Below are 55,118 nucleotides of genomic sequence, written 5' to 3'. Positions count from 1 at the left end.
AGCGCCGGTGCAACGGAGAGCAGGGTCGACAGCAGAGCCTGCCAGAGCGTGAAACGGACGACGCGCAAGAGATAGGAATCGAAAGCGGCGGCGGCGCCGGACAGGTCGCGTGTGGCTTCGACGACGAGCCCGGCGAATGCCCCGCCGATCAGCAGCGCGATGGCGGCGAGCGCGACGATGCCGGCAGTGACGCGGGGATCGGCCGGATGACGCGTACGCATGTCGCGCTACCCGACGCTACGACAGGCGTTGATCGAAGGAAATACCTGACAATGGCCGAGCCCACCCCTCTCTGGCCTGCCGGCCATCTCCCCCTCAAGGGGGGAGATTGCGCACTCAGCCGCCTTCGCCAATCTCACAACTGGCAGGACGAGGACAGGCGACAAAGCTGCCGATCTCCCCCCTTGAGGGGGAGATGGCCGGCAGGCCAGAGGGGGGTGGCTTGGCGCAAACATCCGACGAGGCTTGAGCCCTACTTGCTCATCGCCGCAAGCCACTCATCGACCCAGGCCTTGCGGTTGGCCGCGACGTCTTCCGGGCTGAACAGCAAGGTCTTGGTCGGCTTGACCAGCTTGTCGAACGCCGGGTTGAGCGGCTTGTCGGTTTTGCCGGCCGGGAACATCCAGTTGGTTTCGGGAATGACATCCTGGAATTTCGGTCCGGTCATGAAGGCAATGAACTTTTCTGCCAGCGGGTTCTTCGCACCCTTGGTGGTGATCCCCGCAACCTCGATCTGCAGATATTCGCCCTCCTCGAAGGACGCCGCCTGGTAGCGCTCGGTGTTTTCGGCGACCATGTGGTAGGCCGGCGAGGTGGTGTAGGACAGCACCATCGGCGCCTCGCCCTTGGTGAACAGGCCGTAGGCCTCGCTCCAGCCCGGCGTTACCGTCAGCACCTTCGCCTTGAGTTTGGCCCAGGCTTCCGGCGCCTTGTCGCCATAGACCGACTTGACCCACAGCAGCAGGCCAAGGCCCGGCGTCGAGGTGCGCGGATCCTGGATGACGATCTTCTCTCCGGCATCGCCCTCGACCAATTCCCTGAGGCTCTTCGGCGGGCTCTTCAGTTTTTCGGTATCGTAGACGACGGCGAAATAGCCATAGTCGAACGGCACGAAAATATCGTCGCTCCAGCCGCCCGGCACACTGACGCCCGACACGGCGCCGTGCGGCGAAAACAGGCCGGTTGCCTTGGCGTCGGCGGTTAAGTTGGTATCGAGGCCAAGTACGATATCGGCTTTGGTCGCGGCGCCTTCCAGCTTCACACGGTTGAGCAGCGCCACGCCGTCGGCGACCGAGACGAATTCGACGACGCAACTGCATTCGGCCTCGAAGGCCTTCTTCACCGCCGGTCCCGGACCCCAATCGGCGGTGAAGCTTTCATAGGTATAGACCGTCAGTCTATCCTGTGCCGATGCCTGCCCTGGCAGGGCGAGCGCGGATGCCGCAAGCAGGACAATTGAGACAAGAGAGTGGAAAAAACTGCGCATCGGCGCCTCCTTCGTTCGCGTTGAAAGGAATTGAGGCGTCGGGCTGTCCGAAACGTCTAATCCCTCCGCCGGTACAAACCGGATCAGGTTCAGCGGGTTGGCAGTCTTGCCTCTCAGCCGGTCCGCGAAAATCGCGTCCGGCACCCCGTTAGAGCGTTGCGACACATAGGCCCGGCGGAAGTGCTGCGCAAGCGGAAGTTTGCCGGGCATCCAAAGCCCAGCCTTCCGTTTCGTCTGCCGTTTCATCTTCCGTTTCCGGGGCAGGGCTGGTAAGGGCCACGAGATATGAGCACATTCACCATCCTGCTTGGCGGCGATCTCATCCGCACGCCGCTGCTCGACCGCCAGGTCGAAGGCTCGCGTGTCATCGCCGCCGATGCCGGCATCGGCCATGCCCGCATGCTGGGCCTGAGGCCGGAACTCTGGGTCGGCGATTTCGATTCGGTGCCTGCCGAGTTGCCGGAGGATCTGGCCGCCGTGCCACGGCAGGTGTTTCCCGCCGAAAAAGACAAGACCGACGGTGAACTCGCTATCGCCGCCGCACTCGAACGTGGTGCGACCAGCCTTGTGCTCGCAGGCGCCTTCGGCGGCAAACGTACCGACCACATCTTCCTGCATCTGGCGCTGAGCGTCCGGCTGGCGGAAGGCGGGACGGAAGTGCTTTTGACCAGCGGCGCACAGGAAGGCATTCCCTTGCTGCCGGGAAAGACTGACTTCGACTATGCCGACGGCACGCTGTTTTCGGTGCTCGGCTTTTCGGATCTCGCCGGCCTGACAGTCACCGGCGCCAAATGGCCGCTCGACCATGTCGAGGTTGCGTTCGGCTCGTCGCTGACCATTTCCAACGAGGTCAGGGGCCGGTTGGAAATCGCGCTGGCCAGCGGCCGCGCGCTGCTGCTCGCGCATCCCTATCCTCTTCCGGAAAGCTGAGCCCAGAAAGCTGACATGGCGCCGCCGCTTCTCAATCTCGACGGGATAAAGCTGACCTTTGGCGGCACGCCGCTGCTAGATGGTGCCGCCCTGACAGCCTCAGTTGGCGACAAGATCGCCCTGGTCGGCCGCAACGGCTCTGGCAAGTCGACGCTCCTCAAGATCGCCGCCGGGCTGATCGAACCGCAGGACGGCGAAGTCTTCCGCCAGCCATCGGCGACCGTGCGCTACTTGCCGCAAATGCCCGACATGGACGGCTTTGCGACTGTCCGCGCCTATGTCGAGGCGGGGCTCGGGCCGGCCGACGATCCCTACCGCGCCACCTACCTGATGGAGCATCTCGGCCTATCCGGCGAGGAACGGCCGAACGACCTCTCCGGCGGCGAGGCGCGGCGCGCCGCCCTCGCCCGCGTCATGGCGCCGGAGCCCGACATTCTCCTCCTCGATGAGCCGACCAATCATCTTGACCTTTCGGTCATCGAATGGCTGGAGGAGGAGCTTGCCCGCACCTCCTCGGCACTGGTCGTCATCTCGCATGACCGCCGTTTTCTCGAGCGCGTGTCACGCGCCACAATCTGGCTCGACCGCGGCCAGACCCGCCGTCTCGACAAGGGCTTTGGCTATTTCGAGGAATGGCGCGACACGGTGCTGGAGGAGGAAGAGCGCGAGCAGCACAAGCTCGGTCGCCAGATCGTCCGCGAGGAGCACTGGCTGCGCTATGGGGTGACAGCGCGGCGCAAGCGCAACATGCGCCGGCTCGGTGAGTTGCAGACCATGCGCCAGCGCTTTCGTGGTCATCGCGGCGCCGAGGGTGCGGCGACGATGACAGCCAGCGACGCCGCCGAATCCGGCAAGCTGGTGATCGAAGCCAAGAACATCGAGAAGAGCTTTGGCGATCTGACCGTGGTCAAGGGATTCTCGACCCGCATCCAGCGCGGCGATCGCGTCGGTCTGGTCGGGCCGAACGGCGCCGGCAAGACGACGCTGTTGAAGATGCTGACCGGCGAATTGAAGCCGGACGCGGGCACGGTGCGGCTCGGCACAGATCTGGAGATCGCCACGCTCGACCAGAAGCGCGAAGCCGTCGCCCCGCAGGAGACATTGGCGCAGTATCTCACCGACGGGCGCGGCGAGAACCTCGTCATCAATGGCGAGCAGCGCCACGTCGTCTCTTACATGAAAGACTTCCTGTTCAAGCCGGAACAGGCGCGCACGCCGGTGCGCGAGCTTTCGGGCGGCGAGCGGGCGCGGCTGATCCTCGCCCGCGTTTTGGCGCGGCCGGCAAACCTGCTTGTGCTCGACGAGCCGACCAACGACCTCGACATGGAGACGCTGGAGCTGCTGCAGGAATTGGTCGCCGGCTTTGCCGGCACGGTGATCCTGGTCAGCCACGATCGCGATTTCCTCGACCGCACCGTGACCAGCATCATCGCGCCGGATGGTGACGGCCGCTGGATCGAATATGCCGGCGGCTATTCCGACATGCTGGCGCAGCGCGGCGGCACCAGGCTGGACGACCGCAAGGCGCGACCAAAGGCCGAGACGGGCGACGCGACGGCGGCAAGCAGGAACGAAGCGGCCGCACCGAAGGGCCCGGCCAAGAAACTGTCGTTCAAGCAGAAATTCGCGCTGGAAACCTTACCCAAGAAGATCGAGGCGGTGTCGGCCTCGATCTCGCGGCTGGAGAACAACATCGCCGATCCGGCCTATTACGAGCGCGATCCGGCCTCGTTCCAGAAGACGATTGCCGCGCTCGACAAGGAGCGCGTCACACTGGCAGCGCTCGAGGAGGAATGGCTGGAACTGGAAATGCTGCGCGAGGAGATGGAGGGGTAATTCGCGAGTTCAAGCACCTTGTCATTGCGACTAGAGAGGAATGCGCATATGTTATGCGCATACTGTGGAGGTGATCATGCGCAAGATTGCTGTGAATGCGGTTCGCCAGCCGGCAAATCTGTCGATCGACTCAAAGCTCATGAAGGAAGCCAAGGGGCTCGATGTGAATGTCTCGCGCGCCGCTGAAGCCGGCATCGCCGAGGCCGTGGCCGCCGAAAAGACGCGGCTGTGGAAGCTTGAGAACCGCGCGACGATAGATGCGTGGAACGAATATGTCGAAAAACACGGTATTCCGCTGGCAGAACATCGGCAATTCTGATGGCCCGCTACGACGTCTTCGCGGGTAGCATCGAAGGCGGCTATCTCCTCGACGTCCAGGCCGATCTGCTCGACCATTTCAAGACCCGGGTGGTCGTCCCGCTTCTGCCGGCTGCGATGGCGCCATCACCAATGCGAAAGCTCCATCCGATTTTCGAGATCAATGGTCGGAAATTGGTCATGGCCACCCATTTGATCGCCACGGTTGCGGCGACGGAACTGGGCGAGAGCCGACTGAATCTGACGAGGCATCACGACGAGATCGTGGCCGCGCTCGATATGCTGTTCCAGGGCTTCTGAACTGCTGGGGAGCTTCGGGGTGGCGGACCGACTTCACCCCGCCGTCTTAGTCTGCCAGGCCTTAAGCGCCTCGTCGAACACCTTCTCGCCTGGAATGCCCTTTTCCATGGTGAGCAGCGCCCGCCGCCCGGTCTTGTAGACGACCGGCACGTCGATCCAGTCCTGACCTCTGAGTAAGGTCAGATTGGCGTCTTCATCCGCCTTGGTATCGTTGAGCGCAACCAGGAAGAAACCGTCGGCGATCTTGGCCGGGATGCCGATCAGCGGGCTTCCGGCATCCTGCTCGGAGCCCTTCATGGCGACACGCAGGATGTTGTCGACGCCGCCGCCCTCGAAGCCGTCAGGCGTCAGGAAGATCATCTCGATAATATGGCTGGCCGGCAGCGTCTGGTCGGTGTTGCGACGGATCGTCATGCGCAACTGGATATCCTTGCCTGGAATGGTCGCCTCGGCGCGGATCGCCGGCTCGGGCGGCAGGTCGCCGCCGGGCGATTCCTGCACCAGCGACCAGACGATATTGCCGGGCTCGGCCGAGCCTTGAGCGGTGCTGGTGCGCTCCTCGTAGAAGATCGCCTTCTGGCCGACGGCCAACGTGGCTTGCGGCGGAACTGCCGTTGGTGCCGCTGCCGGTGCTGGCGGCGGGGCGGCCGCTGCAGGCGCTGCTGCCCCGTTGGCGGGCGGCGTTGCGGGAGTTGGTGCAGCGGACCCATCGACTGCTGGAGCATTGGCCGTGGCTTGCGTGTCGGCGGGTGCGGCCGGAGCCGGCGCGGCCGGTGCCGGGGTGGTCGGTGCCGGGGTGGTCGGCGCTTGTGCGGCCGATGGCGGCGTGGTCAGTGCGGCGACGGATTCGCCTTCGCCGATGCCCGCCTGCCCGGCCGCGGGGCCGGGATCGACTTCGTGGCCCTCGGGCGTCAGGCGCTGCGTGAACTTCGCGCCCTCGCCGGAATCCGTCGGAGGCGCGGCGGCCGGTACGGCCGCATCGGCCACCGGCTTGGCCGGGGCTGGTTTTACCAGCGGTTCGGTGGCGACGGCTGTGGTCGAGTCGAGGCCGAGCATGCTGCCGAACGCATCCTTGTTCAGCCAGATGCCATAGCCACCACCGGCAATGACGAGCAAAGCAATGGCGGCGGCGATCACACCGCCATAGCTGCGCCTGCGCTCCGCAGGATAGAGCCGCTGGAACCTGTCCTCCGCGGGGCCGCCGTCGTTGGAAAAGTCGTCGCCCGGAAAAACGCCGTCTTGGCCGTCAGCCGTCGGAAGTTCCATATCGGACGGCGGCGGACCAGCGCGCTCCTGAGAAAGAGCGACGGGCTGCGGCTTTTGCCAGTTCGGCGCCGCCTTGGCGGGCGTGGGCTGCCAGGCCGGCCCAGTCTTTGCTGGCTCCGTCTTTGCCGGCTCGGTCTTGGCCGGCTGCCATGCCGGCTCCGTCTTTGCCGGCTGTCGGATATGGCTGGACTGGTTCTTGTTGCGGTCGATGGAGGAGAAGATGTCCTCCAGTTCCGCCAGCGGGTCGGGTGGCGGCGCAGGCTTGGCATAGTCCCGCTCGACTTTGGCGATGGCGTCTTCCAGTGCACGCATCTGCCGGTCGACATCGGAAGGCGTCATCGTGGCCTTCTCTGCGAGTTGTTTCGCGATTGACGAACGGGCCCTGTCATAGACCCTGGCGCGCACTTCCGCCGACGGCTCACCGAGTTTATCGAGCGCCTTTTTCAGAATAGGAACAAAATCTACCATACGTCAGTCGACCTGCATTTGTTTCTGGGCCGGCCCCCGCAAATCAGCCGCAATGCCCGGAAGGCTGAGAAACTAGTCTTGAAACGGATCGGTCACAAGTATCGTGTCGTCCCGTTCAGGGCTGGTGGAAAGGAGTGCGACCGGCGCGCCGATCAGCTCTTCGATGTAGCGGACGTACTTCACCGCCTGGGCCGGCAGGTCGTTCCAGCTGCGCGCGCCGGCAGTGGTGCCTTTCCACCCCTCCAGCGTCTCGTAGACCGGTTCGACGCGGGCCTGCGCACCCTGGCTGGCCGGCAGGTAATCGATCGCCTCCCCGTCGAGTCGGTAGCCGGTACAGACCTTGATCTCGTCCAGCCCATCGAGCACATCGAGCTTGGTCAGCGCAATGCCCTTGATGCCGTTGACGGCGACGGCCTGGCGGACCAGCACGGCATCGAACCAGCCGCAGCGCCGCTTGCGGCCGGTGACGACGCCGAATTCATGGCCGCGCGTGCCCAGGAACTCGCCGATCTCGTTCTTCTGTTCGGTTGGAAACGGGCCTTCGCCGACGCGCGTCGTATAGGCCTTGGTGATGCCGAGCACATAGCCGATGGCGCCCGGCCCGACACCCGACCCGGCGGCGGCCTGACCGGCAACCGTATTGGACGAGGTGACGAACGGATAGGTGCCGTGGTCGATGTCGAGCAACGTGCCTTGCGCGCCCTCGAACAGGATGCGCTCGCCGGCGCGGCGCTTGTCGTCGAGGATTTTCCAGACGCGGTCCATATAGGGCAGGATCTCGTCGGCCACCGAGATCAGCTCGCTCATGATCGCCTCATGCGTGACCTCGGCATGGCCGAGCCCGCGCCGCAGCGCATTGTGGTGCGTCAGCAGCCTGTCGACCTTCAAGGGCAGCGTTTCCAAATCCGCCAAATCCATCACCCTGACCGCGCGCCGGCCCACCTTGTCTTCATAGGCGGGACCGATGCCGCGACGGGTCGTGCCGATCTTCGTTCCGGAATTGGAAGCGGCGTCCTCGCGAAATCCGTCCAGCTCCCGGTGCAAGGACAGGATAAGCGCGGTGTTTTCGGCTATTTTCAGGCGGTCTGGCGTCACCTCGATGCCCTGCGCCTTCAATTTCGCAACCTCCGCGACGAAAGCGTGCGGATCGAAGACGACGCCATTGCCGATGATGGAAAGCTTGCCTTGCCGCACCACGCCGGACGGCAGCAGCGACAGCTTGTAGACCTTGCCGTCGACGACCAGCGTGTGGCCGGCATTGTGGCCGCCCTGGAAGCGCACGACAACATCGGCGCGCTCCGACAGCCAGTCTACGATCTTGCCTTTGCCCTCATCGCCCCATTGCGAGCCGACGACCACCACATTGGCCATATTTCTTTTCCCTTGAGACGCCGCACGAGCAGCTTGAAACAATTCGAAACGATAGGCCTCTATCGCATCGGCCCCCAAAATCGGAATCGATTTTCGGAAAAGCACGACGCGAGCCTTCCGACGCGTACTTTGTAGCGTCCAATTGCACGCACGTCGCTCTATAGCGTCAAGACCCGGCGAGCGCGACCACTCTTTGCCGCCCAAAACGCTCCGAGGCACAACAATTTTCGTCTTTGACATCATTTACTTGGGCTGGCGGTCGCAATAGGCCCACACCGACCGTCAAATTCCCTCTGCCTGGCCGGGAGTTCACGATGCATCGAGCCGCCTATCTGTTCCTGCTGTGCACCACCTTGCTGTGGGGCGGCAACTCCGTGGCGGGAAAGCTGGCGGTCGGTCATATCTCGCCGATGACGCTGGTCTTCCTGCGTTGGCTGCTGGCGGTTCTGATCCTGCTGCCGATCGGCTGGGGAACGCTACGCCAAGACTGGCCGGTGGTGCGCAGGCACTGGTTGCTGCTTGGCGGGCTCGGCGCTTGCGGCTTCGCCTTTTTCAATGCGATCTTCTACACGGCGCTCAACTACACGACGGCGATCAACGTCTCGATCGAGCAGGCGGCGATACCGATCGTGATCATCATCGCCAATTTCGTGCTGTTTCGTCAGCGGGTGAACCGGGTGCAGATGGCTGGCGTCGTGCTGACCATCATTGGCGTCGCGGTGACGGCGAGCCATGGCGACCTGCGCCAGCTTCTCAAGCTGGATCTCAACTTTGGCGACGCGATCATGCTGGTCGCCGTGCTTTGCTACTCCTTCTATTCGGTGGGGTTGCGGCTGAAGCCGGTCATCCGCTGGCAGAGCCTGATGCTGGCGCTGTCGGTTGCCGCACTCGTCACATCGCTGCCTTTCTTCCTGTGGGAGATTGCCGCCGGCAAGGTCATCGTCCCCGATGCCCGCGGCTGGGCGGTCGCGTTCTATACCGCCATCGGTGCTTCGGTCATCTCGCAGATCTTCTATATCAGGGGCAACGAGCTGATCGGCGCCAACCGGGCCGGCCTGTTCATCAATCTGGTGCCGATCTTCGGTACGCTGCTATCGGTGCTGATTGTCGGTGAGACATTCCAGCTCTATCAGGCGCTGGCTCTCGCGCTGGTGCTCGGTGGCATCAGCCTCGCCGAATACAGCGGACGGAAGATGGCGGCATCCGCTGCTGAATGAAGTCGCTTGCCGCGACGTTCCGCCGCCCCGCGTGCTGCTGCACACGGGGCGGCCGAATTTCAGGCTATCCCCACATCGAAATGCAGCCGCTTGGCGGAGTCGATCGATTTGTGCGAGCGCACCTGCGCCAACACGTTTTCCGGGAACGGCGCATCGAGATAGAGCAATGCGATGGCATCGCCGCCCGGCCGGTTGCGGCCGAGCTGGAAGTTGGCGATGTTGACGCCGTTCTCGCCGCACACCGTGCCGAGCAGGCCGATGATGCCGGGCGCGTCGGCATTGGTCGTGTAGAGCATGTGCTGGCCGACCTCTGCGTCGAGATTGATGCCCTTGATCTGGATGAAGCGCGGCTTGCCGTCCGAAAAACAGGTGCCGGCGATCGAGCGCGTCCTGTGCTCGGTCTTGACCGTCAGCTTGATATAGCCGTCGAACACGCCCGACTTGTCACGCTTGACCTCGGCGACGATAATGCCGCGCTCCTTCACCATGATCGGCGCCGACACCATGTTGACGTCGGAGACCTGCGGCCGGATCAGCCCGGCAAGGGTGGCACTGATCAGCGCGCGCGTGTTCATCGTCGCGGTCGAGCCGTCGAACAGTATCTCGACCTCCTTGATCGGATCCTCGGTGACCTGTCCGACAAAGGCGCCGAGCACTTCGGCAAGCTTGACGAAAGGTTTCAGCCGCGGCGCCTCTTCGGCGGTGATCGACGGCATGTTGATGGCGTTGGAAACGGCGCCCTTGATCAAATAGTCGGACATCTGCTCGGCGACATGCAGGGCGACATTCTCCTGCGCTTCGGTGGTCGACGCGCCGAGATGCGGCGTCGCCACGACATTCTCCATGCCGAACAGTGCGTTGTTGTCCGCCGGTTCGACCTCGAACACGTCGATGCCGGCGCCGGCCACCTTGCCGCTCTTCAGCGCCGCGATCAGGTCGGCCTCGACGATCAGCCCGCCACGGGCGCAGTTGATGATACGCACGCCGGTCTTCATCTTGGCGATCGCCGCGGCGTCGATGATGTTGCGCGTCTTGTCGGTAAGCGGCGTATGCAGCGTGATGAAGTCGGCGCGGGCGAACAGCTCGTCGAGCTCGACCTTTTCGACGCCGAGCTCCTCGGCGCGGCTGTCCGACAGGAATGGATCGAAGGCGATGACATGCATCTTCAGGCCGACGCCGCGCGTAGCGACGATCGAACCGATATTGCCGCAGCCGATGATGCCCAGCGTCTTGCCGGTGATCTCGACACCCATGAAGCGGTTCTTTTCCCATTTGCCGGCGTGGGTCGAGGCGTTGGCCTCCGGTATCTGGCGGGCCAGCGCGAAGATCATGGCGACGGCATGCTCGGCGGTGGTGATCGAATTGCCGAAGGGCGTGTTCATCACGATGATGCCCTTGCGGCTCGCCGCCGGTATGTCGACATTGTCGACGCCGATGCCGGCGCGGCCCACGACCTTCAGCCTGGTCGCGGCATTGATCAGCTTCTCCGTGACCTTTGTCGCCGAGCGGATGGCCAGCCCATCATACTGGCCGATCACTTCGAGCAGTTTTTCCTTGTCCTTGCCGAGATCCGGCAAATAGTCGACCTCGATGCCGCGATCCCTGAAGATCTGCACGGCGGTGGTGGAAAGTTTGTCTGAGACGAGAACGCGGGGCATTGGCTTGGTCCTTTGCGATTGGCGTCCCTCCCCCTTGAGGGGAGGGTCGGCGCGAAGCGCCGGGGTGGGGTCGTTGCGGCCGGATGCGGCCAAATCTTTTTCTTTCTGGATGGCGGATCGTTGAGCGGGTGGAGGCGACCCCACCCGGCCCTTCGGGCCACCCTCCCCTCGAGGGGGAGGGAGTCAGGCCGCCGCTTTGAGCGACGCCTTTTGCGCGGCAAAGGCCCAGTCGAGCCAGGGCAGCAACGCTTCGAGATCGGAGGTCTCGACTGTCGCGCCGCACCAGATGCGCAGGCCGGGCGGTGCATCGCGGTAGGCACCAATGTCGTAGGCGACGCCTTCCTTGTCGAGCGCCGAGACAATTGCCTTGGCGAACGCAGCCTGTCCATCGGCGTCGAGTGCAGCGACTTGCCGGTCGGTGAAGGAAAGGCAGACCGACGTGTTCGAACGCGTCGCCGGGTCGACGGCAAGATGGCCGAGCCAGGAAGATTTCCGGACAAAGCGATCGAGAACGGCGGCATTGGCATCCGCTCTGGTGACCAGCGCGTCGAGGCCGCCGATCGACTTCGCCCAACGCAGCGCGTCGAGATAGTCCTCGACGCACAGCATCGACGGCGTGTTGATAGTCTCGCCCTTGAAGATGCCTTCGATCAGCTTGCCGCCCGAGGTGAGGCGGAAGATTTTCGGCAACGGCCAGGCTGGCTTGTAGCTTTCCAGGCGTTCGACGGCGCGCGGGCTGAGGATCAGCATGCCGTGCGCGCCCTCACCGCCCAGCACCTTCTGCCAGGAGAAGGTGACGACGTCGAGTTTCTGAAAATCGAGCTGTTGCGCAAAGGCCGCCGAAGTCGCGTCGCAGATGGTCAGGCCCTTGCGGGTGGCCGGGATGAAATCGCCGTTCGGCACGCGCACACCCGACGTCGTGCCGTTCCAGGTGAAGACCACGTCGCGGTCGAAGTCGATTTCGGTCAGGTCGGGCAGTGCGCCGTAGTCCGCCTCTAACCTGCGCACATCGGCGAGCCTCAGCTGCTTGACCACATCGGTGACCCAGCCGGAGCCGAAGCTCTCCCAGGCCACCATGTCGACGCCGCGCTCGCCGAGCAGCGACCACAGCGCCATTTCGACCGCGCCGGTATCCGAGGCCGGCACGATGCCGATGCGGTAATCCGCCGGAACCTGGAGGATTTCCCGGGTCAGCTCGATCGCTTGTTCGAGCTTGGTCTTGCCGATCTTGGCACGGTGCGAGCGCCCGAGCGCGGCATTTTTGAGCGCCTCGACCGACCAGCCGGGGCGTTTTGCACAGGGACCTGAGGAAAAATTGGGATTTGCCGGACGGAATCCGGGCTTCGTATGCGTCGTCATCGTGGTCTATCCTTCCAGATAGTGGCCCCTCGTTGGGGAGGGGTGGCCCACGGACGGCGATATGCGTTCAGGCTTTCGGCGTCAAGGGGAAAGTTTTTGTCGCTGCCGGGATATTGCCGGCGACGAAACGCAAACGGCGGGCCTGCGACCCGCCATTGTCAACGCCTCGGCTTCGATCGAGCCTACCAGAGATCGTAGCGTAGTCCGACTTTGACTTGATGATTGTTGATTCCTTTGCGGATCGGAAAGGAAGTCAGGCTCTCGGCAGTCACATATTCGGCGTCTGGCGCGGAAAAATACTGATAGCCCAGATCGACTGAGACGTTCTTGGACACTTGGTAGGCAAGGCCGGCATTCAGCGTGTAGGCGAAGGAGTATTGGGTCTTGTTGTCACGCAGGACGAAATCGTCGGTGGGGTCGGCGTTGTCGGTGAAGTAGCTCGCCGAGAGGCGACGCTTGCTCTGCAGGATACCGACACCAGCGCCGAGATAAGGTGTGATTCCGACATAGGTCCCAAGATCGACATAGCCATTGAGTATGCCTGAGAAGGCATAGTTCTTCAGGGTCGCCGATGCCACGGTCGTTCCGTCGTTATAGCCGACGTCGATCTTGTTGCCGGGAAGATAGCCCACATTGAGATCGGCGCGCAGATAGTCGTTGAAATGGTAGCCGAAGCCGATGCTGGCGAAGATGGGATCTTCCTTTTCGTCGAAGCTCGCGGGTGTAAAGGCGAAATGCTCATCCTTGAAGCTCTTCTGCACCAGATAGGAGACATCGCCGCGCAGATACCATCCCGAGCCAACCTCGACCGGTACATAGTCGGGCGCCTGGTCGACATAGACCGGCGGTTCGTAATCGGCGCCAAGCGCCGGCGTCAGCGGCACCAGGACGACTGCTGCAAGCGCCAGTGCTACAGGCGATTTGAATGTCATGGTCCTCGGCTCCCGAACTTGGCGCATTCGCGATCGCGCGCCGTTTCAGACAGCATTGTTAACCATAGTGGTTAAGTGCGGGTTAAGGATAACAAGGCGGTAGCAATTGATTTGATCCGTTTTCGCTCCTCGAGCCGGACGGTGTTACAGGGCAACGCAGCATCTTTAGGCAGCCAAACGAAACCGCCCGGCATCAGCCGGGCGGTCGACGAATTCCTCGATTTCGAAGCGACTACTTCGTGTAGACGGGCTCGGGTTCCGGGACGTAAGGCTCCGGCGGCGCACAGTCCGACCTGCCGAACTGGTAGCGCAGGCCGCCGCGCACTTCGTGAACGTTGATACCTTTGTCATAGCCGGGGCCGACATTGGGGAGGGAGGCATAGTCGAACATCTTACCGCCGTTGATGTGGCTGAAGCGGTAGCCGACATCTAGTTTGACGCGGTCAGTCAGGCAGTAGGATGCGCCCGCCATGGCAGCATAGGCAAACCGCCAGCCCTTGCCGCCGGCATGATCAAATGAACCGTCGCTGTCCACGTTGTGCAGTTCATCCCACTTGACCCAGGCACCGCCGATGCCGGCGCCGACGTAAGGCGTGATCCCATGCCAGGTGCCGATATCGACATAGGCGTTGGCCAAGAGCAGCAGCGCCGAATAGGACGAGGTATCGACGGACGTGCAAGGCGTTTGCTGTGGGCCGCAGAAGCCGTTGGTCGAGCCGCGGAATTTGGACTTGCTCATCCAGTCCAGGGTGAGATCGGTGCGGAAATGCTCGTCGATCTGGTAACCAACACCGCCGCCGGCCGAGAAGGCGCCATCCAGCTTGCCTGTATCGAACTTGCCGGGATTCTGGGGCGCCACACCGTAGGTGATGTAGTCGCCACCACGAAACTTCGACCAGTGATAGTCGATGTCGCCGCGGATATACCAGCCGCCGAATTCGGCCGGCTGCTCATAGGCAACCGGTGGCGGTGCCTCCTCGACGACGGGCGGCTCGACGAAATCGGCGGCGAATGCCGGTCCGACGCCGGCAAACAGCGCGGCCAGAAGAGCCATTCTAGCTGTGTTGAACATGCTTATCACCCCTGAGAACCCTCGAACGGCGAACGCGCCCGAAATGTGATTGACCTCAGTTGTGGATAATGAATCGGAAAGGTTAAAAGGCGTTTAACCGTATTGATTAACCACGAATCTCTAAAAGTGGAGCAATCTGGCGGCCGTTGCTGCAGGCGGAGCTGGCCGCGACCCAATAAAAAAGCCCGCCGGCAAGGCGGGCTTTTGAACCGATGTTGGAGGGAGATCAGGCGGCGCTGCGCGTTTCCGAAATGACCTCGACGATGTCGTTGACCACGGACTCGACAAGCTGCGGGTCGTCGCCCTCCGCCATGACGCGGATGAGCGGCTCCGTGCCGGATGGCCGGATGACCAGGCGCCCGGCCTTGCCGAGGCGATTGCGCGCATCTTCGATCGCCGCCTTGACCGGCGCCTCCTCCAGCGGCTTGCCGCCGGAAATATGCACATTCTTCAAAAGCTGCGGCACCGGCTCGAATTTCTTCGACAGTTCGCTGACCGGTCGGTTATGCCGCTTGATGCAGGCGAGCACTTGGAGCGCCGAGACGAGGCCGTCGCCGGTGGTCGAGAAATCGGACAGCACGATGTGGCCCGACTGTTCGCCGCCGACATTGAGTCCATGGGCACGCATGTGCTCGACGACATAGCGGTCACCGACCTTGGTGCGATGCAACTGCAGGTTCATGTCGCCGAGGAAGCGTTCGAGGCCGAGATTGGACATCACCGTCGAGACGACGCCGCCGCCGGCCAGCCGTCCGCTCTGCTGCCAGGATTCGGCGATCAGCGCCATGATCTGGTCGCCATCGACGATCGCGCCGTTCTCGTCGACAATGACGACACGGTCGGCATCGCCGTCGAGAGCAATGCCGATATCGGCGCGCACCTCGTGCACCTTCTTTTGCAGACCGGCCGGATGAGTCGAGCCGCATTCCTTGTTGATGTTGAAGCCGTTGGGCTCGACATTGATGGCAACGACCTCGGCGCCGAGTTCCCACAGCGCGTCGGGCGCCACCTTGTAGGCGGCGCCATTGGCGCAATCGACGACGATGCGGAGGCCCGACAGCGACATCGAGCGCGGCAGCGTGCGCTTGGCGAATTCGATATAGCGGTCATGCACGCCGTCGACGCGTTTGGCGCGGCCGAGCCCATCGGAATCGGCGAGCGCCAGTTCGATATCCTTGTCGAGCATCCCCTCGATACGCTCCTCGATCTCATCGGACAGCTTGTAGCCATCGGGGCCGAACAGCTTGATGCCGTTGTCGTAATAGGGGTTGTGCGAGGCAGAGATCATCACGCCGATATCGGCGCGCAGCGAGCGCACCAGCATGGCAACAGCCGGCGTCGGGATCGGGCCGAGCAGGAAGACATCCATGCCGGCGGCGCACAGGCCCGACACCATGGCGTTCTCGATCATGTAGCCGGAAAGCCTGGTATCCTTGCCGAGCACGACGCGGTGGCGGTGGCTGCCGCGCTGGAACGAGAGGCCGGCGGCCATGCCGACCCGCATGGCGACCTCCGCCGTCATTGGAAACTTGTTGGCGCGCCCACGAATGCCGTCCGTACCGAAATAATGTCCTGCCATGTTCGCCAGCTTCCCGATGGTTCTTTCCGAGCATCTCATGCCATAAAATGGCCCAAGCCCCGTCATCACATTGTATGATTATGGACGACCAATCCTTAGAAAATTGTTGTTTTGTGTGTTTTACGTCACGCTAGTGTGTTGATTTTCAAGTTCCGAGCCCTTGTTGCGGCAGCAGCATCAGAAACGTCAACTCAAACCTCATCTGGTTCCTTTGGGCTGTGGCAGTGTGGCCTTGAACCCGAATCCGCATCGTGCTGCTCCAGACAGCGGTGGCTCAGGTCCGCCGCAGCCGCCGATTTGACTGGCTGTCATTCGACGCAGTGTCCTCGCTGGGAACCAGCCATAGGCGCGCGCTCCGTGCAATGCACCCGGACGAACTTGGCGGGGAGACGGTCCCGGCAACGAATTCATCACCTTAAAGAAAAGAATGCACTTCTAAATTTGTCTCTACGCTACTTAGCATCTGGCGCAACCAGCCGTTGAGCGCTATTGCTGCACTGGGACATATCATGAACCGCCGCAGGGAGAAAACGCATGCTCATCCACCGACTTGCCACTTTGACGGGTCTTGCCGTCGCGACCTTATTCCTGGCGGCGCCTGCCAGCGCGCTGACCATGGCCGAATGCAGCACCAAGTATAATGCGGCCAAGGATGCGGGAACGCTTGCCGGGCAGAACTGGAACCAGTTCCGCAAGGCCCAATGCGGCACCGATGCTTCCGCCGCTACAACCGAACCCGCGCCAGCCAAAGCCACGGCCAAGGCTGCCGACACGACCAAGGCAGCCGCCGCCGACGATGCGGCGCCGGGCCTGACGGCGAAGGAGTGCAGCACCAAATACCAGGCCGCCAAGGCTGCCGGCACGCTCAACGGCATGAAGTGGAACGATTTCCGCAAGACCCAGTGCGCCGCCGGCGCAACTGCGGCCGCACAACCCGCCGCCAAGACCAAAGCAGCGGCGGCCAGCAGCGATGACGCAGCGCCTGGGCTGACGGCCAAGGAATGCAGCACCAAATACCAGGCCGCCAAGGCTGCCGGCACGCTCAACGGCATGAAGTGGAACGACTTCCGCAAGAGTGAATGCGCCGCCGGCGCAACTGCAGCCGCACAACCCGCCGCGGCACCTGCCAAGGCGACGACAGCGACCGATACCGGCAAAGGTGTCAGCATGGCGGATTGCAGCGCCAAATATCAGGCTGCCAAGGCCGGCAACACGCTGAACGGCATGAAGTGGAACGACTTCCGCAAGAGCCAATGCGGCGCCGGCGCAGCCGACGACGACACCCTCCCGGCTCCCGATGCCAAATACACCGGCGATCCGCAACCGCCGACCATCACCGCCCCCCAGGGCGTGAAATTCCCGACGGCGATCTCCAAGAAGTATGCAACCGAGACCCCGGCCAAGGGCCGCATGCACACCTGCCTCGACCTCTATTACGCCAACAAGGACGCCAACACGCTGGGCGGCCTCAGGTGGATCCAGAAGGGCGGCGGTTTCTACAGCCTCTGCAACGCCAAGCTGAAGAGCTGACCGGCGCCACCATCCGACGACATGAGCCCGCGAGCCGCAAGGTTCGCGGGCTTTTTTGTTGCTGCCGAACATGTGAGAGGGCCTTCCGAGGTCGAACCAACTGTCAGATCGCGTTTCTTGGTTCTGTCCGGCCGACATCGATCTCGGCACCACCGGAACTTTCACAGCCAGAAGCAGAAAACCCGCCTCGGCGGGCGGGTCATCAGCGCCAATTGGCACCATACTCAGATTAGTAGCATAGCTGCCGGCACAAAGCAAGAACAAAATGTGGCGCCGCCGGTAAAAATGCGAGCTTCATTCTCCGGCGCGCCTTGTCGATCTTCCCGAAATCGTCAACGAGGACGATAGAAGGCCCCATTCCTTCGCGCCCCTCTCTGTCCTGCCGGACATCTCCCCCACGAGGCGGGAGATTGGCCGTCATCGTCACTTTCGCCAATTTCCTGCGATGCAGGAAGCGTCGCATTCCCCAAGAGAAAACGCCGCGGTTAGAGCCGCGGCGTTTCGAAGTCGATCTGTGCCGGGCCGGAGCCTAGCTTGACGGCTGAGGTTCCATGCCGCCTTCGGGCTCGGGGCCTTTCTTGCGGCGGCCGGACTTCGGCACGGCCGAGCCGCGGCTCGGCGGCGTGTCGTCGCCAAGGTCGCGCGCGGGCTTATTGCCGGCGATCAGCTGCTTGATCTCCTCGCCGGACAGCGTCTCGTATTCGAGCAGGCCCTGCGCCAGCGCGATCCATTCCTTCTTTTTCTTGGTCAGGATGGACCTTGCCGTCGAATAGGCCTCGTCGATCAGCCGGCGCACTTCGGCGTCGATGATCTGCGCCGTCTCTTCCGAGATGTTCTGCGTGCGCGCCACCGAATGGCCGAGGAACACCTCCTCCTGGTTGTCGCCATAGGCGACATGGCCGAGCTTGTCGGAGAAGCCCCAGCGCGTCACCATGGCACGCGCCAGCTTGGTCGCCTGCTCGATATCGGAGGAGGCGCCGGAGGTGATGTTCTCCTTGCCGAACTTGAACTCCTCGGCGACACGGCCGCCCATCATGATGGCGAGGCGCGAGATCATGTATTTGTAGCTCATCGAATAGCGGTCGCCTTCCGGCAGCTGCATGACCATGCCGAGTGCCCTGCCGCGCGGAATGATGGTCGCCTTGTGCAGCGGATCGGCCGACGGCACGTTGAGCGCCAGGATGGCATGACCGGCCTCGTGATAGGCGGTCAGCTCCTTCTCGGCCTGTGTCATCGCCGACGAGCGGCGCTCGGCGCCCATCATGATCTTGTCCTTGGCGTCCTCGAATTCGGCCATGGTGACGAGGCGCTTGTTGCGCCGCGCCGCCATCAGGGCGGATTCGTTGACCAGGTTCATCAGATCGGCGCCGGAAAAGCCCGGCGTGCCGCGCGCGATCACCTTGAGGTCGACATTGGGCGCCAGCGGCACGTTGCGCACATGCACTTTCAGGATCTTCTCGCGGCCGACGATGTCGGGGTTCGGCACCACCACCTGGCGGTCGAAGCGGCCCGGCCTCAGCAGCGCCGGATCGAGCACGTCTGGCCGGTTGGTGGCGGCGATCAGGATGATGCTTTCGTTGGATTCGAAGCCATCCATCTCGACCAGCAACTGGTTCAGCGTCTGCTCGCGTTCATCATTGCCGCCGCCCAGGCCGGCGCCGCGATGGCGGCCGACCGCGTCGATTTCGTCGATGAAGATGATGCAAGGCGCGTTCTTCTTGGCCTGGTCGAACATGTCGCGGACGCGGCTTGCGCCGACGCCGACGAACATCTCGACGAAGTCCGAGCCCGAAATGGTGAAGAACGGCACGTTGGCTTCACCCGCGACCGAGCGGGCGAGCAGCGTCTTGCCGGTTCCAGGAGGACCGACGAGCAGCACACCGCGCGGGATCTTGCCGCCGAGCCGCTGGAATTTCTGCGGGTCGCGCAGGAACTCGACGATCTCTTCCAGATCTTCCTTGGCTTCGTCGACGCCGGCGACGTCCTGGAAGGTGACGCGGCCATGTGCTTCGGTCAAAAGCTTGGCCTTCGACTTGCCGAAGCCCATGGCGCGGCCGGAACCGGACTGCATCTGGCGCATGAAGAATATCCAGACGCCGAGAATGAGGATCATCGGCAGCCAGGAGATCAGGGTGCCGAACAGCGAATTGGAGCCGTCTGATTCAGGACGCGCATTGATGGTGACGTTCTTGTCCTGCAGCCGCGAAACCAGTGACGGGTCCCCAGGCGAATAGGTCTGGAAACCGTTGGAACTGTCCGTGTAGTTGCCGGAGATACGGGCGCCGGCGATGGTCACCGACTTGATCCGTCCCGCCGCGACTTCCTGCAGGAACTGCGAATAGGGAACATCGCTCGAGGCTCCACGCGTCTGCGGCGTCTGGAAAAGATTGAAGAGAGCGATGAGCAGGACCGCTATGATCGCCCAGAGCGCGAGGTTGCGATAATTCGGATTCATCAATTGTCCCGTTGGCGCCCGCTGGGCGGACACGCGTCGTGAGAGGAAACTTGGCCCTAACATAGGGAGAGCGTCTCCCATTGCCAAGCATAACAGCAGGTCTCGGTTAAGCTTTCGCCCGTGGTAGGCCGGCATTGTGGCCGCCGAACGGCACGGCTGGAACGGGCGCCGCGCCAAGCAACGCGGCGACGGCATCGGCCGGCGCCAGATCGAAGGACGGCAGGAAACGGGCGAAGGGCGCGACTGCCGGATATGCGGCGACAGCCGCCTGCATCGGGCCTTCCCCGGGCAAACCCCGGCCTTCCCCGAGCAAACCGAGGCATTCGCCGTCCCGCCAGAGCGCCGGCTCGGCGGCCAAGGCGGCACGCACAAGGCTTGCCGGCGTGCCATGCCCGGCAATTGCCCGCTTTGCGGCAAGAGCCGCCCCGAGCGGTGCTACCAACAGCGGCGCGATCAACAATGCACCTGGGCTGTCGCCCAATGTGATCCGTCTGCGGCCGTCCCACAGGGCATTGCCGGAAACCGCAACAGCGGGCGGCAGATCGCGCAATTCGCGGTGCAGAAAGATGCCGGTACGCCGGGCATCGACCACGGTCCGCGACAATGTGGCACAAAGCGGCCCGGTGCGGAACCGGCCGAAAAGGGCTTCGCTGCGCGCCTGGTCGGGAAGGAAGGCGGTGCCGCCGGTCGCCGCCAGCAGGATGCGCAGCGCATAAATGGCCGACCGGCTGTCGGCGGCCGTCGCAAAATCCCGATCGAGCCGGACGAGGCCGGCGGCCGGCCTGGAGGCCAAGCTGCGGATCAGCATGGCCGCGCGATGTCCCAGCTGCTCACGCTCGACCGCCGCCTTTCTGGCCAGCGCCATAGCTTCAGCCATGCGAGGCGCATCGTCGCCTTCAACAAGTGCTGCGCGGACGCGCGGCCGCTCGAAAGCGGTGTCGGCATTGGTCGGATCTTCGATCCAGACAACCTGTTCACGCCGCAGGAATTCGCGCAGCTCAGCACGCCTTACGCCGAGCAGCGGCCGCACGATCCAGTGCCGCCACTCGTAGAGGGTTGCCGGCGCCATGCCGGCAAGGCCCCGCCCTTCCTCGCGCGGCCTCTCCTCACCTGGCCCGTCGTCACGTGCTTGCCTCATCAGCACGGTCTCGGCCTGGTCGTCGGCGGTGTGGCCGGTCAGGATCAGGCCGATGCCTGCCGCTTCGGCGGCCTCGGCGAGCAGCCGGTAGCGCGCCTCGCGCGCGGCGGCGGGCAGGCCGGTCGATGGTTTGTGCCCCGACCAGGCGAGGATGCGATGGGCAATGCCGCGCGCCGCGCACAGCCTGGCCACGGCTTGCGCTTCCGCTGCCGCTTGCGGCCGCAATTGATGATCGATCGTTACCGCCAGCAATTTCGTTGCCGGGGCGTTACGATCGAGATGGGCTTTGAGGAGGAGGAGAAGGGCGGTCGAGTCGCTGCCGCCGGACACGGCCGCAACAGCGCCGTTGGAAAAGTCGATCCGCGAAAAATCCGAAAGGTCAGGCTCGCTGTCGAGCGTCATGCATGTCGCCCAAGCGTGGGCCCGGTTTTGGGGCAACGACACGCAACGGAAAAACTAGCACGCCGCGAGTGCCCTTTCCTGCTTGACCCGCTCCTTGAGCGCGCCGGAAATATCGGGGTAGCGCTTGCCGATCTCGCTGAAAGTGGCACAGGCCACGTCGCGCTGCTTCAGCCCGACCAGTGAAACGCCGAGCTTCAGCAGCATGTCTGGCGCCTTCTTGGCCTTGGGATAGTCCTTGCTGGCAGCGAGGAAAGTCTCGGCCGCATCGCGGTATTTCTGCTGGCCGAGCAGCGATTCACCGAGCCAGTAATGCGCGTCCGCCGCCTTGGCGTCCCGGGGAAAACGGGCGATATGGTCGCGGAAGCCCTGTTCGGCGGTGCTGTAGTCGCCCGATAGGATGAACTGGTAAGAGTTGCGGTAAAGCTCCTCCGGATCGTTGGTCGACGGGAGTGCCGCAACCACCGTATCGTCGGATTTACCGGCCTTGTTGCCGGCTGCGCTGGCGCCGTTGGCTGGGGTCGTATTCTGCTGCGGCGCATTCGCTTGCGCATTGCCGTCGGCTTCAACGACATTGCCGTTTTTGTCGACGGTGATGGTGCCGAACGTCTTGGGCGGCGCGCCGGGGATCAGCTTGCCGGGATCGCCGTTGGGCGATTCGACGATGACGTCCTCGACGCTCTTATCGCCTGCTGGCGGCGCGTCCGCAGCGGCTGGAGCCGGCGTTGCCGGCGCCTCCGCCACGTTACCGTCGCCATTGGGGCTGTCGCTGCTGGGCGCGGCCTCGGACTTCTTCTGCTCCGCCGGCTGCTGCGCGCCTTGCGGACCGCCTTCCAGCTGCTGGAAGCGGAATTCGTTGTCTTCCTGCTGCTTGCGGATCTGCTCCTGCATCTGCAGGACCTGGAAATTGAGTTCCTCGATCTTGCCATTCATCTGCCGGAGCTGTTCCTCCAGCGCCGGAGTGCCGGTACCATCCTGTTGCGCGAATTGAACCTGATCCGGCTTTTTCTTTTCGCCGAAAATGCCGGGCAGTTTGATCGTCGGCAGGTGGAAGGAAAAACCGCTTTCCGATGACTGCCCGGTGCCGTTTGCCCCGTCAGCAAGTGTCGCGATACTTGATACGAGCAGCAGCGCAAGCGTGCCGCTCAAGACCGATCTGAAATGCATGTGCCTCTCGCCGTGAAACCGTTAGCCTGTTGCGCGCCCTTGCCAACCGAAGTGGCCAGGCGCCCTCGGCTCTTAACAGGACGTGAGACTTCGGCCAAATTTTGTTTGGAGCGGGCAGATATGAAAAAGGCGGCCTTTTGGCCGCCTTTCGCATCAAGTGTTGCATTTATGCCGATCAAGAACCGGCGCCGCCCAGCGTGGTTACGGCGCGGCGGTTCTGCGACCAGCAGGAGATGTCGTCGCAAACCGCGACCGGACGCTCCTTGCCGTAGGAAATGGTCTTCAGGCGCTGCGCCGAAACACCCTTGGCGACCAGGAAGTCGCGTGTGGCGGCAGCACGGCGGGCGCCGAGCGCCAGATTGTATTCGCGCGTGCCGCGCTCGTCGGCATGGCCTTCGATGACGATGGCATACTGCTTGTACTGGTTCAGCCACTGCGCCTGGCGCGACAGCGTCGTTTGCGCATCGGCGCGGATCGAGGACGAATCGGTGTCGAAGAAGATGCGGTCGCCGATGTTGACGGTAAAGTCCTGGGCCGATCCGGGCGTTGCCGCGCCGGCGCCGTTGAGGCCGAGATCGGCGGCGCTGTTCGGCGTCTTCTTCGAGGCGCAACCGGTGATCGCGAGCATCGCGACCAGCGCGATCATGACCGGGTTTGTGGTAAGTGCTGCGATACGGCCCATGCCGCCTCTCCTTCGCAATTCGAGTGATTTCATTGATCGTCCAGTAACCACGTTTGGGTTAACCGGCGCTCAAGAAACACGGTTAAAATTTGGTTTCGGCTGCCGTCCGCAACCGTTCTGCCGAGGGGCGACAATGAGCGCGGACCGTAGGCGGAAATGCGGCCAAAACATGAAAAAAGAGGGAATTGAGGAACTGAAGAACTGAGGAATTGAGGAATTGAGGAATCGAGGAATTGAGCAAAGAGATCACCTCAGCTTCTCTCTGAGATTGACCAGCACTCCGTAGATACGGGCATAGGATTGCAACCAATGGTCGCGTTGCGCCTGTGTGATGTACTCGAGGTCGAACGCATACGAAATCCAGGTCGCCACCTCACTGTATGATCCTATGGCCATCGAAATGAAGCGTGCGAATTCGGGCTTGGAGTGAGTCTGTTTAGCAAAGCCTTCGGCGAAATTGGCGCAGATCGCCTTGCTGGAACGACGTAGTTGATCGGCGAGCGCGTATTGCTCCATTTTCGGAAAAGCAAGCGTGGCTCTGTGTACCCCAAGGGAAACCGCATAGGCACGCTTATAGACTTCTAAATCCCTCGCGTGCTCGATGTAGACCCCTGCCTTCTCCATTCTTCAGTTCTTCAACTCTTCAGTTCTTCAACTCGTCAGTTCGTCAGTTCTTCAATTCCTCAGTTCTTCTTCCATCACTCCAGCGGCGGCGACCAGCTCCATTTTCGGAAAAGCAAGCGTGGCTCTGTGTACCCAAGGGAAACCGCATAGGCACGCTTATAGATCCCTCGCGTGCTCGATGTAGACCCTGCCTTCTCCATTCTTCAGTTCTTCAACTCTTCAGTTCTTCAACTCTTCAGTTCTTCAACTCGTCAGTTCGTCAGTTCTTCAATTCCTCAGTTCTTCTTCCATCACTCCAGCAGCGGCGACCAGGCCGGATCCGAGGCGAAGTTCGCCGTCGGGATCGACTGTTCGTTGCGGCCGGTGAGATCGACCGAAACAAGTTTTGGTCCACCATTGGAATCGCGGAAGAACATCAGCACCCGGCCGTTGGGCGCCCAGGTCGGCCCTTCCTGCTGAAAGCCGGTGGACAGGATGCGCTCACCCGAACCGTCGGTGCGCATGACGCCGATCTGGAATTCGCCGCCGGTCTGCTTGGTGAAGGCGATGAGATCGCCGCGCGGCGACCACACCGGCGTCGAATAGACGCCGTCGCCAAACGAGATGCGGGTCTGGCCCGAGCCGTCGGCGCCCATCACATAGATCTGCGCGCGGCCGCCGCGATCCGAGGTGAACACCACCTTGCTGCCGTCAGGCGAGTAGGACGGTGAGGTGTCGATGGCGGTCGAATTGGTGAGCCTGGTCGTCGAGCGGCTTCTCAGATCCATGGCGAAGATGTTGGAATTGCCGTCATCGCGCAGCAGGCTCATGATCACCTTCTGGCCGTCCGGCGAAAAGCGCGGCGCAAACGTCATGCCGGGGAAATTGCCGACCAGCTCGCGCTGCCCCGTCTCGATCTGCAGCAGGTACACCCGCGGCTGACCGCTTTCATAGGACATGTAGGTGATTTCCTGCCGGTTCGGCGAGAAGCGCGGCGTCAGCACGATCGATTTGCCGTTCGAGAGATAGCGGACGTTGGCGCCGTCCTGGTCCATGATGGCTAGCCGCTTCTTGCGCGCATTCTTGGCGCCGGACTCGTCGATGAAGACGACGCGCGTGTCGAAATAGCCCTTCTCGCCGGTTAGCCGCTCGTAGATCGCATCGGCGATGATATGGGCGACGCGCCTGGTATTGGCGTCGTTGGCGAAGAACTGCTCGCCCGACATCTGCTGGCCGGCAAACGTGTCCCACAACCGATACTGGGCGCGAATGCGGCCGTCAGCCTCCTTGCCGACACTGCCGGTGACCAGCGCCTGCGCATTGATCACCTTCCAGTCTTCGAAGCGCGGCGTTGCATCAGGGTTCGAGATCTTTTCGATGAAAGCGCTTTTGTCGATCGGCGCGAACAGGCCGGAGCGTTTCAGGTCGGCACTGACGATGCCAGAAATCTCGGCGCCGAGCGCATCGCCGCCCTGGAAGTCCGTGATGGCGATCGGCAACGGCTCGACATTGCCCTTATTGACGTTGAGCTCAACGAGCGCCCGCGCCGGCAGGGTGACAGCAACGGTCATACCCAGCGCCATCGCTGCGATCGTCAGGAGCGGCTTGAGGATGGATTTCATGTCTTCTCGCTTCTTTCGCTGATTCTGTGAGCGCCAGGCCTAAAGACCGAGCATCTCCCTGGGGTCAAAAGTGACCCGAACGTCGGACCAGATGTCTTGCTTGCCCGCCGGAACCTGCAAGCCGGCCACATCGCATTTCTGAACCGCGCGCACTGCACTTTCGTCAAACGGGCGGTTTCCGCTCGACTTTTCAACGCTCGGCCGGCCATCCAGCTTGCCGGAGGCGTCCAGATTAAACCGGACCACGACGACGAAATTCTCCGAACCCTCGAGCCCTGCCGGAAGCGTCCAGCAACCACCAAGCTGGGCCTCCAATGCCCCCTGCTCCGATTTCGAAAGCTTCTGGCCCTGATCCTTCTCGCCGCCGAGCGATGCCTGCTGGGTCGAGCGCTTGGCGCCGCCGCCGGACGGCTTCCGCTTGTCGAGCAGAGCCGAAATCTCGTCGGCGTTGAATTGCTTGTCGTCCGATTTCGGCCTGGATGAGGCTTCCTTGACCGGCTTGTCGGCGTCCTTGCGCTCCGGTGCCTTCGCGCTCTCGGCCTGGGCCGGCTGCGGCTTTGGCCGAGCCTCGGGTGCCGGCGCCGAGTCGGGAAGCTGCGCCTCCTCGGTTGGCGGTTGCTTGGCAATCGCCTCGGCGACGGCATCCGGCTTGACCTCGGGCTGCGGATCGATCGCGGCAGTCTTGTCCTGCGGCGGCGTGGGCGTCGGCTCCTTGGCCGGCGTCGGCTTGGGCTCGGTCTGCTTGACAGGTTCGGGCTTGACCTCTTCCTTCGGCTGCGGCACCGGCGCTATCTCCGTTGCGGGAATAGGCTTCGGCTTTTCCGGCGGCTTCGGTACGTCCTCGGGCTTGGGCTTTTCGACCGGCGTCGGCGCGGGTGGCGGAGCCGCCGTCATGTCGACCGGCTTGGGCTTGGCCTCGGGCGTCGGCGGCTTGTCGGTATCGATGCTGTTCTCGCCGACTTTCTGGGCATCGGGAACGATGTCGGGACGCTGTGTCGGCAGCGGCGCCGGCTTTTCGTGCATCACGGCTTTCTTGTCGCCTTGCAGGACCTGTGCCGTCGCTTCCATCGGCACGATCTCGACCGACACCGATTCCGCATCGGACGCAGGCATCGCAGGCGGCGAGGACAACGTGAACAGCCCGAAGGCGATCGCCACCGTATGCAAGATCACCGATGTGGTGAGGCCGGTCCTCATCTTGCGTCTACTGATCCTGTTCCTGCAGTGAAACCAGGCCGATATTCTTGTAGCCAGCAGCCGAGATGCGGGCCATCACCTTCATGGCAGTGCCATAGTCGGTGGACTTGTCACCCCTGATGAAAATGCGCTCGTCATAGCCGGTCTTCGAGATCGCCTGCAGCTTTGCCACCAGCTCCTCGATCGGGATCTCGGTTTCCTGGAGGTAGATCTGACCGGCCGAGTTGATGGACACGGTTATAGGCTGCGTATCGGCGTTCATCGCTTTGGCCTGGGTATCCGGCAGGTCGATCGGCACGCCGACCGTCAGCAACGGCGCCGCGACCATGAAGATGATCAGCAGCACCAGCATCACGTCGACCATCGGCGTGACGTTGATCTCCGATATCAAGGCGTGATGGCGGCCGCGCCGCCTGTGGCCGCGCCCGCCGCGTCCTCCGCCACCTGCGCTTACGGACATTCCCATGATCGTCCCTCAGGCCTTCTGCGCGACTTTTTCATCGATTTGGCGCGAGAGTATGGCGGAGAACTCATCCGCGAACCCTTCCATGCGTACCGCGATCTTGCTCGCGTCGGACGACAGCTTGTTATAGGCGATGACGGCCGGGATGGCGGCGAGCAGGCCGATGGCCGTCGCCAGCAGCGCTTCGGCGATGCCGGGCGCGACCACCGACAGGCTGGTGTTCTTCGAAGCGGCGATCGCCTGGAACGAGGTCATGATGCCGATCACGGTGCCGAACAGGCCGATGAAGGGCGCCGCCGAGCCGGTGGTGGCGAGGAAGCCGAGCCGCCCTTCAAGTTTTTCCATCTCGCGGGTCAACGCCAGATCCATAGCCTTGTCGATGCGGGTCTGCAGGCCGAGCGGCGATTTCGCGCCCTTCTCGAAGCTTTTCTTCCATTCGCGCATGGCGGCGACGAAGATCGCGCTCATGCCGGTCGTCTTGCGGTCGGCGAGCGTGCGGTAAAGCTCTTCCAGCGACTGCCCCGACCAGAACACCTGTTCGAAGCGATTGAGCGCCAGCCGCATGCGGGCATAGGCGACGAGCTTGTCGACGATGATCGCCCAGGTCCAGATCGAGGCACCAAGCAGCCCGATCATGACCAGCTTGACCACCCAACCGGCCTGCAGGAACAAGGCCCAAATCGATAAATGCGCGCCCGGGTCGGCGAGAGCGATGTTTTCCATGTTACGTCCTTAAAGATTTTCCGGGCGTGGCTGGCGGCTGGCCCATGGGCATCCCTTGTGGTCCGTTCGCGTTAAGCTTGCGGAATAACCCCAAATGCACCGTTGGCGGCCTTTTCGGGGCAAATATTGGTGAAAGGAAGGCACTTGGATTCTTCCAATCTTAACCAATCCCTTCATGGACCGTTATGGTTAAGGATGGGTTAGGACGTACAGCGCGGCGCATTGCCGCGCCCCGACGAGCCGCCCGGTGATGCTGGCCCCGGACGGGAGCTCCGGATCTTCCGCCTCTGAACTCTTATTTGCGCGTTCCGGGCATGAAGGCTGCCACCCAATCCTTGGGAAAGCGCCGCGGCCGGCCGTTCTCGCCGACGATCGCCGCTTCGACCCGCGCCTCGACCAGCACTTCGCTGCCGCGTTTCAACTGCTGCGCCATGACGATGCGGGCGCCGGAAATGTCTTCGGTGCGCGTATCGATGGTCAGGATGTCATCCATGCGGGCCGAACCGCGGAAATCGATCTCCATGCGCCGCACCACCCAGACTATTTTCTCGCCATGCTTGCCGTCGGCAAGCTCGGTGTGGTGGACGCCGGCCAGCCGCAGATAGTCGGACCGGCCGCGCTCGAAGAATTCGAGATAGCGCGCGTGGTAGACGACGCCGGAAAAATCGGTGTCTGCATAATAGACCCGCGCCATCAGTCGATGGCCGAATTCCGTCAGCGCGCCGGAAAGCCCGGCGGACAATGCCGATTCACCATGATCGTCCATTGCTGTCCTTTTGGCCCGATGGGCCCTGTTTCAAGCAACACCTGTTTTGCGCATAGACCGGCGATGATCAAGACCTGGACGGCGGGGCCAGGAACTGGCCAGCACCGAAGCCATAAGCAGCGGAACTTAGGGCTCTTCCTGGAACAGGCTGATCTGCTGCTGCGCCAGGTCCTTCGGGGCGTCGAGGCCGAGATGCCGCCAGGCATTGGCCGCCAGCACGCGGCCGCGCGGGGTACGCATGATGAAGCCTTGCTGGATCAGAAAGGGTTCGATGATGTCCTCGATGGCATCGCGTGGCTCGGAAAGCCCGGCAGCGATTGTCTCGATGCCGACCGGCCCGCCGCCGAAATTCCGGGCGATCATCGACAGATAACGGCGGTCGAGCGCGTCGAGGCCGAGCCCGTCGACCTCCAGCCGCGTCAGCGCCTCGTCGGCGACCTTGCGGTCGACATGACCGTCGCCGGCAACGCTGGCGAAGTCGCGCACCCGGCGCAACAGCCGGCCGGCGATGCGCGGCGTGCCGCGCGCCCGCCGGGCGATCTCCAAGGCACCGTCGTCGCCGAGCGGCATGGCAAGGATGCGGGCGCCGCGCCGCACGATCTGCTCGAGTTCCTCGACCGAGTAGAAATTGAGCCGCACCGGAATGCCGAAGCGGTCGCGCAGCGGGTTGGTCAAAAGGCCGAGCCGGGTGGTGGCGGCGACAAGCGTGAAGCGGGCCAGGTCGATCTTGACCGAGCGCGCCGCCGGCCCCTCGCCGATGATCAGGTCGAGCTGGAAATCCTCCATCGCCGGATAGAGGATTTCCTCGACCGCCGGGTTGAGCCGGTGGATCTCGTCGATGAACAGCACGTCGCGGTCTTCGAGGTTGGTGAGCAACGCCGCGAGATCACCGGCCTTGGCGATGACCGGACCCGAGGTCGAGCGGAAATTGACGCCGAGCTCGCGCGCCATGATCTGCGCCAGCGTCGTCTTGCCGAGGCCGGGCGGGCCGACGAACAGCACATGGTCGAGCGCTTCGCTGCGGCCCTTGGCGGCCTCGATGAACACTTTGAGATTGGCCCGCACCGCCGCCTGGCCGACGAAGTCGCCGAGCGTCTGCGGCCGCAAGGTCTGCTCGGCGTCCTCGCCGCGTCTGTCGGGAGCAATGAGGCGTGGCGAAAGGCTCATGCGCATACCGCCCGAAAGAAAAAGTTTGTATCGATACCGATCAACGTCACCCGGCACCCTCTCGTTCGTCGCCGTGCTCCTCGCCAACAACATGGCGGCCCACTGCATCTCTTACCACCGCATCGATCTGTTCCAGCGCAGCAGGCCCGTCAGGTGGATCGCCTAGAAATCCAGCGAGGTCGGCAAATTCGAGATTGCGCGGCGTTCCTATCAGGAGACCATCCACGACCGTCCACGCAACAGTATCGCCTGACTTGAGCGACAACTCGTTCCGGACTTTCTTTGGAATCGTAAGCTGCCCCCTGGAGGTCAAGCTTGCATATCCGACCATGCTCTTGTTCCTAGTCGGAATTTATTTGTCGGGCAACGTCTCACCGTGCCAGCTCCTTCAGCCCGAAGCGGATCAGCTTCGACGCGTCCGCCTCTTCGCCTGCCGTCTTCAGCGCCGCCGCCACTGCATTGGCGGCGGTGTCTCGCGAATAGCCGAGATTGACCAGCGCCGAGACGGCATCGGTGATCGGCGCCGAGGCGACGCCCTCGCCGAGCTCCTGCTTCAGGCCGATGGTGCCGGAGGCAGTGCCCGCATAGGCCGGCGCCTTGTTCTTCAATTCGGTGACGATGCGCTCGGCCACCTTCTTGCCGACGCCCGGCGCACGGCTGACCATGGCGATATCGCGCAACGCAATCGCATTGGCGAGATCGGCCGGCGCCAGCGTCGATAGGATGGCCAGCGCCACCTTGGCGCCGACGCCTTGCACATTGTTCATCAACAGCCGGAACCATTCGCGCTCCAGCACCGACTGGAACCCATAGAGCCGCAGCATGTCCTCGCGCACATAGGTCTCGATGAACAGCACCACCGCCTCGCCGGGCGGCGGCAACGCGGTAAGCGTGCGCGCCGAGCAATAGGCGACGTAGCCGACGCCATGCACGTCGACGATGCAGAAATCCTCGTCGATCTCGTCCAGCGTGCCTTTTAGCTTGCCGATCATTTGAGCGTGCCGATCATGCCGGGTGGGTTTCCGGAGAGATGATATCGAGGTCCGGGAAATAGCCGCGATAGCGCGCGGCATTGCGCGTCAGCAGGCGATGCCCAGCGACAACCGCATGGGCTCCAATAAAGAAATCCGGCAGCGTTCGTTCGCGGAGGCCGCCGGCGCGGCGATAGCGCGAATGTGTGACACCGGCGAGGAAGGCTGCTTCCCACGGCAGGAATTCGCGATCCATCTTGAGCATGTCGACTGCTTGGCGAAGGGCCTGTTCGGTCGCAATCAACGGCGCGAGCTCGGACCAGACGATTGCATTGATTACGAGTGCGCCGTCGCGCCGGCATGCGGTAATCGCGGATGCCGACCATTTCGTCTCCCGTCCGGCAGGACCCCAAACGTCGATCAGGACATTTGTGTCAATCAATGTCGAGATCTTCACGTGGGCCCCTCAGCCATTCCATATATTCGTTCGCCGTCATGTCTCCCAGATCCAGCGTACCGGCCATACGGCCGAGCATCTGGCTGAATCTGCGCGAGGCTTCCTCCTCCGACATGTTTTCGTCGACCGCAATAACACGAGCCCCGTCCTCGGTGGGGACGAACTCCACCTCCGAGCCCGGGCCGATACCCAGATGATCCCGTATTTCCTTCGGGATGGTCACTTGGCCCTTGGTGGTAACGCGCATGGTAATACCTCGTTGGTATTACTTATTGCCCACTGGAGAACAAGTCAAGAACATACTTATCCGGCCAGCGCCGCCATCCTGTAAGCGATGCTCTGCCGGTGATGCGCGTGACAGATGGCGATGGCCAGCGCGTCGGCGGCGTCATCGCTGTCGAAAGTCGCCTTCGGCATCAGCACCTTGACCATCATGTGGATCTGCTTCTTGTCGCCATGGCCGACGCCGATCACCGCCTTCTTGACGGCGTTTGGCGCATATTCGGCAACGACAAGGCCGGCACGCGCCGGCACCAGCATGGCGATGCCGCGTGCCTGGCCGAGTTTCAGCGTCGCTGCGGCGTCCTTGTTGACGAAAGTTTGCTCGACCGCCGCCTCCTGCGGCATCGCGGCATGCAGGACCTCGGCGAGCCCGTCATACAACTGGCAAAGACGCACCGCCAGGGCGGCCTTGTCGTCGGACCGCACCGTGCCGGAAGCGACGAAGCGCAGCGAATTGCCGAGGCTCTCGACGATGCCCCAGCCGGTGCGCCTCAGCCCCGGATCGATGCCGATGATGCGAATCGCTTCCCCCATCCGTCAAGTCTACCTTCGGGGGACAGCGATGCCAGCGAAATGTGAAACAAACCAGAAACAGCAACCGAGTCTGGTCTAGAGAATGTTTGAGAATTCGCTCTGGCGAGACAGATAGCGTGGTTTTCGAGAACCGGAGCGGAGCGTACATAAGTACGCGAGCACCGGAAGCGCAGAAGGCTGCGCTAGTCTAGTCGTTTGAATAACCGTTGGCGCGAGCGACAGACGGTCCTCTGATCCTTTGGCGGATGTGACAGCCATCTCGGTTTCAACCGCGCAATGCTGCCGCAACGACGCTCTCCAGTGGCGTTGTCGGTCGACCGATCAGCCGGCTCATGGCGCCGCCGTCATCGAACAACGCTCCGCGTGAGGCTGCAATGTCGGCATCGGCCAGGATAGCGGCGAGATCGGCGGGCAGCCCGGCGCCCGTCAACAGACCCTCATAGGCCGCCCCGGCAAGGTCGTTGTAGGCGATCGCCTTGCCCGATTGCCGCGAGACCTTCGCCGCAAGCTCGGCGAGCGTGAAGGCTTGGTCCGCGGCGAGCTCGTAAATCCTCCCTGCTTGATCCTCGCTCGTCAGCACCACGGCCGCGGCCTCGGCATAATCCTGCCGCGCCGCGGACGAGAAGCGCCCCTCATTTGCGGCGCCGATGAAGGCACCGTGCTCCAGAGCCGCCGGGAGCGCCATCAGATGGTTCTCGGTGTACCAGCCGTTGCGCAGGATGACGGCGGGTAGGCCGGAGGCCGCGATGACCTTCTCCGTCTGCCGATGTTCGACCGCGAGCCTCGCGGGAGACGTGTCCGCATGCAGCATGCTTGTGTAAGCGATCAGCGAAACCCCCACCCGTTGGGCGGCCTTGATCACTGACCGATGCTGCGGCAAGCGGCCGCTGACTTCGGTCGAGGAAATCAGCAGCAGTCTATCGACGCCGGCCAGCGCCATCGGGAGCGTGTCGGGACGATCATAGTCCGCCTCCCGCACGACTACGCCGCGTTGGACAAGATCGCTGGCCTTTGCCGGATCACGAACCGCCGCAACGATCCGGCTGGCCGGAACTGTCTTCAGCAGTGCGTCGATCACGAGACGGCCAAGCTGTCCTGTTGCTCCAGTTATTGCGTACATCGTTCTGTCCATTTCGTGGTTGGATGGATTGAGAGCCTCAGATAGCGGCTCTCGTTACCCGCGGAAACCACGTATCTTGTAGTTACCATCATTTTCCGGTAACCAACTGGAAACTCTCATGGAAGATGCGCGATGGTCCTCAGGATGCGAACGAAGGTGAAGGCGCTTCCCGGCTGCCCCATGTCGAGGTGCATGGCGCTGCTTGGCGGGTGCTGGACACCCGAGGTGCTCTGGTCCTTGAGCGACGGCCCGCGCCGGTTCTCCGAATTGCGCCGCGATATCCCAGCCATTTCGGCGAAGGTGCTGACCGGCAGGTTGCGCGATCTCGAGGAGCGTGGCGTCCTCGCACGCCACGTGATGCCGACATCGCCGCCGACCGTGGAGTATGAGCTGACGTCATTGGGGCAGGAGCTGCTCCCAGCGATCAGGTCTATCGTGGAGGTCGGATCGCGCCTGCTGCTGCGTGATTCTCCCCGCCTGATGATCGCGAGCCCGTCCCTTCGCGGTTAGTCTAGATGGCCGCCGGAGTAGAATTATGAAACGGTCTCTCAGCCGCGGGCGAAAGCCGTGTTGAGCAGCGTGATCTGGTCGGAGACCGGATTGAGGCGACGGCTCGACGGCGGCACCTCGGCAAGGCCGCCATAGATCTCCTCGTCCATCCGGCGCACCAGCGCCTGCAGCCGCAGCGAGCGGTTGACGAGATCGATGAAATCCTTCGGCAGCTCGGCCCAGCCGGGCGCCTCGTCATGCGCCGAGGCAGTGTCGAGACGCACCTTGGATTTTTCTGAGGCCACCTGATCGCGGGTCATCTCGCCGGAATTCGCCGCCCGCTGCAAAAGCAGCCACGAGGCGACCTGCATCAGCCTGGTGGTCAGCCGCATCGATTCGGCCGCATAAAGCGTCGCCGCCAGCCTCGACAGCTTCTTGGCCTCGGCGCGGCCCTTGCCGTCGAGATATTCGGCCGCCTGCTCGACCAGGCCCATGCCTTCCTGATAGAGCGGCTTGAAGGATTGGGAGAAAACCCGGCGCTCCGCCAGCTTGATGGTTTTCGCGCTCGCCTTCGAAGGCTCGTTCATCGCTACGCCCCTGCACTTGCCTGACAGCCGGCCGATTCGGCTCTTGGCCGCCATATCCGGCAGCCTAAACGACTGAAGCTTGAAAATGCGCTTCGCTGCCAGCGAAGGCAAGCACATGTTTAACAAACGGTTAACGGCCGCATTTAGCCGGGGTTAACGGCCGCATTTAGCCGGAAGGACGCCCATGCCGGCGCACAAAAAAAGAGCCGCGGATAAGGCGGCTCTCAGGAGTTTAACAGGGAGGCGTCAAACAAAGTGGCTCCAACCACTCGGTAAGAATCCAGATCACTGGATGGACATAGTAAACGCCTGTAAAGCTTAACGAAGCCTTAACGCAGGGCATATTTTTCGATCAAGCGCCCAGCATCTGTGCCGTAACAGCACAGCTGACTGGCCACGGCACCCGTTCCCACTACCGGCTGGAAAGTCGGGGCGACGCGCTTGCGCCATGTTTCCTCCAGATCGTGACCGACATATCGAAACAGATCCGCTCGCCGCGCGACATCGTTCCGAAACAGGCGCCGCGGTAAACGCCCGCTCCTCGCAACGAGGCGGAGCAAACCTTGCGCTCCGGCAAATCATCAAATCTCTCAAGGAGCGAATAATGGACTGGTACTCGGCCGTTAAATTTCTGCATGTCGTCTCGGCGATCCTCTGGGTCGGCGGCGGCTTCACGCTGATGCTGCTCGCGGTACGCGCCGACCGCGCCGGGAACGTCGAAGGCATGCTGCAGGCGATGCGCGCCACCGGCGAGCTCGGCAACCGGTTCTTCGCGCCGATGTCGATGCTGACATTGCTTTTCGGCCTCATCATGTGCGGCTTCTGGGTCGGCTTTTCCGATCTGTGGGTGCTGATCGGCCTTGCCGGTTATGCGACGACCTTCTGCATCGGCATGTTCATCTTCAAGCCGACTGCCGACCGCATGGCAGGCATGATCGCCAAGGAGGGTGTGACGCCGGCGGTGCTTGCCCAGGGCCAGCGCGTCCTCAGCGCCGCGCGCTTCGACTATTCGGTGATGCTGGTGATCATCGCGGACATGGTGCTGAAGCCGACGCTGCACGACATCACCATTCTGGGCTGCATGGCGCTCATACTGGCAACCGGCATTGCCCTGGCGCTTGGCAGGACGCGGCAGTTGCTGCCGAGTGCCGCCTGAGGTGTAAGGATATCCGGCGGCGGCCGAATGGGGCCGCCGTCTTACAGGAGGCCGGCGATGCCGTCCCACAGAAGCTTGACCGCGACGACCGCTACGGTCGCATAGGTGAAGGGATAGAACAGCTCCGGCCGCATCCGCCGCACCAGCCAGGCGCCGGCGATGGTCGACAGCGGCGCCAGCGGCATCAGCACCGCCGATGCGGTCAAATTGGTGGTGTCGAACTGGCCGAGCGCGAAATAGGGGATGAGCTTCAGCGCATTGGTGACGGCGAAAAAGATCGCCGCGGTGCCCGACAGCACCTTCGGATCGAGCCTGATCGGCAGCGCATAGACCTGAAAAGGCGGGCCGCCGACATGGGCGACGAAGCTGGTGAACCCGGCAACAGTACCCCAGAAGCCGGCGGCGACGCGGTTGGGCTCCGTCGCGTGGCCGGCACCGTGGCGGAGTTGCAAATAGAGCCAGCGCAGCACGAAGATCAGGGCAACCGCGCCGACGATCAGCCGCACCATCTCTTCGGTTACAAGTGCCGCCGTCAGCCAGCCAAGGGCGATGCCGATCACGGCGCCCGGCATCATGTCGGCCAGCATCTTGCGGTCGAAGATGCCCCACCACGTCCATACCGAGACAATGTCCATCAGGCACAGAATTGGCAGAAGAATTGCGGCAGCCTGAACCGGCGGCATGGTCAGCGCCATCAACGGCACGCCGACAAAGCCGACGGCGCCGCCGAAGCCGCCTTTCGACAGGCCGACGAGGATGACGGCCGGAATAGCCGCGGCATAGAACCAGGGATCGACGAGCAGGCCTGACATGGGGAAGGGACGCTGGAGGGAAAGTTGAACTCTGGAATAGACCAGAAATGGCCAGACCGCGACCGCAAATATGTGGGCCACGCCACCGAAACCCGTCACATGTTTGGCATGTCGAGCGGCGGCGGGCGTCTCCGGATCGGCTGCGCCTTGATGATGGCGGTGCTGGTTTCGGCCTTGTCGGCGATGCGATCGAGAATCCCGTCGAGCTCGCCGATCGAGCGGACGAACAGCCGGGCAACGAAGCAGTCATCGCCCGTCACCTTGTCGCATTCGCCGAATTCCGGGATTTCCTCGATCAGCTTCTGGACGATGTGCAGCTTGCCCGGCAATGGCCGGATGCGAACGATCGCCTGCAAGGCGTAGCCGAGCGCCTGCGGATCGATGTCGATGGTGAACGCGCGGATGACGCCGCGATCCTCTAGCCGCCGAAGCCGCTCCGAAACGCTTGGTGACGACAGCCCGACCTGCAGCGCCAGTTCCTTCAGCGAGGTCCGTGAATCCTTGACCAGGATATCGAGGAGCTTTCTGTCGAGCTCGTCCAGCATTTTACAATTCCAAGAAAAAGCCGATGTTTACCTAATTTAATGAGGTTCGTCCTGCATATCACCAGCTAGAAGCCATGGAAAGACCCGATCCGCTGTGGGATTATAAAATCTCAACGGGTTTCAGGAGCATCCATGGACAACACGGTACGCGGCACGATCGAAATGACGGCGGCGATGGCGATCCTCGGCACGATCGGCTGGTTCGTCGTCCTTTCCGGCCAGCCCATCATGGACGTGGTGTTCTGGCGCTGTGCTTTCGGGGCGGTAACGCTGCTGATCATCTGCGCGGCGCTGGGACTGCTGCGTGGCAGGCTGTCGCTTCGCATCGTCGCGATCGCGGCTCTTGGCGGTGCTGCCATCGTTATCAACTGGCTGTTGCTGTTCAGCGCGTTTTCCCGCGCGTCGATCTCGATCGCCACGGCCGTTTACAACACGCAGCCCTTCATGCTGGTGGGTTTTGGCGCGCTCTTCTTCTCCGAACGGCTGACGGTGACCAAGCTGACCTGGCTCGGCATCGCCTTCGCCGGCATGCTGCTGATCGTGCAGGCCGCGCCCGATGCAGGCGATCATGGTACGGATTACTTTACCGGCATTGCGATGGCGCTGGCCGCGGCTTTCTTCTGGGCCGTTGCGGCTATCGTCACCAAGAAGCTCAAAGGCACGCCGCCGCACCTGATCGCCCTGATCCAGGTCTGCGTCGGCGTTCTCATGCTGGCACCCTTCGCCAATCTCACCCACCTTCCCGCCGATGCGCGGAGCTGGGTCATGCTGGCGACACTCGGCATCGTCCATACCGGCCTGATGTACATCCTCATGTACGGTGCCATCCAGAAGCTGCCGACGCATCTGCAGGGGTCGCTGTCCTTCATCTACCCAGTCGTCGCCATCCTCGTCGACGTCGTCGCCTTCGGCCACCGGCTGCATCCGGCGCAGATCGTCGGCGCCGCCGCCATCCTGGTCGCCGCCGCCGGCATGAATCTCGGCTGGTCGCTGTGGAAATCGAAGGTGCCTGCGTAGGGGCCGCAAGCGACCGGCGGGGAGAATTTCGGCCAACGGCAGCCATGCGCCGAGCCCCATAAAATCGTTGACGGCAATCGTGATCCCCCTGCCGCCTGTTCAATCCCCGCACTTTGCTCTATGCCGCAATGCAACCATCTTCGCCCGGCATAGGCGATAACCGGGACCGAACACCAATGAATGACGCAACGCCGCCCAACCGCTGCCGTATCGTGCTGATCGCGCCGCCGAACGTGCCGGCCGAGCGCATCGCCGCGGCCTTCGAGGGCGGTGACGTCGCCTCGCTTATCCTGCCGGAAAACGGTATGGACGAGGCCTCTTTCCAAGCCTTTGCCGAGCAGATCGTGCCGGTGGCGCAAGCGGCCGGCATTGCCGTCATCATTGCCGGCGACACCCGCATCGCCGGCCGCGTCCAGGCCGACGGCATTCATGTCGAGGTCGGCAAGGACGAGCTCGCCGAAACGATCCAACACTTCCAGGCCAGGATGATGGTCGGCACCGGCGGCGCCAAGACCCGCGACGATGCGCTGGAACTCGGCGAGGTCAGGCCTGATTACATTTTCTTCGGCCGTTTCGGCTACGACAACAAGCCTGAGCCGCACCCGCGCAACCTGTCGCTCGGGCAATGGTGGGCGGACGTCATCCAGATCCCCTGCATCGTCATGGCCGGATCGGATCTTGCCTCGGTGGAAGCGGTCGCCGCCACCGGCGCTGAATTCGTGGCGCTGTCCAGCGCCGTTTTTGCCGACGGCGTCGATCCGAAGATGGCGGTTGCCGCCGCCAACGCGCTGCTCGACGAAACCGCGCCGCGCTTCGAGGACTGACGTGCTCTCGCGGAAAATCCTTTTCAGCGCCTTTCTCGCAACGGCCGTGACGCAGGCGATAGCGGCGGAACCCGTTCCTCTGCCGCAGCCCAGGCCGGATTCCAGCGAACCTGCCGACAAGCCGATCGCCGCACAATTGCCGCAGCCCGCCACCACCGCCCCGTTGCCGTCGGCCGACACCATCAACCCCGACCGCTTCGGCGCAAAGCCGTCCGATGCTGCCTACGGCGCCTTTCAGCGCGGGCTCTACAAAACGGCCTACAACCTTGCGCTTTCGCGCGCTCAAAACGGCGATCCGGCGGCACAGACGCTGGTGGCCGAGATATTGTCGCGCGGCCTCGGCGTGCCGGTCGACGCGGCAGGGGCGGCGAAGTGGTATGCGCTTGCCGCCGAGCAGGGCGTCCCGGAATCGCAATTCCAGTATGCGCTGATGCTGCTCGACGGCCGCTACGTCAAAAAGGACGAGAAGGAGGCCTATGCGCTGATGCAGGCCGCAGCCGAGGCCGGCAACCGCCTGGCGCAGTTCAATTTTGCGCAGCTGATGGTCGAACAGGAGCCCGGCGATGCCGGTATTGCCAAAGCCGTATCCTATTACGAGCGCGCTGCCGCGACCGGGCTTGCCGACGCACAATATGCGATGGCACAGGTCTACGCCAATGGCGCCGGCGGCAAGCCGCGCGACGATGTCCGCGCCCGCGGCCTGCTGGCACAGGCCGCGCGGCAGAACTACGACACGGCACAGATCGATCTCGCAACCTGGATGATCGAGGGGCGCGGCGGCGCCCGCGACCTGAAATCCGGCTTCAACTGGATGAAGCAGGCCGCCGAGGGCGGCAATGTCGCCGCCCAGAACCGTCTCGCCAAGCTCTACATGAACGGCATCGGCACCGACCCGGATCTGATCCTCGCCGGTGCCTGGTATGTTGTCGCCCGCCGCGCCGGGCTCATCGACCAAGAGATGGACGATTTCCTGCAGGGCCTGACCGACGAGCAGACGCAGCAGGCGCTACAACGGGCCAACCGCCTGCCCTGACCGCGGTCTCGCGACTCATTGCACCAGGCTCATCAGGCGGACTCATTGGGTATGATCGAGCACGACCTTGCCGAAGGGAGAGCCGTGTTCAAGGTACCGAAAGGCTTCGGCGGCCCGGCTCCATGGCACGACCCGGTCGATCACCGGTTTCAAACGGTTGACGGCGATAGCGCGGTTCATCTCTTCAAAGGATTCGCGTGAGCCCACCGGTATGCCTCGCGCCCTGACCTGCCGGCGGAAGATGTCGAGCGGGTTGATGGCGCCGTCACTGCCGCCGAGATAGCCGATGACGTTGATCTGGGCGCCGCGCGCCGCTGCCCTCAGCGATTGTGCAAAACTCTGCGGTCCGCCAACCTCGATGATATGGTCGGCGCCGCGGCCATCCGTCAATCCCAGCACGGCCGATGCCCAATCGGGGACGCTGCGATAGTTCACGCCGTCCTGCGCGCCAAGTTGCTTTGCCCGCGCAAGCCTCTCGTCGCTGCTCGACGTCACGATGACGCGCGCCCCGGCAGCGGCGGCGAACTGCACCGCAAACAGCGAAACGCCGCCGGTGCCGAGGCAAAGCACGGTGTCGCCGGGTTTGACGCTGCCCTCCGTAAACAGCGCATGCCATGCCGTCACGCCGGCGCATGGCAGCGTCGCCGCCTCGAGGTCGCTCAGATTGGCCGGCGCCAGCACCGCCGCCTGTTCGTCGAGCCGGGCAAATTCGCTGAGCAGCCCGTCGATCGGGCCGCCGCGTTGATAGGAGGGCTCGGCCATGGCGAAACTGCCGCCGACCCAGCGCTGCCAGAACGTGGCGCAGACCCGGTCGCCGATCTTGAACCGGCTGACCTCGGCGCCGATGGCAACGACTTCGCCGACGCCGTCCGACAGCGGCACCAGCGGCAAGGCAAACTTCGTGTGATAGCTGCCGCGGACGATCTCGGCATCGCGGTAGTTCAGCGCCGTCGCCTTGACCTTCACAATCATCTCCTGGCGCCCTGGCTCAGGCATCGGCCGCTCGATCATTCTGAGGTTCTCGAGGCCGCCCGGGCTCTGCAATTCGATCGCCTTCATCGTCGTTCCTTTCCGGCTGGGTCCTGCCAGAGGAAAATCGCTTGCCATCCACCGGATTTCAAATTCATAATGTTCAGCATAATTATGCTTCTGTGACATGTTCGGGTGTGTCGTGCTTGAAGAACTGAAAACACTGGCCCTCTTTGCCGAGGAGGGTTCGATTCAGAAGGTGGCTCGACGCCTGCCGTTGACGCAGCCGGCCGTCACCCGCCAGATCCAGCGGCTGGAGGAGGTGCTCGGCACGGAATTGCTCGACCGCCGGCTAAAGCCGTCGCGACTGACCCCGGCCGGCGTAGAGGTGCTGGCACGCGGCAAGGACATTCTCGCCGCCGTCGACGCGCTGAGATCATTCGCCAAGGGCAACGAGCCGGAGGGCCTGCTGCGGCTCGGCCTCGCGCATGGACTTTGCGACAAAGCCGTGGCCGCCGCCATTGCTGATGCCGTGGCGCGGTTTCCGAAGGTTTCGCTGCGTCTGAAGAGCGGCTGGAGTCTTGAGCTGGCCGACCAGCACAAGCGCGGACAGCTCGACCTCGCCTTCATCCTGGACGGCAGCAATTCCAAAACTGGAGACGGCGTTGTCGGAACCGAGCCCCTCGGCATCATCGCTGCCGAAAACACCAGTCGGCAAGCCGACGTCAAGACCATGCCCTGGGTCCTCAGCCCTGAACCCTGCGACGCGCGCCGGCGGCTGGCGGCTGCCCTGGCCGAGGACGGCCACAGGTTGATGGTCGGCGCCGAGATTCAGGACAGCGCGCTGCAGATCGACTGGGTTCGTCGAGGCCAAGGCCTTGGCCTGTTGCCCAGGCGGCTGCTGCGGGAAAAGCTGCCGGAGGGCATTGCCCTGGTCGACGCTCCCGGCCTCGAGCTGTCGCTGCGAATTGTCGTCTTGCGTTCGCCGCATCTGCATCTTTTGAGAGAGGTCGCCGACGCAGTGACCGAGGCCGTCACCGCGACTGTCAGGGCGGACTGAGGCCGCCACGCCGCGCTGCCGGGCCAGCTTCGTTCCCGCTTCATCGGAAGGCGCTCCTTGCCTCTGCTGGCGATTTGTGGTCTTGGAGGCGCCAAATTGCCCTTTGCGGCGATCATCTCATTTCCGGATCACCTCACCATGGCCAAGATCAATGGCAACGAAATCCGTCCCGGCAACGTCATCGAGCATGATGGCGGCCTTTGGGTGGCGGTCAGGACCAACACCGTCAAGCCCGGCAAGGGCGGCGCCTACAACCAGGTCGAACTCAAGAACCTGATCAACGGCACCAAGCTCAACGAGCGCTTCCGTTCGGCCGAGACGGTCGAGCAGATCCGGCTCGATCTGAAGGATTTTTCCTTCCTCTACGAGCAGGGCGACGCGCTGGTGTTCATGGACACCGAAAGCTACGAGCAGCTCGAATTGCAAAAGGAGTTCGTCGGCGATCGCGCCGCCTTCCTGCAGGACGGCATGATGGTGACGGTCCAGCTCTATGACGAAAGGCCGATCGGCATTTCGCTGCCCGACCAGGTGACGCTGACCATCACCGAGGCCGACCCGGTGGTGAGGGGCCAGACGGCAGCCTCGTCCTACAAGCCGGCGATACTCGAAAACGGCATCCGCGTGCTGGTGCCGCCGTTCATCGGCTCGGGCGAGCGCATCATCGTCGATACCAACGAAATCACTTACGTGCGCCGCGCCGACTAAGGCGTGATCCCAAAGAGTTGCAGACTTTTTGGATAAGATCATGCGTCAAGGCAAATAGGCGCAGCGACAGGAAGAACAGCAATGGCGCGTTCCGCGATCCTCAATGTCATGGTCCAGGCCGCAATGAAGGCCGGCCGCTCGCTGTCGCGTGACTTCGGCGAAGTGCAGAACCTGCAGGTCTCGATGAAGGGGCCGGGCGACTATGTCAGCCAGGCCGACCGCAAGGCCGAAGACATCGTCTTTGCCGAACTCTCCAAGGCGCGGCCCGGCTACGCCTTCCTGATGGAGGAACGCGGCGTGATCGAGGGCGACGACGGCCAGCACCGCTGGATCGTCGACCCGCTCGACGGCACCACCAATTTCCTGCACGGCATTCCGCTCTTTGCCGTTTCGATCGCGCTGGAGCGCCAGGGCCAGATCGTCGCCGGCGTCGTCTACAATCCGGCGATGGATGAGCTCTATACCGCCGAGCGCGGCGGCGGCGCTTTCATGAACGACCGCCGGCTGCGCGTCGCCGGCCGCACCAAGCTGGTCGATGCGGTGATCGGCTGCGGCATGCCGCATCTCGGGCGTGGCCAGCACGGCAATTTCCTCATCGAGTTGCGCAATGTCATGGCCGAGGTCTCTGGCGTCCGCCGTCTCGGCTCCGCCTCGCTCGATCTTGCCTACGTCGCCGCCGGCCGCATGGACGGGTTCTGGGAAACCGGCCTGTCGGCCTGGGATGTCGCCGCCGGCATTTTGCTGATCCGCGAGGCGGGCGGTTTCGTCTCCGATTTCGCCGGGGGACAGGATGTGCTGAACGCCGGTTCACTGGTCGCCGGCAACGAACTCATCCAGCGCGCGCTGTTGAAGACTATCAAAAAGCCACTCTCAGTCGGCTGATAGAGGCACGCCGCGCTGAACCGCCGCAGTCGCAAAACCGCAACCAAAGCTTGAAATACTGTCCCGCGGCCGCCCAGATAAGGTGGCGCAGGATCATCGATGACGAACAGCCGGCCCCAACCCCAGAGCGAACTCTCCCAGCTCGACATTCCCTTCATGGGGCGCTGGCATTACTCGCGCGCCGAGATCATCGCCGACGGCATTGTCCACGCCGTGGGCATCGTGCTAGCGATCGCTGCCGGCTCGACGCTGCTGGCACTGGCCGCCTATCGAACCGGCCCCGGCGAATACGTCGCCGCCGCCTTCTATGTAGTCTCGCTGCTCACCGTGCTGTCGGTTTCGCTGGCCTATAATGTCTGGCCGGTCTCGTCGCCGGCGAAATGGATATTGCGGCGCTTCGATCATGCCGCGATCTATCTGCTGATCGCTGCCACCTACACGCCTTTCCTGGCCCAGCTCGGCGGCTCGCCGCTGGCCGTTTCCATGATCGTCCTGGTCTGGACCGCCGCGGCGGTCGGCATCGCCATCAAGGTCTTTCTTCCCGGCCGTTTCGACCGGCTGGCGATCGTCTTCTACCTAGCCATCGGCTGGAGCGGTATCGTTCTGGTGGAGCCGCTCGTGCGGACGCTGCCGGCGACATCGATCGCGCTCATCGTTGCCGGCGGCATCGTCTACTCCTGTGGCGTGATCTTCTTCGCCTGGAAGGGCCTGCGCTTCCACAATGCGCTGTGGCATGGCTTTGTCGTCACCGGCGCCGGCCTGCATCTGGCCGCCATGGTCGACTGCCTGGTCATCAACCGGCTTTGACCTCCGGTCGCGGACAGTGGCAATATTGCCAAGCGCCATTCAATTTCGTCACAATTCCGTTTAGAGTCGCAAACACAAATTGATCGGCGGCGACGGCATCGGAAACGGGGCACGGATGACTCTTCTCAGATCCTTCGGCATGGGCAGGCGCTCCGACGTTCTGATCTACGACCCGCACAAATTGTCGAGCCCGCAGGTGTTTCTGCTGACCATGGTGATCTTCCTGTTCATCGTGGCCTTCATAGCCGCCATCCTGACCCGCCAGATCTCGACCGCCTTCGTCACCAATCCCGGCCTCAACGGCCTGATCATCGGCGTGCTGGCGGTCGGCATCCTGCTGGCCTTCGTCCAGGTCGGCCGGCTGTTCCGCGAGGTGCGCTGGGTCAACTCGTTCCGCGCCGGTTCCGAAACCACCGAACCGGTGCTGCTGGCGCCGATGAAGGCGATGATCGGCCGCTCCTCGACGATTGCCTTCTCGACCAGTTCGATGCGCACCATGCTGGATTCGATCGCCACCCGGCTCGACGAAAGCCGCGACACGTCGCGCTACCTTGTCGGACTGCTGGTGTTCCTCGGCCTGCTCGGCACCTTCTGGGGCCTGCTCAACACGATCGGCTCGATCCGCGAAACCATCGAGTCGCTCGATCCCGGCACCGGCGATGCCGCGGCCGTGCTCGAATCCCTGAAGCAGGGGCTTTCCGCTCCGTTGGCCGGCATGGGCACCGCCTTCTCGTCCTCGCTGTTCGGCCTCTCCGGCTCGCTGGTGCTCGGCTTCCTCGACCTGCAGGCCGGCCGCGCCCAGACGCGCTTCTATACCGAACTCGAAAACTGGCTGTCCTCGGTCACCGACCTGTCCTCCGACATCGTCGTTGCCGACACGGCCAAGACCGAACCCTCCGAGGAAATCCGGCTGTTGTCGGAAAAGCTGCGCACTCTGCAGGAGAATGGCGGCGGCTCCAATCCGCGCGTCGCCACCGCCATGGCCAATCTCGCCGACGGCATTTCCGGCCTGGTCAAGAACATGCGCTCGGAACAGCAGATCATGCGCGACTGGGTCGAGGCCCAGTCGGACGAGCAGAAGGCGATGCGCAACACCCTGGAGAAGATCGCCGACGCCTTGAAGAAGCCTGGAGTGCATTGACGTGGCGTTGGCACGAGGCCGGCGCTCCGACCGCCGCATCGATTACTGGCCGGGCTTCGTCGATGCGCTGTCGACGCTGCTGTTGGCGATCATGTTCCTGCTGACTGTTTTCGTGCTGGCGCAGTTCCTGCTCGGCCGCGAGATCTCCGGCAAGGACACGGTGCTCAACCGCCTCAATTCGCAGATCAACGAGTTGACCCAGCTTCTGGCGCTGGAGCGCTCGACGACGCAGGACAAGGAGGACACCCTTGCCAATTTGCAGGCATCGCTGTCCGCATCGGAGGCGGAAAAGAGCCGGCTCGAGCAATTGCTGGCGCAAGGCGCCGGTGCCGGCGATGCCGCCAACCAGCGCGCGACGGCACTTTCCGGCGAGCTCGACAGCCAGCGCCAGATCAGCCAGCAGGCGTTGAGCCAGGTCGAGATCCTCAACCAGCAGATTTCGGCGCTGCGCAGGCAGATCGCAGCGCTCGAACAAGCGCTCGACGTGTCCGAAACGCGCGACCGCGAATCCAACACCAAGATCGCCGATCTCGGCCGCCGCCTCAACGTCGCACTGGCGCAACGCGTGCAGGAGCTGAACCGCTACCGCTCCGATTTCTTCGGCCGCTTACGTGAAATTCTTGCCGACCGCGAGAACATCCGCATCGTCGGCGACCGCTTCGTCTTCCAGTCGGAAGTGCTTTTCCCGACCGGCTCCGAGGTGATCAACGATGCCGGCAAGGTCGAGATGAAGAAGCTTGCCGATGCCATCATCGAATTGCAAAAGGAAATCCCGCCGGAGATCAACTGGGTGCTGCGCGTCGATGGCCACACCGACAACAAGCCGCTCTCCGGCACCGGCCGCTACCGCGACAATTGGGAATTGTCGACGGCGCGCTCGACATCGGTGGTCAAGTTCCTGATCGAGAACGGCGTGCCGGCCAACCGGCTGGTCGCGGCCGGCTTCGGCGAATTCCAGCCGCTCGACCCCGCCGATACCGAAGAGGCGCGCAACAAGAACCGCCGCATCGAGTTGAAGCTGACCGAGCGGTGATCTGCAAGCCTTTGGCTTGTATCATGCGCCAGGTCGGGCCGGCTCAAGTCGGCGGCATTTAGGGCACTGGTGCGGCAGCGGCAAGAGCTGAAAAAATTACCATTTTTTAATTACACTTTGCCGCCGTGGCCTTTAGCCTTGGTCATGGGCCGAGAACCGCCGGCGGTGGAACCGCTCATCGCGACGCGACGGAACCTGACGGCCCACGGCCGGAAGGCAGGACCCTCCCAACCACCGCCTTCCCCAGTAAAGGAGACGCAACCATGCGCTTCTTCGCTCCCAGGAATCTCAGGACTGCTACGCTCGCCACACTTCTCCTCGCCGTTCCGTTTGCTGGCGCTTACGCCGGCCCGCGTGAGACGGCCTTGATCAATCAGATCCAGAGTGTGGAGACGGGTATCCAGGGCGCCATCCGGGCGAACAAGCTCGAGCCGGGCGAGGCACGTGACTTGCGCACGCAGGTCGCTCAACTCGATCGGGCCGCCCAGAGGGCCGCTCGCCGTGGAACGATGCCGAGCACGCAATATCAGCAGTTGATGGCGCAGCTCGACGATGTCAGCCAAAAGCTGCGCGCTGACACCGGCAGTGCCTTCCTCATCGGCAACGGCGCCGATGGCGGATACTATCCCAACGGCTATGGCCCAACTTATCCAGGCGGCTGAAATCGGCCGCAATGCCGGGCGCTGTGGCAATTGATTTGCGCATGATCCTTTTCCAGCTTTCGGTTCAGGGATCATGCGCTAGTCCAACGCCAGCGCAATCAGCGCCAGTACTGCCGGCACTGTCTCGATGAACAGGATTTTGCGCCCGCCGTTGCCGCCGTAAGGCCGGCGACGGCGACGCAGAGCAAGAAGAAGACTACTGAAAACCGGCTTCGCCGAGGTAAAGCCCCCAGATCAGGCCGGCTGCGAGAAACCCGTTGTAAAGCCCTGATTGGCCGCCAGCACTTTCGAGGCACTGGCGAATTCCGGCGTCAGCCTGAATACGATATGGCCGCGCGGCGTGTCCCACAGCACCATCTCCAAATAGACGATGCAGAGGTGGATCACGGTCACCAGCCCGACCAGCACATTGGCGATCATGTTTCGTCTCCCCATCGCGGTCTGCCGCCGCGGATGACATTGATCACGCACGCCACCGCTTCCGCTAGTTGCTTTTCGGCCGTCGCGGCCGGCAGTCAATGCATCGGTCGCGGACGGTCTTCAGGGGTTGCCAACAGTTTTGCATTGGTATCTTTTCCCGCCGTCAAATCAGCGGAACCCACAATGTCCTTTCAAAAACTCGACGACCTCGGCCACAAGCTAGAAGCACTGGAACACGCCCTCGCCATCCTCGGCGCCGACGAGGCGACCCATATGGCGGTCGGCGGCGGCGAGAAGCGCGCAGAGGCAATGTCGGTGCTTGCCGGCATGCACCATGCCCGGGCGACTGCGCCGGAGATTGCCGACTGGATCGCGGCGGCCGAGCAGGAGGCGCTGAACGAAGAGCAGCAGGCCGCGGTCAGGGAATTCCGCCGGCAATATACCAACCTGACCTGCCTGCCGGTCGAGTTCGTCGAGCGCCAGACGACCGCGCGCATGCGCTCCGAGCAGCTGTGGCGCGACCTGCGCGCCAAGAACGACTGGGCCGGCTTCCTGCCGGCGCTGGAAGGCGTCGTGGCGCTGGTCCGCGAGGAGGCGGCCCTTCGCGCCGAGGTGCTCGGGCTCGAGCCTTACGACGCGCTGATGGAGCAATATGATCCGGGCAATCGCGCCGCCGACATCACGCCTGTGTTTGTCGAGTTGAAGACCTTCCTGAAAGGCTTCGTGCCGGAGGCACTGGCCGTGCAGGAAGAGCGGCTGGCGAAACATCCGCTGAAGCCGCTTTCCGGCAGCTACCCCTTGGACAAGCAGCGCGAGCTCGGCCTCGCCATGATGGCGGCAGTCGGCTTCGACCTCACCCACGGCTCGCTGTCGGTTTCGCACCATCCCTTCTGCGGCGGCGTGCCGAGCGACGTGCGCATCACCACCCGCTACAAGACCTCGGATTTCCTGTCGGCGCTGATGGGCGTGCTGCACGAGACCGGCCATGCGCTGTACGAGCAGAATCTGCCGAAGGCGTGGGCGCACTGGCCGCTCGGCAGAGCGCGCGGTATGGCGGTGCATGAAAGCCAGAGCCTGTTCGTCGAAAAGCAGATCGGCCGCAATCCAGAATTCTGGCGCTGGGCGCTGCCGGTGGTCGAAAGACACCTCGGCGAGCGCTGGAGGATCGACGACATCCTGCCGCATGTGCACCGGGTCGAGCGCGGCCTGATCCGCGTCGATGCCGACGAGGTCACCTATCCGCTGCACGTCATCCTGCGTTACGAGCTGGAGCAGGAGCTTGTCTCGGGACGGCTGGAAGCAGCCGACCTGCCCGAAGCCTGGGATGCCAAGATGCGCGATTATCTCGGCCTGTCGACATCAGACAATCCGGCTGATGGTCCGATGCAGGACGTCCACTGGCCGGGTGCCGCCTTCGGCTATTTCCCCTCCTACACGCTGGGCGCCATGATGGCGGCGCAGCAATGGGCGGCGCTGACCAGGGATCATCCTTCAGCCGACGAAGACCTCGCCAAGGGAGATTTCGCCGCGATCAACGACTGGCGCCGCAAAAGGATCTGGTCGCAAGGCTCGCGCTGGTCGACGCCAGAACTGCTCGAACGCGCTACCGGCGAAAAGCTCAATGCCGTGCATTTCACCGATCACCTGAAGAAGCGGTACGGGAACTGAGCCGCTTCGTGTATTCCAGGTTCTTGCCGCGGTGACTGCAGAAATCCGCGAAACTGGCCTTTACTTTGGTGGGAAAGCCTCTGAAAAAGGAGTTCTTCCAAGTTGGGCGAGCGTAGATGTCTGTCTGTTACAGTTTTCATAGGATGAAGTCTTTCTGGCCCCGCTTGGTATTTTTCATCTTATTGATCGGCCTGAGTTCTCCGGCCACGGCCGACGACATGGTTCTCAAGGGGCCGGCAGAAAGCTGGGTAAAGCAGCTTGATATTCCGGCTGCCGATCCCACCCGATCGGATCAAATCAAGAATGGCGTTTCATGGCTGCTCTCGGACGACCAGATCACGCATCGCGCCGGCGGCTATGTCGAGTACTCGCGCACCGTCTATAAAATCGTCGACCGTCCCGGCCTGGATCGTGGCGCGAGTATCGATCTGCAGTTCGATCCGTCCCGGCACAAGGTCACGCTCAACCATCTTCACATCATCCGCGATGGCGCCGTTTTGGACCGGCTGGAAGGTGTCGAATTCGACATCTTCCGCAGGGAAAGAGACGCCGAGAAGGGTGTCTTCGACGGCTGGCTGACAGCACATGTCAACATCGATGATGTGCGCACCGGCGACATCGTCGACTACGGGTCGACCTATGAGATAACGCCGCTGGTCGGCAAGGACCTTTTCTTCAAGAATTTCTCCACCGAATGGGAAGAGCCGGTAGCGCTTATCCGCACAAGCATCATTTGGCCTTCGGACCAGCCGCTCCAGATCAAGACACGGGGAACCCGACTCAAGCCCTCAATCTCCCCGACTGGACCGGACACCACCTATCTATGGGAGATTCCAAACCCGAAACCGGTCAATGTCGAGGACAACCTGCCCGTGACCTATCCAGGCTGGGGCGCCATCGATGTCGCGTCTACCGCGAATTGGCAAAGTGTGGTCGATGCCGTTGCGCCCTATTACAAGCCAGCGACCGTTTTTCCCCCGGCTTTTGCCGCAAAGCTCGACGACATCGCTCTGCGGCATCCGGTGCCCGAAGACCGGATGGTCGAGGCAATGCGGTTGGTGCAGGACCAGATCCGCTATGTAAGCCTGTCGATGGGTGCCGGTTCCTACGTTCCGCGTGATCCCGCGACGGTCATCCTGAGCGGGTTCGGTGACTGCAAGGACAAGGCCCTGCTGCTGGTTTCGTCGCTTGTGCGGCTTGGCATTGCTGCCGACGTCGCCTTGGCCGATCTCGACGAGGGACGGGCCCTGGACCAGCATCTGCCGGCGCTCCGCGATTTCGACCATGCCATCGTCAAGGCAAGGATCGGAGCAAAGACATATTGGCTGGACGCCACGAACTATCTTCAGGGCGGCAGGGCGCACAATCTCGCACAGCCCGACTACGGCTTCGCGCTGCCGCTTTCCAGCACCGGCGGGTTGGAGAAGATGCCGAGCCCTGTGCCTGCCAGCCCAGCGATCCAGATCGCCGAGGAATTCGACTTTCCGCGGAAACCGGGCGATCCCCTCGTGCTGACGGTCTTCTCGACATACGAGGACGCCGATGCCGATTGGATGCGCGGCAATTTCGCCAGCCGGTCGCTGAGCGAGGTGTCGGACGCCTACCTGAAATACTACAACAAGCAATATCCGGGCATCCAAACCATCGCCAAGCCGGAAATCGTGGATCGCCGCGACGGCAACATAGTGAGCGTGAAGGAAAGTTATCGCTTGCCGGCGGAGGCGCTGACGGCCAACGATCTGGCAAAGAATTTCCCGATCCGCGCGGCCGATCTCGGCAACAACTCTCTTCCAACCCCGACAATTGTCGACCGAACCGGGCCCGTCTCCCTCGGCCCCCAGTTCTACCGCCGCCACAAGGTGACCGTGCGCAACCTCAAGGCGAGGTTTTCCGGCGAGTCGATGAAAAACGTCGTGACGCCCTATCTGTCTCTCAAGGCATCCTGGTCCAACACGCCCACCGAATTTCAAGTTGAATGGAACTTTCAGACGCTGGCGACTGAAGTACCGGCCAAGGCGATTGCCGATTATCTGAAAACCGTCGATGACCTCGCAGACCAGGTTCGCTGGCAGTACGATTTTACCTATGAAGAGCCGCCTGCCGATGTGCAGCTCAGCGATCCGGCAAAGGAGCAGCGACAGACCGTCGCCAGCATGCTTTTGTTGTCGTTGCTTGTCGGCGTTCCCCTGTTCATCGCCTATCGACGCGGCAAACGCCGAGCTTTCGGTAACTGAAGAATCTCGGCCGCCGCGGGGCACCATGATCCCGAAAAGTGGATGCCGGTTTTCGGAAAAGATCATGGTCAAACAAGAAGATGGAGCCTTATCCCGATTTCATCGGGATGGAGCGATGCTACTCGGCCGCGCCCCTGAAAGCACTCGCCCCGGTGTCGAACTGCAGCTTGGCCAGCCGCGCATAGATGCCGCCCTTGGCGACCAGGCTCTGATGCGTGCCTTCCTCGACGATGCGGCCGCCATCCATGACCAGGATGCGATCGGCCTTCAGCACGGTTGCCAGCCGATGGGCGATGACGATCGTGGTGCGGCCCTTCATCAGCCGGTCCAGCGCCGTCTGCACCAGCGTCTCGCTTTCGGCATCTAGCGCCGAGGTCGCCTCGTCGAGCAGCAGGATGGGCGCATCGCGCAAAATGGCGCGGGCGATCGCCACGCGCTGGCGCTGGCCGCCCGACAGCGTCACGCCGCGCTCGCCGACCTGGCTGTCATAGCCCTTTTCGAGTTTCAGGATGAACTCGTCGGCAAGCGCGTCCTTCGCCGCCGCCTCGATCTCGGCCTGGCTGGCGCCAGGCCGGCCAAAGCCGATATTGTCGCGCGCGCTTGCGGCAAAGATGGTGACGTCCTGCGGCACGATGGCGATGCGCGCGCGGATCGCCGCCGGATCGGCCTCGCGCAGATCGACCCCGTCGATGATGATCCCGCCGGACTCCGGATCGTAGAAGCGCAGAAGCAGCGAAAACACGGTGCTCTTGCCGGCGCCCGAGGGTCCGACGATCGCGACCGTCTCGCCGGGTTTGACCTGAAAGCTCAGGCCATGGACGGCGGCGCGGTCGGGCCGGGCCGGATAGGAGAAGGAGACATCGTCGAAGCTGATCGCGCCTCTCGCCTTTGCCGGCAGCGGCTTCGGATCGGCGGGCGCCTGGATCGCGGGTTTCTCGGCCAGGATCTCGGTCAGCCGTTCGGCAGCGCCCGCTGCCTGGGAAAGTTCGCCCCAGACCTCCGACAGGGCGCCGAGCGCGCCGGCGGCGAACACCGAATAGAGCAGGAATTGACCGAGCGTGCCCGGCGACAGCGTGCCGTCGAGCACGTCGCGCGAACCGAACCACAGCACCGCCACGACTGACGAAAAGATCATGAAGATGGCGAAGAAGGTGAGAAAGGAGCGGGCAAAGATCGAGGCCCGCGCCGCTTCGAACGCTGCTTCCACGGCGGACGAAAAATATCTGGTTACAAGCTTCTCGTTGGTGAAGGCCTGCAGGGTGCGCACCGCGCCGATCTGCTCGCTGGCATAGGCGGTGGCATTGGCAAGCGTATCCTGCGCCAGTCGTGACTTGCGCCGCACCGAGCGGCCGAAGGCGACCAGCGGCAGCACGATTAGCGGAATGGCCGCGATGACCAGGCCGGACAGTTTTGGGCTGGTGAAGACCATCATCGCCACGGCGCCAAGGCCGAGGATGACGTTGCGCAAAGCCACCGAGGCGGTAGCACCGACGGCCGATTTGACCTGTGTCGTGTCGGCGGCGAGCCGCGAGACGATCTCGCCCGACTGGGCTGTATCGAAGAACGAGGGCGACAGCGTGGTGACGTGGGCAAAGACATCGCGGCGGATATCGGCAACGACGCGCTCGCCGAGCGTGATGACGAAATAGTAGCGGCTGGCCGATGCCGCCGCCAGCACGGCGGCCATCACCACCAGCATGGCGAAATATTCGGCAATGAAGCTGGAATCGGAAGCGGAAAAGCCGTGATCTATCATCCGCCGCACGGCCAGCGGCAGCGCCAGCGTCGTCGCCGCCGCGACGGCCAGTGAGACGATCGCGCCGATGACCATTTTGCGGTAATGGGTGATGTAGGGAAACAGGCGCTGCAGCGGCTTCAGCGAGCGCCTGCGCTCGTCTGCATCGCCGCTGATGTTCGCCATGACCGTTTCCTTTGGCCCTTTGAGGTTTGCGCCATCAATATGCGCTTGCCACGGCCTTGTGATTCAATTCCGGCTGATGTATAGGCTCGCCGACCGTTTTAGAAGCCGTGGCTCCTCAATAGCTGCGGCTTCGAGTTTTAAAAAGGGGCGCATCGACGCAGGCTTCAGCCCGTCGGCAGCACCCGGCAAGCCAGGAACAGACCCATGAAGACCGATATCCATCCCGACTACCACACCATCAAGGTCGTCATGACCGACGGCACCGAATACATGACCCGTTCGACCTGGGGCAAGGAAGGCGATACGATGAACCTCGATATCGACCCCACCACCCATCCGGCCTGGACCGGCGGCCAGCAGACCCTGCTCGACCGCGGTGGCCGCCTGTCGAAGTTCAAGAAGCGTTTCGAAGGCTTCGGCCTCTAAGCCGCATTGGCATTTCGCAGATCGAGAAACCCGCCTTCGTGGCGGGTTTTTTGTTGGGAAAATACGGCCCTACTCGCCGAGCAACTCGCGCAGGGCCATCCGCTTGTAGGCCGCGACCAGCCTGTCGCCTTCTTGCCGCCCGACCGAGATCGCCAGCCGCATTGCGGCCTCGCCCATCTGCCAGATGAGAAACGCCGTCGTTTCGAGCGCTTCCGGATCGGCGGATGGCCGCAGCCGTTTCAGCACGGCTGTAAGGAATTCGGCGTTGGCCCGGCTGTCGGCAAGCTCGAGTTCGCGCAGCGCCTTGTCGGCCTGCGTGCCCGACCAGATGTCGCGCATCACCGGCTCCGCCAGGAACATTCCGTAGTAGATATCCACCAGTTCCGAAAATGCCCGGCGCAGGCCTTCGGCGTCATTGACCTCGGCTAGCGCTGCCGCAATGCAGGCCTGGCTTTCGGCGGTGTAGCGTTCGGCCAGCGCCCAGATGATCGCCCTCTTGTCGGGGAAGAACTGGTAGAGCGAGCCAATCGACACGCCGGCCCTCTCGGCCACCTCGCCCATGCGCATGGCGTCGCTGCCTTGCTCGGCGATCAACGCCGAGGCGGCGGCCAGCATGCGCTCGACCCGCTCGCGGCTGCGCTGCTGGCTCGGCGCCCGGCGCGGCGATGCGATCTGGCCGTTCTGTGAATCCGATACGGCAGAGCCTCCCATCACTGTCTCCAGACGAACAATCAACAAATTGCCTTGACTCGCAAAATACGAGGGTTTATCACGTTTTGCAAACATGAGGATTATTCACATTTGGTGGGCGTGCCAATCAAATTGCTCGAACCCCGAAACCGGAGGAACTGACATGATCATGAAACTGCTTCCCACCCTCACCTTCGTCGCTGCCATTGGCTCAGGCGTTGCCGGCGGCGTTTTCTTCGCCTTCTCCAACTTTATCATGCCGGCGCTCGCCCGCTTGCCTGCCGGAGGCGGCATCGCCGCCATGAATTCGATCAACATCACCGTGATTACGCCGGCATTCATGACCGCGCTTTTCGGCACCGGGCTGGTCTGTCTTGTCCTTGCCGCCGGCGCTCTTATCGGCTGGAGCCAACCGGGTTCGTTCTGGCTCCTCGCCGGCGCCCTGATCTACCTCGTCGGCAACCCAATCGTGACGATGATGTTCAACGTGCCGCTTAACAACGCCCTGGCCGCGGTCGATCCGGCAAGCGCCAACGGCGCCGCGGTATGGGCCACCTATCTCAGGGACTGGGTGATGTGGAACCATGTCCGCACCATCACCGCCATCGTGGCGCTGGGCTGCTTCATCTTCGCATGGCGGTGAATGCAGGACGGAAGTCCTAAAAGGCCGTCAGGCAGGGTCTTTTGACTTATGGCCCTTGCGGTCGGCATGGCCCAGATCGCGATCCGGATCGATGACGTCGCGAACCAGTTGCTTGAGCTTTGCGGCGTCGGGAAAACCGCCGTCACGCTTGCGGTCCCAGACCAGCGTATCATTGCAGGAAATGGTGAAGATGCCGCCGGTGCCGGGCACCAGCGTCACTTCGCCCAGATCGGTGCCGAAGGTCGACAGCAGCTCCTGCGCCATCCAGCCGGCCCTGAGCAGCCACAGGCACTGCGTGCAATAGGTGATGCGGACTGTGGGCAGCG

Annotated in this window: 56 protein-coding genes and 1 riboswitch (2 of these 57 only partly in view); of the genes, 22 read left to right on the top strand and 34 right to left on the bottom strand. The window is 63.0% G+C overall.

Annotation, left to right across the window (positions count from 1 at the left end; all coding sequences use genetic code 11):
* Together thiP and thiB are read right to left on the bottom strand one after the other, a co-directional pair.
* Positions 1-221, bottom strand: the 5' end (the start) of a protein-coding gene (thiP, locus tag NKH28_RS13595) for a thiamine/thiamine pyrophosphate ABC transporter permease (RefSeq protein ID WP_352979174.1). Its footprint begins 1,399 nt before the window's first position; only the first 221 of its 1,620 coding nucleotides appear in the window; the start codon lies at positions 219-221; its stop codon lies off the left edge, out of view.
* A 251-nt stretch (positions 222-472) separates the two neighbouring features.
* Positions 473-1,486: a thiamine ABC transporter substrate binding subunit gene (gene thiB, locus NKH28_RS13590; RefSeq protein ID WP_352465718.1), complete on the bottom strand. Its 1,014-nt coding sequence runs from the start codon at positions 1,484-1,486 to the stop codon at positions 473-475.
* A gap of 43 nt (positions 1,487-1,529) precedes the next feature.
* A riboswitch (TPP riboswitch) is annotated at positions 1,530-1,644 on the bottom strand.
* A 127-nt stretch (positions 1,645-1,771) separates the two neighbouring features.
* Between thiB and NKH28_RS13585 the strand changes: the two genes are divergently transcribed.
* From NKH28_RS13585 to NKH28_RS13570, 4 genes are all read left to right on the top strand, one after another.
* Complete coding sequence (locus NKH28_RS13585; RefSeq protein ID WP_352450811.1) at positions 1,772-2,416, top strand: thiamine diphosphokinase; 645 nt, start codon at positions 1,772-1,774, stop codon at positions 2,414-2,416.
* A gap of 15 nt (positions 2,417-2,431) precedes the next feature.
* Positions 2,432-4,252: an ABC-F family ATP-binding cassette domain-containing protein gene (locus tag NKH28_RS13580; protein WP_352979172.1), complete on the top strand. Its 1,821-nt coding sequence runs from the start codon at positions 2,432-2,434 to the stop codon at positions 4,250-4,252.
* Between the two features lie 76 nt (positions 4,253-4,328).
* A complete protein-coding gene (locus NKH28_RS13575; RefSeq protein WP_254816484.1) occupies positions 4,329-4,571 on the top strand; it encodes a type II toxin-antitoxin system CcdA family antitoxin in 243 nt (80 codons plus the stop codon).
* Complete coding sequence (locus NKH28_RS13570) at positions 4,571-4,870, top strand: CcdB family protein (RefSeq protein WP_352450813.1); 300 nt, start codon at positions 4,571-4,573, stop codon at positions 4,868-4,870. Before NKH28_RS13575 ends, NKH28_RS13570 begins: the two co-directional genes overlap by 1 nt.
* 33 nt (positions 4,871-4,903) lie before the next feature.
* Here NKH28_RS13570 and NKH28_RS13565 read toward each other — a convergent pair whose 3' ends face one another.
* Positions 4,904-6,604 (bottom strand): hypothetical protein, encoded by a 1,701-nt coding sequence (locus NKH28_RS13565; RefSeq protein ID WP_352979170.1) that lies wholly within the window; start codon positions 6,602-6,604, stop codon positions 4,904-4,906.
* 72 nt (positions 6,605-6,676) lie between these two features.
* Positions 6,677-7,975, bottom strand: a complete 1,299-nt coding sequence (locus NKH28_RS13560) for an adenylosuccinate synthase (protein ID WP_352450815.1) — start codon at positions 7,973-7,975, stop codon at positions 6,677-6,679.
* A gap of 314 nt (positions 7,976-8,289) precedes the next feature.
* Between NKH28_RS13560 and NKH28_RS13555 the strand changes: the two genes are divergently transcribed.
* Complete coding sequence (locus NKH28_RS13555; RefSeq protein WP_352979168.1) at positions 8,290-9,192, top strand: DMT family transporter; 903 nt, start codon at positions 8,290-8,292, stop codon at positions 9,190-9,192.
* Positions 9,193-9,251: 59 nt separating this feature from the next.
* Here the strand turns inward: NKH28_RS13555 and serA are convergent, their stop codons facing one another.
* From serA to glmM, 5 genes are all read right to left on the bottom strand, one after another.
* Positions 9,252-10,850: a phosphoglycerate dehydrogenase gene (serA, locus tag NKH28_RS13550; RefSeq protein ID WP_352450817.1), complete on the bottom strand. Its 1,599-nt coding sequence runs from the start codon at positions 10,848-10,850 to the stop codon at positions 9,252-9,254.
* A 183-nt stretch (positions 10,851-11,033) separates the two neighbouring features.
* Positions 11,034-12,209 (bottom strand): phosphoserine transaminase, encoded by a 1,176-nt coding sequence (locus NKH28_RS13545; RefSeq protein ID WP_352979166.1) that lies wholly within the window; start codon positions 12,207-12,209, stop codon positions 11,034-11,036.
* Positions 12,210-12,391: 182 nt separating this feature from the next.
* On the bottom strand, positions 12,392-13,141 hold the full coding sequence (locus NKH28_RS13540; protein WP_352450819.1) for an outer membrane protein: 750 nt from the start codon (positions 13,139-13,141) through the stop codon (positions 12,392-12,394).
* A gap of 232 nt (positions 13,142-13,373) precedes the next feature.
* Positions 13,374-14,213: an outer membrane protein gene (locus NKH28_RS13535; RefSeq protein WP_352613400.1), complete on the bottom strand. Its 840-nt coding sequence runs from the start codon at positions 14,211-14,213 to the stop codon at positions 13,374-13,376.
* 226 nt (positions 14,214-14,439) lie between these two features.
* Entirely contained in the window at positions 14,440-15,792 is a 1,353-nt protein-coding gene (gene glmM, locus NKH28_RS13530) for a phosphoglucosamine mutase (RefSeq protein WP_352471193.1), read from the bottom strand.
* Between the two features lie 873 nt (positions 15,793-16,665).
* On the opposite strand from glmM, the gene NKH28_RS13525 reads away from it, so the two are divergent.
* Positions 16,666-17,322, top strand: coding sequence for a hypothetical protein (locus NKH28_RS13525; RefSeq protein WP_502906621.1), 657 nt, complete (start codon positions 16,666-16,668; stop codon positions 17,320-17,322).
* 529 nt (positions 17,323-17,851) lie between these two features.
* Here the strand turns inward: NKH28_RS13525 and ftsH are convergent.
* The 17 genes from ftsH to NKH28_RS13440 all read right to left on the bottom strand — a co-directional run bounded on the left by ftsH (position 17,852) and on the right by NKH28_RS13440 (position 33,068).
* A complete protein-coding gene (gene ftsH / locus NKH28_RS13520) occupies positions 17,852-19,777 on the bottom strand; it encodes an ATP-dependent zinc metalloprotease FtsH (protein WP_023677989.1) in 1,926 nt (641 codons plus the stop codon).
* A gap of 106 nt (positions 19,778-19,883) precedes the next feature.
* Entirely contained in the window at positions 19,884-21,317 is a 1,434-nt protein-coding gene (tilS, locus tag NKH28_RS13515; protein ID WP_352979162.1) for a tRNA lysidine(34) synthetase TilS, read from the bottom strand.
* Positions 21,318-21,371: 54 nt separating this feature from the next.
* The gene (ybgF, locus tag NKH28_RS13510) at positions 21,372-22,481 is read right to left on the bottom strand and encodes a tol-pal system protein YbgF (RefSeq protein ID WP_352979160.1); all 1,110 of its coding nucleotides are present in this window, start codon (positions 22,479-22,481) and stop codon (positions 21,372-21,374) included.
* A 175-nt stretch (positions 22,482-22,656) separates the two neighbouring features.
* Positions 22,657-23,163 (bottom strand): peptidoglycan-associated lipoprotein Pal, encoded by a 507-nt coding sequence (gene pal, locus NKH28_RS13505; RefSeq protein WP_023677992.1) that lies wholly within the window; start codon positions 23,161-23,163, stop codon positions 22,657-22,659.
* Positions 23,164-23,409: 246 nt separating this feature from the next.
* Positions 23,410-23,787 carry a four helix bundle protein gene (locus tag NKH28_RS13500; RefSeq protein WP_352979159.1) on the bottom strand — a complete coding sequence of 126 codons (378 nt, stop codon included), beginning with the start codon at positions 23,785-23,787 and terminating at the stop codon, positions 23,410-23,412.
* Between the two features lie 290 nt (positions 23,788-24,077).
* Positions 24,078-25,349: a Tol-Pal system beta propeller repeat protein TolB gene (tolB, locus tag NKH28_RS13495; protein WP_245274748.1), complete on the bottom strand. Its 1,272-nt coding sequence runs from the start codon at positions 25,347-25,349 to the stop codon at positions 24,078-24,080.
* Between the two features lie 78 nt (positions 25,350-25,427).
* Positions 25,428-26,585, bottom strand: a complete 1,158-nt coding sequence (tolA, locus tag NKH28_RS13490; RefSeq protein ID WP_352979157.1) for a cell envelope integrity protein TolA — start codon at positions 26,583-26,585, stop codon at positions 25,428-25,430.
* Positions 26,586-26,592: 7 nt separating this feature from the next.
* Complete coding sequence (gene tolR / locus NKH28_RS13485) at positions 26,593-27,051, bottom strand: protein TolR (protein WP_352522864.1); 459 nt, start codon at positions 27,049-27,051, stop codon at positions 26,593-26,595.
* Between the two features lie 9 nt (positions 27,052-27,060).
* Positions 27,061-27,771, bottom strand: coding sequence for a protein TolQ (gene tolQ, locus NKH28_RS13480; RefSeq protein WP_352979155.1), 711 nt, complete (start codon positions 27,769-27,771; stop codon positions 27,061-27,063).
* 295 nt (positions 27,772-28,066) lie between these two features.
* Positions 28,067-28,537, bottom strand: coding sequence for a tol-pal system-associated acyl-CoA thioesterase (ybgC, locus tag NKH28_RS13475; protein ID WP_352471199.1), 471 nt, complete (start codon positions 28,535-28,537; stop codon positions 28,067-28,069).
* 126 nt (positions 28,538-28,663) lie between these two features.
* A complete protein-coding gene (gene ruvB / locus NKH28_RS13470; RefSeq protein ID WP_023677999.1) occupies positions 28,664-29,704 on the bottom strand; it encodes a Holliday junction branch migration DNA helicase RuvB in 1,041 nt (346 codons plus the stop codon).
* A 46-nt stretch (positions 29,705-29,750) separates the two neighbouring features.
* The gene (locus NKH28_RS13465; RefSeq protein WP_023678000.1) at positions 29,751-30,035 is read right to left on the bottom strand and encodes an AbrB/MazE/SpoVT family DNA-binding domain-containing protein; all 285 of its coding nucleotides are present in this window, start codon (positions 30,033-30,035) and stop codon (positions 29,751-29,753) included.
* 40 nt (positions 30,036-30,075) lie between these two features.
* On the bottom strand, positions 30,076-30,696 hold the full coding sequence (gene ruvA / locus NKH28_RS13460) for a Holliday junction branch migration protein RuvA (protein ID WP_352613383.1): 621 nt from the start codon (positions 30,694-30,696) through the stop codon (positions 30,076-30,078).
* 13 nt (positions 30,697-30,709) lie between these two features.
* Positions 30,710-31,132 (bottom strand): type II toxin-antitoxin system VapC family toxin, encoded by a 423-nt coding sequence (locus NKH28_RS13455; RefSeq protein WP_352613381.1) that lies wholly within the window; start codon positions 31,130-31,132, stop codon positions 30,710-30,712.
* Complete coding sequence (locus NKH28_RS13450) at positions 31,110-31,379, bottom strand: AbrB/MazE/SpoVT family DNA-binding domain-containing protein (protein WP_352979152.1); 270 nt, start codon at positions 31,377-31,379, stop codon at positions 31,110-31,112. The genes NKH28_RS13455 and NKH28_RS13450 overlap by 23 nt, the downstream gene beginning before the upstream one ends.
* Positions 31,380-31,435: 56 nt before the next feature.
* Positions 31,436-31,948 carry a crossover junction endodeoxyribonuclease RuvC gene (gene ruvC, locus NKH28_RS13445; RefSeq protein WP_352613377.1) on the bottom strand — a complete coding sequence of 171 codons (513 nt, stop codon included), beginning with the start codon at positions 31,946-31,948 and terminating at the stop codon, positions 31,436-31,438.
* A 265-nt stretch (positions 31,949-32,213) separates the two neighbouring features.
* Positions 32,214-33,068, bottom strand: a complete 855-nt coding sequence (locus NKH28_RS13440) for an SDR family oxidoreductase (protein WP_352979150.1) — start codon at positions 33,066-33,068, stop codon at positions 32,214-32,216.
* A gap of 192 nt (positions 33,069-33,260) precedes the next feature.
* On the opposite strand from NKH28_RS13440, the gene NKH28_RS13435 reads away from it, so the two are divergent.
* Entirely contained in the window at positions 33,261-33,578 is a 318-nt protein-coding gene (locus tag NKH28_RS13435; RefSeq protein ID WP_245274745.1) for a winged helix-turn-helix transcriptional regulator, read from the top strand.
* 38 nt (positions 33,579-33,616) lie between these two features.
* Here the strand turns inward: NKH28_RS13435 and rcdA are convergent, their stop codons facing one another.
* Positions 33,617-34,144, bottom strand: coding sequence for a protease adaptor protein RcdA (rcdA, locus tag NKH28_RS13430; RefSeq protein ID WP_352450833.1), 528 nt, complete (start codon positions 34,142-34,144; stop codon positions 33,617-33,619).
* Positions 34,145-34,748: 604 nt separating this feature from the next.
* Between rcdA and NKH28_RS13425 the strand changes: the two genes are divergently transcribed.
* On the top strand, positions 34,749-35,300 hold the full coding sequence (locus NKH28_RS13425) for a DUF2269 family protein (protein WP_352768354.1): 552 nt from the start codon (positions 34,749-34,751) through the stop codon (positions 35,298-35,300).
* Positions 35,301-35,341: 41 nt separating this feature from the next.
* Here NKH28_RS13425 and NKH28_RS13420 read toward each other — a convergent pair whose 3' ends face one another.
* Together NKH28_RS13420 and NKH28_RS13415 are read right to left on the bottom strand one after the other, a co-directional pair.
* Positions 35,342-36,112, bottom strand: coding sequence for a sulfite exporter TauE/SafE family protein (locus NKH28_RS13420; RefSeq protein WP_352569590.1), 771 nt, complete (start codon positions 36,110-36,112; stop codon positions 35,342-35,344).
* A 95-nt stretch (positions 36,113-36,207) separates the two neighbouring features.
* A complete protein-coding gene (locus NKH28_RS13415; protein ID WP_023678010.1) occupies positions 36,208-36,657 on the bottom strand; it encodes an Lrp/AsnC family transcriptional regulator in 450 nt (149 codons plus the stop codon).
* A 132-nt stretch (positions 36,658-36,789) separates the two neighbouring features.
* Here NKH28_RS13415 and NKH28_RS13410 point away from each other — a divergent pair, with 132 nt between their 5' ends.
* The 3 genes from NKH28_RS13410 to NKH28_RS13400 all read left to right on the top strand — a co-directional run bounded on the left by NKH28_RS13410 (position 36,790) and on the right by NKH28_RS13400 (position 39,531).
* A complete protein-coding gene (locus NKH28_RS13410) occupies positions 36,790-37,674 on the top strand; it encodes a DMT family transporter (RefSeq protein WP_352540309.1) in 885 nt (294 codons plus the stop codon).
* 176 nt (positions 37,675-37,850) lie between these two features.
* On the top strand, positions 37,851-38,498 hold the full coding sequence (locus tag NKH28_RS13405) for a thiamine phosphate synthase (protein WP_352613369.1): 648 nt from the start codon (positions 37,851-37,853) through the stop codon (positions 38,496-38,498).
* 1 nt (position 38,499) lies between these two features.
* Positions 38,500-39,531 (top strand): tetratricopeptide repeat protein, encoded by a 1,032-nt coding sequence (locus NKH28_RS13400; protein WP_023678013.1) that lies wholly within the window; start codon positions 38,500-38,502, stop codon positions 39,529-39,531.
* Between the two features lie 42 nt (positions 39,532-39,573).
* Here the strand turns inward: NKH28_RS13400 and NKH28_RS13395 are convergent, their stop codons facing one another.
* The gene (locus tag NKH28_RS13395; protein ID WP_352979147.1) at positions 39,574-40,638 is read right to left on the bottom strand and encodes a zinc-dependent alcohol dehydrogenase family protein; all 1,065 of its coding nucleotides are present in this window, start codon (positions 40,636-40,638) and stop codon (positions 39,574-39,576) included.
* 64 nt (positions 40,639-40,702) lie between these two features.
* On the opposite strand from NKH28_RS13395, the gene NKH28_RS13390 reads away from it, so the two are divergent.
* From NKH28_RS13390 to NKH28_RS13360, 7 genes are all read left to right on the top strand, one after another.
* Positions 40,703-41,560, top strand: a complete 858-nt coding sequence (locus NKH28_RS13390) for a LysR family transcriptional regulator (RefSeq protein WP_352613364.1) — start codon at positions 40,703-40,705, stop codon at positions 41,558-41,560.
* Between the two features lie 138 nt (positions 41,561-41,698).
* On the top strand, positions 41,699-42,265 hold the full coding sequence (efp, locus tag NKH28_RS13385; RefSeq protein WP_023678016.1) for an elongation factor P: 567 nt from the start codon (positions 41,699-41,701) through the stop codon (positions 42,263-42,265).
* An 81-nt stretch (positions 42,266-42,346) separates the two neighbouring features.
* Entirely contained in the window at positions 42,347-43,147 is an 801-nt protein-coding gene (locus NKH28_RS13380; RefSeq protein ID WP_352540313.1) for an inositol monophosphatase family protein, read from the top strand.
* A gap of 99 nt (positions 43,148-43,246) precedes the next feature.
* Positions 43,247-43,954 (top strand): PAQR family membrane homeostasis protein TrhA, encoded by a 708-nt coding sequence (gene trhA / locus NKH28_RS13375; protein ID WP_023678018.1) that lies wholly within the window; start codon positions 43,247-43,249, stop codon positions 43,952-43,954.
* Between the two features lie 115 nt (positions 43,955-44,069).
* Entirely contained in the window at positions 44,070-45,095 is a 1,026-nt protein-coding gene (locus NKH28_RS13370) for a MotA/TolQ/ExbB proton channel family protein (protein ID WP_352471212.1), read from the top strand.
* A 1-nt stretch (position 45,096) separates the two neighbouring features.
* Positions 45,097-46,128, top strand: a complete 1,032-nt coding sequence (locus tag NKH28_RS13365; RefSeq protein ID WP_023678020.1) for a peptidoglycan -binding protein — start codon at positions 45,097-45,099, stop codon at positions 46,126-46,128.
* A 263-nt stretch (positions 46,129-46,391) separates the two neighbouring features.
* Positions 46,392-46,790 carry a hypothetical protein gene (locus NKH28_RS13360; protein ID WP_352613362.1) on the top strand — a complete coding sequence of 133 codons (399 nt, stop codon included), beginning with the start codon at positions 46,392-46,394 and terminating at the stop codon, positions 46,788-46,790.
* Positions 46,791-47,024: 234 nt separating this feature from the next.
* On the opposite strand, the gene NKH28_RS13355 is transcribed toward NKH28_RS13360, so the two are convergent.
* Positions 47,025-47,210, bottom strand: a complete 186-nt coding sequence (locus NKH28_RS13355; protein WP_352613360.1) for a DUF1304 domain-containing protein — start codon at positions 47,208-47,210, stop codon at positions 47,025-47,027.
* A 183-nt stretch (positions 47,211-47,393) separates the two neighbouring features.
* Between NKH28_RS13355 and NKH28_RS13350 the strand changes: the two genes are divergently transcribed.
* A complete protein-coding gene (locus NKH28_RS13350) occupies positions 47,394-48,878 on the top strand; it encodes a carboxypeptidase M32 (RefSeq protein ID WP_352613358.1) in 1,485 nt (494 codons plus the stop codon).
* Positions 48,879-49,096: 218 nt separating this feature from the next.
* The gene (locus NKH28_RS13345; RefSeq protein WP_352979145.1) at positions 49,097-51,112 is read left to right on the top strand and encodes a DUF3857 domain-containing protein; all 2,016 of its coding nucleotides are present in this window, start codon (positions 49,097-49,099) and stop codon (positions 51,110-51,112) included.
* A gap of 118 nt (positions 51,113-51,230) precedes the next feature.
* On the opposite strand, the gene NKH28_RS13340 is transcribed toward NKH28_RS13345, so the two are convergent.
* On the bottom strand, positions 51,231-53,033 hold the full coding sequence (locus NKH28_RS13340) for an ABC transporter transmembrane domain-containing protein (RefSeq protein WP_352814883.1): 1,803 nt from the start codon (positions 53,031-53,033) through the stop codon (positions 51,231-51,233).
* Positions 53,034-53,237: 204 nt separating this feature from the next.
* Here NKH28_RS13340 and rpmE point away from each other — a divergent pair, with 204 nt between their 5' ends.
* Positions 53,238-53,459 (top strand): 50S ribosomal protein L31, encoded by a 222-nt coding sequence (rpmE, locus tag NKH28_RS13335; RefSeq protein ID WP_006327661.1) that lies wholly within the window; start codon positions 53,238-53,240, stop codon positions 53,457-53,459.
* 69 nt (positions 53,460-53,528) lie between these two features.
* Here rpmE and NKH28_RS13330 read toward each other — a convergent pair whose 3' ends face one another.
* Positions 53,529-54,170, bottom strand: a complete 642-nt coding sequence (locus NKH28_RS13330; RefSeq protein ID WP_352540318.1) for a TetR/AcrR family transcriptional regulator — start codon at positions 54,168-54,170, stop codon at positions 53,529-53,531.
* A 142-nt stretch (positions 54,171-54,312) separates the two neighbouring features.
* Between NKH28_RS13330 and NKH28_RS13325 the strand changes: the two genes are divergently transcribed.
* Positions 54,313-54,792, top strand: a complete 480-nt coding sequence (locus NKH28_RS13325; RefSeq protein ID WP_352613351.1) for an anthrone oxygenase family protein — start codon at positions 54,313-54,315, stop codon at positions 54,790-54,792.
* Positions 54,793-54,819: 27 nt separating this feature from the next.
* Here NKH28_RS13325 and NKH28_RS13320 read toward each other — a convergent pair whose 3' ends face one another.
* Positions 54,820-55,118 carry the 3' portion of an Rdx family protein gene (locus tag NKH28_RS13320; protein ID WP_352683337.1) on the bottom strand. The gene runs 13 nt beyond the window's last position, so 299 of the gene's 312 nt are visible here — the last part of the coding sequence; the start codon falls outside the window, past its right edge; it ends in the stop codon at positions 54,820-54,822.

The sequence above is a fragment of the Mesorhizobium sp. M1227 genome (assembly GCF_040318315.1).
Lineage (GTDB): Bacteria > Pseudomonadota > Alphaproteobacteria > Rhizobiales > Rhizobiaceae > Mesorhizobium.
Note: the sequence above shows the minus strand (reverse complement) of the source record. Positions and strands in the feature narration are given on the sequence as shown.

What these genes read in the sequence shown, in the direction of transcription:
- thiB (WP_352465718.1), bottom strand. Translation starts at nt 1,486, where the DNA reads ATGCGCAGTTTTTTCCACTCTCTTGTCTCAATTGTCCTGCTTGCGGCA.
- NKH28_RS13585 (WP_352450811.1), top strand. Translation starts at nt 1,772, where the DNA reads ATGAGCACATTCACCATCCTGCTTGGCGGCGATCTCATCCGCACGCCG.
- NKH28_RS13580 (WP_352979172.1), top strand. Translation starts at nt 2,432, where the DNA reads ATGGCGCCGCCGCTTCTCAATCTCGACGGGATAAAGCTGACCTTTGGC.
- NKH28_RS13575 (WP_254816484.1), top strand. Translation starts at nt 4,329, where the DNA reads ATGCGCAAGATTGCTGTGAATGCGGTTCGCCAGCCGGCAAATCTGTCG.
- NKH28_RS13570 (WP_352450813.1), top strand. Translation starts at nt 4,571, where the DNA reads ATGGCCCGCTACGACGTCTTCGCGGGTAGCATCGAAGGCGGCTATCTC.
- NKH28_RS13565 (WP_352979170.1), bottom strand. Translation starts at nt 6,604, where the DNA reads ATGGTAGATTTTGTTCCTATTCTGAAAAAGGCGCTCGATAAACTCGGT.
- NKH28_RS13560 (WP_352450815.1), bottom strand. Translation starts at nt 7,975, where the DNA reads ATGGCCAATGTGGTGGTCGTCGGCTCGCAATGGGGCGATGAGGGCAAA.
- NKH28_RS13555 (WP_352979168.1), top strand. Translation starts at nt 8,290, where the DNA reads ATGCATCGAGCCGCCTATCTGTTCCTGCTGTGCACCACCTTGCTGTGG.
- serA (WP_352450817.1), bottom strand. Translation starts at nt 10,850, where the DNA reads ATGCCCCGCGTTCTCGTCTCAGACAAACTTTCCACCACCGCCGTGCAG.
- NKH28_RS13545 (WP_352979166.1), bottom strand. Translation starts at nt 12,209, where the DNA reads ATGACGACGCATACGAAGCCCGGATTCCGTCCGGCAAATCCCAATTTT.
- NKH28_RS13540 (WP_352450819.1), bottom strand. Translation starts at nt 13,141, where the DNA reads ATGACATTCAAATCGCCTGTAGCACTGGCGCTTGCAGCAGTCGTCCTG.
- NKH28_RS13535 (WP_352613400.1), bottom strand. Translation starts at nt 14,213, where the DNA reads ATGTTCAACACAGCTAGAATGGCTCTTCTGGCCGCGCTGTTTGCCGGC.
- glmM (WP_352471193.1), bottom strand. Translation starts at nt 15,792, where the DNA reads ATGGCAGGACATTATTTCGGTACGGACGGCATTCGTGGGCGCGCCAAC.
- NKH28_RS13525 (WP_502906621.1), top strand. Translation starts at nt 16,666, where the DNA reads ATGAAGTGGAACGATTTCCGCAAGACCCAGTGCGCCGCCGGCGCAACT.
- ftsH (WP_023677989.1), bottom strand. Translation starts at nt 19,777, where the DNA reads ATGAATCCGAATTATCGCAACCTCGCGCTCTGGGCGATCATAGCGGTC.
- tilS (WP_352979162.1), bottom strand. Translation starts at nt 21,317, where the DNA reads ATGACGCTCGACAGCGAGCCTGACCTTTCGGATTTTTCGCGGATCGAC.
- ybgF (WP_352979160.1), bottom strand. Translation starts at nt 22,481, where the DNA reads ATGCATTTCAGATCGGTCTTGAGCGGCACGCTTGCGCTGCTGCTCGTA.
- pal (WP_023677992.1), bottom strand. Translation starts at nt 23,163, where the DNA reads ATGGGCCGTATCGCAGCACTTACCACAAACCCGGTCATGATCGCGCTG.
- NKH28_RS13500 (WP_352979159.1), bottom strand. Translation starts at nt 23,787, where the DNA reads ATGGAGAAGGCAGGGGTCTACATCGAGCACGCGAGGGATTTAGAAGTC.
- tolB (WP_245274748.1), bottom strand. Translation starts at nt 25,349, where the DNA reads ATGGCGCTGGGTATGACCGTTGCTGTCACCCTGCCGGCGCGGGCGCTC.
- tolA (WP_352979157.1), bottom strand. Translation starts at nt 26,585, where the DNA reads ATGAGGACCGGCCTCACCACATCGGTGATCTTGCATACGGTGGCGATC.
- tolR (WP_352522864.1), bottom strand. Translation starts at nt 27,051, where the DNA reads ATGGGAATGTCCGTAAGCGCAGGTGGCGGAGGACGCGGCGGGCGCGGC.
- tolQ (WP_352979155.1), bottom strand. Translation starts at nt 27,771, where the DNA reads ATGGAAAACATCGCTCTCGCCGACCCGGGCGCGCATTTATCGATTTGG.
- ybgC (WP_352471199.1), bottom strand. Translation starts at nt 28,537, where the DNA reads ATGGACGATCATGGTGAATCGGCATTGTCCGCCGGGCTTTCCGGCGCG.
- ruvB (WP_023677999.1), bottom strand. Translation starts at nt 29,704, where the DNA reads ATGAGCCTTTCGCCACGCCTCATTGCTCCCGACAGACGCGGCGAGGAC.
- NKH28_RS13465 (WP_023678000.1), bottom strand. Translation starts at nt 30,035, where the DNA reads ATGGTCGGATATGCAAGCTTGACCTCCAGGGGGCAGCTTACGATTCCA.
- ruvA (WP_352613383.1), bottom strand. Translation starts at nt 30,696, where the DNA reads ATGATCGGCAAGCTAAAAGGCACGCTGGACGAGATCGACGAGGATTTC.
- NKH28_RS13450 (WP_352979152.1), bottom strand. Translation starts at nt 31,379, where the DNA reads ATGCGCGTTACCACCAAGGGCCAAGTGACCATCCCGAAGGAAATACGG.
- ruvC (WP_352613377.1), bottom strand. Translation starts at nt 31,948, where the DNA reads ATGGGGGAAGCGATTCGCATCATCGGCATCGATCCGGGGCTGAGGCGC.
- NKH28_RS13440 (WP_352979150.1), bottom strand. Translation starts at nt 33,068, where the DNA reads ATGTACGCAATAACTGGAGCAACAGGACAGCTTGGCCGTCTCGTGATC.
- NKH28_RS13435 (WP_245274745.1), top strand. Translation starts at nt 33,261, where the DNA reads ATGGCGCTGCTTGGCGGGTGCTGGACACCCGAGGTGCTCTGGTCCTTG.
- rcdA (WP_352450833.1), bottom strand. Translation starts at nt 34,144, where the DNA reads ATGAACGAGCCTTCGAAGGCGAGCGCGAAAACCATCAAGCTGGCGGAG.
- NKH28_RS13425 (WP_352768354.1), top strand. Translation starts at nt 34,749, where the DNA reads ATGGACTGGTACTCGGCCGTTAAATTTCTGCATGTCGTCTCGGCGATC.
- NKH28_RS13420 (WP_352569590.1), bottom strand. Translation starts at nt 36,112, where the DNA reads ATGTCAGGCCTGCTCGTCGATCCCTGGTTCTATGCCGCGGCTATTCCG.
- NKH28_RS13415 (WP_023678010.1), bottom strand. Translation starts at nt 36,657, where the DNA reads ATGCTGGACGAGCTCGACAGAAAGCTCCTCGATATCCTGGTCAAGGAT.
- NKH28_RS13410 (WP_352540309.1), top strand. Translation starts at nt 36,790, where the DNA reads ATGGACAACACGGTACGCGGCACGATCGAAATGACGGCGGCGATGGCG.
- NKH28_RS13405 (WP_352613369.1), top strand. Translation starts at nt 37,851, where the DNA reads ATGAATGACGCAACGCCGCCCAACCGCTGCCGTATCGTGCTGATCGCG.
- NKH28_RS13395 (WP_352979147.1), bottom strand. Translation starts at nt 40,638, where the DNA reads ATGGCAAGCGATTTTCCTCTGGCAGGACCCAGCCGGAAAGGAACGACG.
- efp (WP_023678016.1), top strand. Translation starts at nt 41,699, where the DNA reads ATGGCCAAGATCAATGGCAACGAAATCCGTCCCGGCAACGTCATCGAG.
- NKH28_RS13380 (WP_352540313.1), top strand. Translation starts at nt 42,347, where the DNA reads ATGGCGCGTTCCGCGATCCTCAATGTCATGGTCCAGGCCGCAATGAAG.
- trhA (WP_023678018.1), top strand. Translation starts at nt 43,247, where the DNA reads ATGACGAACAGCCGGCCCCAACCCCAGAGCGAACTCTCCCAGCTCGAC.
- NKH28_RS13370 (WP_352471212.1), top strand. Translation starts at nt 44,070, where the DNA reads ATGACTCTTCTCAGATCCTTCGGCATGGGCAGGCGCTCCGACGTTCTG.
- NKH28_RS13360 (WP_352613362.1), top strand. Translation starts at nt 46,392, where the DNA reads ATGCGCTTCTTCGCTCCCAGGAATCTCAGGACTGCTACGCTCGCCACA.
- NKH28_RS13355 (WP_352613360.1), bottom strand. Translation starts at nt 47,210, where the DNA reads ATGATCGCCAATGTGCTGGTCGGGCTGGTGACCGTGATCCACCTCTGC.
- NKH28_RS13350 (WP_352613358.1), top strand. Translation starts at nt 47,394, where the DNA reads ATGTCCTTTCAAAAACTCGACGACCTCGGCCACAAGCTAGAAGCACTG.
- NKH28_RS13345 (WP_352979145.1), top strand. Translation starts at nt 49,097, where the DNA reads ATGGTTCTCAAGGGGCCGGCAGAAAGCTGGGTAAAGCAGCTTGATATT.
- NKH28_RS13340 (WP_352814883.1), bottom strand. Translation starts at nt 53,033, where the DNA reads ATGGCGAACATCAGCGGCGATGCAGACGAGCGCAGGCGCTCGCTGAAG.
- rpmE (WP_006327661.1), top strand. Translation starts at nt 53,238, where the DNA reads ATGAAGACCGATATCCATCCCGACTACCACACCATCAAGGTCGTCATG.
- NKH28_RS13330 (WP_352540318.1), bottom strand. Translation starts at nt 54,170, where the DNA reads ATGGGAGGCTCTGCCGTATCGGATTCACAGAACGGCCAGATCGCATCG.
- NKH28_RS13325 (WP_352613351.1), top strand. Translation starts at nt 54,313, where the DNA reads ATGATCATGAAACTGCTTCCCACCCTCACCTTCGTCGCTGCCATTGGC.